At 59.2% G+C, this 56,066-nt stretch carries 52 protein-coding genes and 1 pseudogene (2 of these 53 only partly in view); 22 read left to right on the forward strand and 31 right to left on the reverse strand.

Features of this window, described 5'->3' with window-relative positions; genetic code table 11:
* Positions 1-942: the 5' portion of an MsnO8 family LLM class oxidoreductase gene (locus HWQ56_RS10170; RefSeq protein WP_209008706.1), read on the reverse strand. The gene continues 69 nt to the left of window position 1, outside the view; 942 of the gene's 1,011 nt are visible here — the first part of the coding sequence; it begins with the start codon at positions 940-942; its stop codon lies off the left edge, out of view.
* Positions 943-1,562: 620 nt separating this feature from the next.
* Between HWQ56_RS10170 and hpaR the strand changes: the two genes are divergently transcribed.
* On the forward strand, positions 1,563-1,985 hold the full coding sequence (gene hpaR / locus HWQ56_RS10175; RefSeq protein WP_176570347.1) for a homoprotocatechuate degradation operon regulator HpaR: 423 nt from the start codon (positions 1,563-1,565) through the stop codon (positions 1,983-1,985).
* A gap of 56 nt (positions 1,986-2,041) precedes the next feature.
* On the opposite strand, the gene hpaI is transcribed toward hpaR, so the two are convergent.
* The 7 genes from hpaI to HWQ56_RS10210 form a co-directional block, all read right to left on the reverse strand.
* On the reverse strand, positions 2,042-2,836 hold the full coding sequence (gene hpaI, locus HWQ56_RS10180; RefSeq protein WP_176570348.1) for a 4-hydroxy-2-oxoheptanedioate aldolase: 795 nt from the start codon (positions 2,834-2,836) through the stop codon (positions 2,042-2,044).
* Between the two features lie 116 nt (positions 2,837-2,952).
* A complete protein-coding gene (gene hpaH / locus HWQ56_RS10185; RefSeq protein ID WP_176570349.1) occupies positions 2,953-3,756 on the reverse strand; it encodes a 2-oxo-hept-4-ene-1,7-dioate hydratase in 804 nt (267 codons plus the stop codon).
* A 14-nt stretch (positions 3,757-3,770) separates the two neighbouring features.
* Complete coding sequence (locus tag HWQ56_RS10190; RefSeq protein WP_176570350.1) at positions 3,771-4,175, reverse strand: 5-carboxymethyl-2-hydroxymuconate isomerase; 405 nt, start codon at positions 4,173-4,175, stop codon at positions 3,771-3,773.
* A 14-nt stretch (positions 4,176-4,189) separates the two neighbouring features.
* Positions 4,190-5,113 (reverse strand): 3,4-dihydroxyphenylacetate 2,3-dioxygenase, encoded by a 924-nt coding sequence (hpaD, locus tag HWQ56_RS10195; protein ID WP_176570351.1) that lies wholly within the window; start codon positions 5,111-5,113, stop codon positions 4,190-4,192.
* 125 nt (positions 5,114-5,238) lie between these two features.
* Positions 5,239-6,699 (reverse strand): 5-carboxymethyl-2-hydroxymuconate semialdehyde dehydrogenase, encoded by a 1,461-nt coding sequence (hpaE, locus tag HWQ56_RS10200; RefSeq protein WP_176570352.1) that lies wholly within the window; start codon positions 6,697-6,699, stop codon positions 5,239-5,241.
* Positions 6,700-6,704: 5 nt separating this feature from the next.
* Positions 6,705-7,472 (reverse strand): fumarylacetoacetate hydrolase family protein, encoded by a 768-nt coding sequence (locus tag HWQ56_RS10205; protein WP_176570353.1) that lies wholly within the window; start codon positions 7,470-7,472, stop codon positions 6,705-6,707.
* A gap of 10 nt (positions 7,473-7,482) precedes the next feature.
* Entirely contained in the window at positions 7,483-8,142 is a 660-nt protein-coding gene (locus tag HWQ56_RS10210; protein ID WP_176570354.1) for a fumarylacetoacetate hydrolase family protein, read from the reverse strand.
* Between the two features lie 151 nt (positions 8,143-8,293).
* Here HWQ56_RS10210 and hpaA point away from each other — a divergent pair, with 151 nt between their 5' ends.
* From hpaA to HWQ56_RS10245, 7 genes are all read left to right on the forward strand, one after another.
* Positions 8,294-9,199 carry a 4-hydroxyphenylacetate catabolism regulatory protein HpaA gene (gene hpaA / locus HWQ56_RS10215; protein WP_176570355.1) on the forward strand — a complete coding sequence of 302 codons (906 nt, stop codon included), beginning with the start codon at positions 8,294-8,296 and terminating at the stop codon, positions 9,197-9,199.
* Between the two features lie 530 nt (positions 9,200-9,729).
* Positions 9,730-10,899, forward strand: a complete 1,170-nt coding sequence (locus HWQ56_RS10220) for a p-hydroxyphenylacetate 3-hydroxylase oxygenase component (protein WP_176570356.1) — start codon at positions 9,730-9,732, stop codon at positions 10,897-10,899.
* A gap of 70 nt (positions 10,900-10,969) precedes the next feature.
* A complete protein-coding gene (locus tag HWQ56_RS10225) occupies positions 10,970-11,896 on the forward strand; it encodes a p-hydroxyphenylacetate 3-hydroxylase reductase component (protein WP_176570357.1) in 927 nt (308 codons plus the stop codon).
* Positions 11,897-11,944: 48 nt separating this feature from the next.
* Positions 11,945-13,387 carry an NADP-dependent succinate-semialdehyde dehydrogenase gene (gene gabD, locus HWQ56_RS10230; protein ID WP_176570358.1) on the forward strand — a complete coding sequence of 481 codons (1,443 nt, stop codon included), beginning with the start codon at positions 11,945-11,947 and terminating at the stop codon, positions 13,385-13,387.
* 654 nt (positions 13,388-14,041) lie between these two features.
* On the forward strand, positions 14,042-14,827 hold the full coding sequence (locus HWQ56_RS10235) for a TIGR04255 family protein (RefSeq protein ID WP_176570359.1): 786 nt from the start codon (positions 14,042-14,044) through the stop codon (positions 14,825-14,827).
* Between the two features lie 10 nt (positions 14,828-14,837).
* Entirely contained in the window at positions 14,838-15,470 is a 633-nt protein-coding gene (locus HWQ56_RS10240; protein WP_176570360.1) for a hypothetical protein, read from the forward strand.
* Between the two features lie 11 nt (positions 15,471-15,481).
* Entirely contained in the window at positions 15,482-16,312 is an 831-nt protein-coding gene (locus HWQ56_RS10245; protein ID WP_176570361.1) for a hypothetical protein, read from the forward strand.
* 62 nt (positions 16,313-16,374) lie between these two features.
* On the opposite strand, the gene mobH is transcribed toward HWQ56_RS10245, so the two are convergent.
* The 9 genes and pseudogenes from mobH to HWQ56_RS10290 all read right to left on the reverse strand — a co-directional run bounded on the left by mobH (position 16,375) and on the right by HWQ56_RS10290 (position 26,279).
* Entirely contained in the window at positions 16,375-18,129 is a 1,755-nt protein-coding gene (gene mobH, locus HWQ56_RS10250) for a MobH family relaxase (RefSeq protein ID WP_176570362.1), read from the reverse strand.
* A gap of 192 nt (positions 18,130-18,321) precedes the next feature.
* Positions 18,322-18,680: pseudogene (locus HWQ56_RS10255) on the reverse strand (transposase); the annotation flags it as partial.
* Between the two features lie 371 nt (positions 18,681-19,051).
* On the reverse strand, positions 19,052-20,305 hold the full coding sequence (locus tag HWQ56_RS10260; RefSeq protein ID WP_176570363.1) for an OprD family porin: 1,254 nt from the start codon (positions 20,303-20,305) through the stop codon (positions 19,052-19,054).
* A 105-nt stretch (positions 20,306-20,410) separates the two neighbouring features.
* Positions 20,411-21,943 (reverse strand): UxaA family hydrolase, encoded by a 1,533-nt coding sequence (locus HWQ56_RS10265; RefSeq protein ID WP_176570364.1) that lies wholly within the window; start codon positions 21,941-21,943, stop codon positions 20,411-20,413.
* Between the two features lie 75 nt (positions 21,944-22,018).
* The gene (locus HWQ56_RS10270; RefSeq protein WP_176570365.1) at positions 22,019-23,206 is read right to left on the reverse strand and encodes an L-talarate/galactarate dehydratase; all 1,188 of its coding nucleotides are present in this window, start codon (positions 23,204-23,206) and stop codon (positions 22,019-22,021) included.
* 14 nt (positions 23,207-23,220) lie between these two features.
* Entirely contained in the window at positions 23,221-24,648 is a 1,428-nt protein-coding gene (locus HWQ56_RS10275) for an MFS transporter (RefSeq protein ID WP_176570366.1), read from the reverse strand.
* Between the two features lie 64 nt (positions 24,649-24,712).
* A complete protein-coding gene (locus HWQ56_RS10280; protein WP_176570367.1) occupies positions 24,713-25,027 on the reverse strand; it encodes a Dabb family protein in 315 nt (104 codons plus the stop codon).
* Positions 25,024-25,473 carry a nuclear transport factor 2 family protein gene (locus HWQ56_RS10285; RefSeq protein ID WP_176570368.1) on the reverse strand — a complete coding sequence of 150 codons (450 nt, stop codon included), beginning with the start codon at positions 25,471-25,473 and terminating at the stop codon, positions 25,024-25,026. Before HWQ56_RS10285 ends, HWQ56_RS10280 begins: the two co-directional genes overlap by 4 nt.
* Complete coding sequence (locus tag HWQ56_RS10290) at positions 25,470-26,279, reverse strand: RraA family protein (protein WP_176570369.1); 810 nt, start codon at positions 26,277-26,279, stop codon at positions 25,470-25,472. The genes HWQ56_RS10285 and HWQ56_RS10290 overlap by 4 nt, the downstream gene beginning before the upstream one ends.
* A 128-nt stretch (positions 26,280-26,407) precedes the next feature.
* Between HWQ56_RS10290 and HWQ56_RS10295 the strand changes: the two genes are divergently transcribed.
* Positions 26,408-28,015, forward strand: a complete 1,608-nt coding sequence (locus HWQ56_RS10295) for an IclR family transcriptional regulator domain-containing protein (protein WP_176570370.1) — start codon at positions 26,408-26,410, stop codon at positions 28,013-28,015.
* 61 nt (positions 28,016-28,076) lie between these two features.
* Positions 28,077-29,132 (forward strand): amidohydrolase family protein, encoded by a 1,056-nt coding sequence (locus tag HWQ56_RS10300; protein WP_176570371.1) that lies wholly within the window; start codon positions 28,077-28,079, stop codon positions 29,130-29,132.
* A 34-nt stretch (positions 29,133-29,166) separates the two neighbouring features.
* Here HWQ56_RS10300 and HWQ56_RS10305 read toward each other — a convergent pair whose 3' ends face one another.
* Entirely contained in the window at positions 29,167-30,588 is a 1,422-nt protein-coding gene (locus HWQ56_RS10305) for an aldehyde dehydrogenase (NADP(+)) (RefSeq protein ID WP_176570372.1), read from the reverse strand.
* Between the two features lie 332 nt (positions 30,589-30,920).
* On the opposite strand from HWQ56_RS10305, the gene HWQ56_RS10310 reads away from it, so the two are divergent.
* Entirely contained in the window at positions 30,921-31,145 is a 225-nt protein-coding gene (locus tag HWQ56_RS10310) for a hypothetical protein (RefSeq protein WP_176570373.1), read from the forward strand.
* 32 nt (positions 31,146-31,177) lie between these two features.
* Positions 31,178-31,552, forward strand: coding sequence for a hypothetical protein (locus HWQ56_RS10315; protein WP_176570374.1), 375 nt, complete (start codon positions 31,178-31,180; stop codon positions 31,550-31,552).
* Between the two features lie 96 nt (positions 31,553-31,648).
* Here HWQ56_RS10315 and HWQ56_RS10320 read toward each other — a convergent pair whose 3' ends face one another.
* A complete protein-coding gene (locus HWQ56_RS10320) occupies positions 31,649-31,807 on the reverse strand; it encodes a hypothetical protein (RefSeq protein ID WP_176570375.1) in 159 nt (52 codons plus the stop codon).
* Positions 31,808-32,282: 475 nt separating this feature from the next.
* Here HWQ56_RS10320 and HWQ56_RS10325 point away from each other — a divergent pair, with 475 nt between their 5' ends.
* Positions 32,283-32,618 carry a hypothetical protein gene (locus HWQ56_RS10325; protein ID WP_176570376.1) on the forward strand — a complete coding sequence of 112 codons (336 nt, stop codon included), beginning with the start codon at positions 32,283-32,285 and terminating at the stop codon, positions 32,616-32,618.
* A gap of 167 nt (positions 32,619-32,785) precedes the next feature.
* Complete coding sequence (locus HWQ56_RS10330; protein WP_176570377.1) at positions 32,786-33,151, forward strand: histone-like nucleoid-structuring protein, MvaT/MvaU family; 366 nt, start codon at positions 32,786-32,788, stop codon at positions 33,149-33,151.
* An 83-nt stretch (positions 33,152-33,234) separates the two neighbouring features.
* Here HWQ56_RS10330 and HWQ56_RS10335 read toward each other — a convergent pair whose 3' ends face one another.
* From HWQ56_RS10335 to HWQ56_RS10345, 3 genes are all read right to left on the reverse strand, one after another.
* Positions 33,235-34,173: an ArdC family protein gene (locus HWQ56_RS10335; protein ID WP_176570378.1), complete on the reverse strand. Its 939-nt coding sequence runs from the start codon at positions 34,171-34,173 to the stop codon at positions 33,235-33,237.
* 93 nt (positions 34,174-34,266) lie between these two features.
* Positions 34,267-34,569: a hypothetical protein gene (locus tag HWQ56_RS10340; RefSeq protein ID WP_176570379.1), complete on the reverse strand. Its 303-nt coding sequence runs from the start codon at positions 34,567-34,569 to the stop codon at positions 34,267-34,269.
* Between the two features lie 281 nt (positions 34,570-34,850).
* A complete protein-coding gene (locus HWQ56_RS10345) occupies positions 34,851-35,213 on the reverse strand; it encodes a DUF3085 domain-containing protein (RefSeq protein WP_176570380.1) in 363 nt (120 codons plus the stop codon).
* A 441-nt stretch (positions 35,214-35,654) separates the two neighbouring features.
* On the opposite strand from HWQ56_RS10345, the gene HWQ56_RS10350 reads away from it, so the two are divergent.
* Positions 35,655-35,987 (forward strand): hypothetical protein, encoded by a 333-nt coding sequence (locus tag HWQ56_RS10350; protein ID WP_176570381.1) that lies wholly within the window; start codon positions 35,655-35,657, stop codon positions 35,985-35,987.
* A 12-nt stretch (positions 35,988-35,999) separates the two neighbouring features.
* Here the strand turns inward: HWQ56_RS10350 and HWQ56_RS10355 are convergent, their stop codons facing one another.
* The 4 genes from HWQ56_RS10355 to HWQ56_RS10370 are packed head-to-tail and all read right to left on the reverse strand — an operon-like array spanning position 36,000 to position 40,121.
* Positions 36,000-37,541, reverse strand: coding sequence for a conjugal transfer protein TraG N-terminal domain-containing protein (locus tag HWQ56_RS10355; protein WP_176570382.1), 1,542 nt, complete (start codon positions 37,539-37,541; stop codon positions 36,000-36,002).
* Between the two features lie 8 nt (positions 37,542-37,549).
* Entirely contained in the window at positions 37,550-37,855 is a 306-nt protein-coding gene (locus tag HWQ56_RS10360) for a hypothetical protein (protein ID WP_176570383.1), read from the reverse strand.
* Entirely contained in the window at positions 37,852-39,198 is a 1,347-nt protein-coding gene (locus HWQ56_RS10365) for an integrating conjugative element protein (RefSeq protein ID WP_176572374.1), read from the reverse strand. The genes HWQ56_RS10360 and HWQ56_RS10365 overlap by 4 nt, the downstream gene beginning before the upstream one ends.
* A gap of 32 nt (positions 39,199-39,230) precedes the next feature.
* On the reverse strand, positions 39,231-40,121 hold the full coding sequence (locus HWQ56_RS10370) for a TIGR03756 family integrating conjugative element protein (protein WP_245217874.1): 891 nt from the start codon (positions 40,119-40,121) through the stop codon (positions 39,231-39,233).
* Positions 40,122-40,951: 830 nt separating this feature from the next.
* Here HWQ56_RS10370 and HWQ56_RS10375 point away from each other — a divergent pair.
* The 5 genes from HWQ56_RS10375 (at position 40,952) to HWQ56_RS10395 (ending at position 46,207) form a co-directional block, all read left to right on the forward strand.
* Positions 40,952-41,914: a helix-turn-helix domain-containing protein gene (locus tag HWQ56_RS10375; RefSeq protein ID WP_176570385.1), complete on the forward strand. Its 963-nt coding sequence runs from the start codon at positions 40,952-40,954 to the stop codon at positions 41,912-41,914.
* A gap of 309 nt (positions 41,915-42,223) precedes the next feature.
* Entirely contained in the window at positions 42,224-42,781 is a 558-nt protein-coding gene (locus HWQ56_RS10380; RefSeq protein ID WP_245217828.1) for a 2,4'-dihydroxyacetophenone dioxygenase family protein, read from the forward strand.
* A 74-nt stretch (positions 42,782-42,855) separates the two neighbouring features.
* A complete protein-coding gene (locus HWQ56_RS10385; RefSeq protein ID WP_176570386.1) occupies positions 42,856-44,142 on the forward strand; it encodes an OprD family porin in 1,287 nt (428 codons plus the stop codon).
* Positions 44,143-44,163: 21 nt separating this feature from the next.
* Positions 44,164-44,844, forward strand: coding sequence for a response regulator transcription factor (locus tag HWQ56_RS10390; RefSeq protein ID WP_176570387.1), 681 nt, complete (start codon positions 44,164-44,166; stop codon positions 44,842-44,844).
* Between the two features lie 76 nt (positions 44,845-44,920).
* On the forward strand, positions 44,921-46,207 hold the full coding sequence (locus tag HWQ56_RS10395; RefSeq protein ID WP_176570388.1) for a sensor histidine kinase: 1,287 nt from the start codon (positions 44,921-44,923) through the stop codon (positions 46,205-46,207).
* On the opposite strand, the gene HWQ56_RS10400 is transcribed toward HWQ56_RS10395, so the two are convergent.
* Positions 46,204-46,617, reverse strand: coding sequence for a cupin domain-containing protein (locus HWQ56_RS10400; RefSeq protein WP_176570389.1), 414 nt, complete (start codon positions 46,615-46,617; stop codon positions 46,204-46,206). The genes HWQ56_RS10395 and HWQ56_RS10400 overlap by 4 nt on opposite strands.
* A gap of 334 nt (positions 46,618-46,951) precedes the next feature.
* On the opposite strand from HWQ56_RS10400, the gene HWQ56_RS10405 reads away from it, so the two are divergent.
* Both HWQ56_RS10405 and HWQ56_RS10410 read left to right on the forward strand, forming a co-directional pair.
* A complete protein-coding gene (locus HWQ56_RS10405) occupies positions 46,952-49,321 on the forward strand; it encodes a membrane-bound PQQ-dependent dehydrogenase, glucose/quinate/shikimate family (protein ID WP_176572376.1) in 2,370 nt (789 codons plus the stop codon).
* 41 nt (positions 49,322-49,362) lie between these two features.
* Positions 49,363-50,505, forward strand: a complete 1,143-nt coding sequence (locus HWQ56_RS10410) for an L-dopachrome tautomerase-related protein (RefSeq protein ID WP_176570390.1) — start codon at positions 49,363-49,365, stop codon at positions 50,503-50,505.
* A 306-nt stretch (positions 50,506-50,811) separates the two neighbouring features.
* On the opposite strand, the gene HWQ56_RS10415 is transcribed toward HWQ56_RS10410, so the two are convergent.
* The 4 genes from HWQ56_RS10415 to HWQ56_RS10430 form a co-directional block, all read right to left on the reverse strand.
* Positions 50,812-51,974 (reverse strand): IS3 family transposase gene (locus HWQ56_RS10415; RefSeq protein ID WP_176569813.1). Its coding sequence is split into 2 segments (ribosomal slippage): positions 50,812-51,722 and positions 51,722-51,974, totalling 1,164 coding nucleotides; the frame shifts between segments, so codons are not numbered across the junction.
* A complete protein-coding gene (locus tag HWQ56_RS10420; protein ID WP_176570391.1) occupies positions 51,943-54,729 on the reverse strand; it encodes a conjugative transfer ATPase in 2,787 nt (928 codons plus the stop codon). The genes HWQ56_RS10415 and HWQ56_RS10420 overlap by 32 nt, the downstream gene beginning before the upstream one ends.
* Positions 54,729-55,145 (reverse strand): TIGR03751 family conjugal transfer lipoprotein, encoded by a 417-nt coding sequence (locus HWQ56_RS10425; RefSeq protein ID WP_176570392.1) that lies wholly within the window; start codon positions 55,143-55,145, stop codon positions 54,729-54,731. The genes HWQ56_RS10420 and HWQ56_RS10425 overlap by 1 nt, the downstream gene beginning before the upstream one ends.
* On the reverse strand, positions 55,108-56,066 hold the 3' portion of the coding sequence (locus tag HWQ56_RS10430) for a TIGR03752 family integrating conjugative element protein (protein ID WP_176570393.1). It continues 550 nt past the right edge of the window; the window shows 959 of its 1,509 coding nt (coding positions 551-1,509); its start codon lies beyond the right edge, outside the window — the gene reads right to left on this strand; its stop codon occupies positions 55,108-55,110. The genes HWQ56_RS10425 and HWQ56_RS10430 overlap by 38 nt, the downstream gene beginning before the upstream one ends.

The following is a 56,066-nucleotide window of genomic DNA, read 5'->3' on the forward strand; positions in this document are numbered from 1 at the left end:
AGTCACTATGCCAACCTCGTTGCAATCGAATAAGTTGGCTATTTGAGTTATCCTAGTTCGGCAAGTGCTGGGTGAACCAACGATCATGTTATCTAACGTTTGGTCATACTCTTCTTGATCCGCTGCATGCATGCGCTTGCGTCGTGTCGCGACCTCTTCTGGACTAAGCAATTCCTCGCGGGGAAGACGCCCGGCCATCATTTTGCGGTAAACGGCTGTGCCCGCAATTTTCCTCGCCTGCTCATCTGTAGGTGCACAAATCACCGCAAGTGCCAGCAGTCGCGGTGCTGAGCCCTGATGGCCTGAATGCATCCAGGCACTGGCGTGCTGCTCAAATGCGGCCGGGCTAGTGAACTGTGGGGCAATGAATTGGGCCAAGGCCATGCCCATACCTAATTCACCTGCGATTTTCGCTGTACCGCCACTCGAGCCCAGCATCCACACTTTTGGTAAGGCCACTGTAGCAGGCAGACAGCGTAATGCGGAAAATGGGTGGCTGCGTTCAAAGCCAGAGTGCAAAAAAGCCGACAGTTCTGTGGCTTGGCGAGTAAATACATCTTCTTCGACCAAGCGAGCAGGTAAGGCAAGGGCGACGCTACTCAAATGCCCTCCACCAGGTGCGCGACCGATACCCAGATCGACTCGACCCGGAAATAGTGACGCGAGCACAACAAATGTTTCGGCAACTTTATAAGGGCTGTAGTGACTGAGCATCACTCCACCGCTGCCAATTCGCATGTGTTTGGTTGCGCTAGCAATACGGGCTAGCAGGATCTCCGGTGCAGGACCAGCGAATTGAACGCTATTGTGGTGTTCTGCGAGCCAATAGCGATAGTAGCCGAGGCGATCGCAGGCGATGGCGAGATCCACAGAGCATTGGAGTGCCGAGTGTGCGGGGTGGTCGGCATGAACCGGGGTTTGGTCGATGACGGTCAGCTTCATGAACAATACTCGAGGCGACGGGTCGAAACTGGCTAAAAAAAAGCCACGCCGAAGCGTGGCTGAAGCAATGAGAGTGTTTCTGAACCAGTGGCCAGATATGCTTCCCATTTTAGGTAACCTGGGATTTTTGGAACATGTGTTTACGATAGGTTTGCTTGCACTTTTCATAAGCGAATTGTCACTGGCTTAAATCCGAAGTGGCCGTTGGGGTTGGCTGAACCGAATTTCGGCATATATTCGGAACCTTGATGCCAACCAGCTATCCTCCGGGTTGAGGATGTTATCTTGTATCATGTGATGGTGGATACGATTTTGGCTTAAGGCCGGGAGGAAAATCGGTGAGCGAATAGTTTCGGTTAGGCTGGATGGATGGGCCCTATTATCTTTTATTTTCGGTAGTTCTGGCGTGACAATGATGATTGTGAAGGAGCCGCCCATCAATACTGGCTAGCTAAATTTCTAGCGAAAAAATGTGCTGGCGGATTTGCAAAGCACGGGGTTATCGAAGGTTAGCTGTGGAAAGGCAGCATTCAAACTTGTCATTGGATCATTGGAAAAGTGTCGAGTCGCCTGGTAGGGTGCTACAATAGTTAAATTATTAACTATGTTTGGCGCGTTCGATGTCCTCCCCCAGACCTTCCTTGACCTTAAACCTCCTGCAGGCTCGTGAAGTGGCGATGAGCTATTTTCGACCCTCACTAAACCAGTGTGGGTTGACTGAACAGCAGTGGCGCATCATCCGTATCCTCAGCCAGCAGGGGGAGTTGGAGATCAACCAACTGGCCGACCTGGCGTGCATTCTGCGCCCCAGCATGACCGGCGTACTGACGCGCATGGAGGCCGCTGGCATGGTGCGCCGCCGCAAGGCCGAACAGGATCAGCGGCGCGTACTAGTGACCCTGGATGCGGAAGGCGAGGTGCTGTTTGCGTCCATGAGTCAGGCCATGGAGCGCAATTACGGCCGCTTGCAGGCCGACTTTGGCGAAGAGAAATTGCAGACATTGCTGGGGTTGCTCAATGATCTCAAGGCCTTGAAGCGCTGAGTTCGTCCCCTGCCTGTGGGACCGGGCGAAGCTCGGTCCCACAGAGTGGAGAGGTGTCAGTAGACGCTTGAGGGTGGTGCGGGAAGCTGGGTGTCCTTGAACGTGGACGCCAAGCCCTGCAACCCACGCATCAGCACCGTGGTGTCGACGCCTACCGCGACGAAAGCGGCGCCCAATTCCAGGTAACGCCGCGCCAGCTTTTCATCGGCGCTGAGAATGCCTGCCGCCTTGCCAGCCTGCTGAATCCGCACAATGGCGTCTTCAATGGCCGCCTGCACCTCGGGGTGCCCAGGGTTGCCACGGTGCCCCATGGCCGCGCTGAGGTCCGCCGGGCCGATGAACACGCCATCCACGCCTTCCACCGCAGCAATGGCATCCAGGTTGGCCAGCCCTTCGCGGTTCTCGATCTGCACCAGCAGGCACATCTGCTCGTCGGCCTGGTCCAGGTAACCCGGCACGGTGTTCCAGCGCGACGCCCGCGCCAGGGCGCTGCCTACGCCGCGTACGCCGAACGGCGGGTAATGGGTGGCACGCACCAGTTCACGGGCCTGTTCGGCGCTTTCCACCATGGGCACCAGCAGGGTCTGCACGCCGATGTCCAGCACCTGCTTGATCAGCGCGGTGTCGCCGATGACCGGGCGGATCACCGGTTGGCTGGCGTAGGGCGCCACGGCCTGCAGCTGGCCCAGCAGGCTGCGCAGGTCGTTGGGGGCGTGTTCGCCGTCGATCAGCAACCAGTCGAAGCCGGCATTGGCGGCCAACTCGGCGCAGTAAGGGTTGGCCAGGCCCAGCCACAGGCCAATCTGTGCCTGGCCGCTGCGCAGGCGTTGCTTGAAAGTATTGATGATCATGCAAAAACTCCTGTAGCCGCTGCCGCAGGCTGCGCTGGCCCGCGTGAGCCCTGGAGATGTTCAGCGTACTCCAGGGGCCAGCGCAGCCTGGCGGCAGCGGCTACGGTGATGGTGGGTTAGACAAAACGGCAGGCGATGGAACCGAGCATGTCGTAGTCGACATGGAAGGTGTCGCCCGGGTTTGCGGCCACGGGGCGGGTGAACGAACCGCCCAGGATCACCTGGCCCGGCTGCAGGGTCACGTCATAGGCCGCCAGCTTGTTGGCCAGCCACGCCACGCCCTTGGCCGGGTGGTTGAGCACCGCAGCCGACACGCCCGATTCCTCGATCACGCCATTGCGGTACAGCACCGCCGGCACTTTGCGCAGATCGATCTCGGTGGGCCGCACGGCGCGGCCGCCCATGACCACGCCAGCGTTGGCGGCGTTGTCGCTGATGGTGTCGAACACCTTGCGGGTGGCCTTGGTCTGCGGATCAATCTGCTGGATGCGCGCGTCGATGATTTCCAGTGCCGGGATCACCCACTCGGTGGCGTCCAGCACGTCGAAGACGGTGACGTTGGGGCCCTTGAGCGGCTTGCCGAGGATGAAGGCCAGTTCCACCTCCACGCGCGGCACGATGAAGCGGTTGAAGGGGATGTCACTGCCTTCGTCGAAGAACATGTCGTCCAGCAGCGCGCCAAAATCCGGCTCGGTGATGTTCGAGGACACCTGCATGGCCCGCGAGGTCAGGCCGATCTTGTGACCCACCAGCTTGCGCCCGGCCTTGATCTTGTTCTCTACCCACACGCGCTGGATGGCGTAGGCGTCCTCGATGGTGATGTTTGGTTGGTCCAGGGAGAACTGGCGCACCTGTTCACGGCTGCGCTCGGCGTCGTCGAGGCGCTGGGCGGCTTGCTGGATGAAGGCGTGGTCGAGCATGGGAAACCTCGGAATCATTGGTTGAACAGGGGGTGCAGGCTGCTGCGCTTGGCGTCGTAGACCTGCCCGGGGCTTTCGTCGATCTGCAGGGTGATGCCCACGGGGCGGCGTTCCAGCAGCGGCGCCAGGTGTGTTTCCAGCACCTGGATCAGCGCATCGCCCACCGCCTTGTGCACCGCGGCGCTGCGCCCGGCGGCCATGCGCAGGTTGGCGTAGAGAAAGCCGTAGTCGCCGTTGCCATCGGCCACCGCGCAGTGCTGCGCCGGGTAGGCCAGCACGCGGGTGCCGCCGGTGGGGAACACCTGTTTGCCGGCTTCGTCACGCTGGGCCAGCATGGTGTCGGCCAGGGCGCGGGTCAGGCCCTTGAAATCGGCTTCCTGTTCAAGGTCCGGGGTGTAGAGCAGTACCAGATGCGGCATGGGAAGACTCCTGTTTACAGGCGGCTCGTGGACACTACGTTGGCCAGGTTGGAAGCCTGCACCGGGGGAATGTGCGACCCGTCCTGCGGCGTCACCGGGAATATGGCGTTGATCTGCCCAGTGCCCGAGGCCGCGAAGTAGGGCGTCAGCACCTCCACCTTGCCGTCGTACTCGGACCAGCCCAGCGCCCCCAACAGCATGGCGGTGTCGTGCATGAAGCCTTCGCCGTGGCCCTTGGCCGCGTACTCGGGCAGCATGCCGCAGAACTCTTCCCACTCACCGTTCTGCCACATTTGCACCACGCGCTCGTCCAGGGTTTCCAGGAACGGGCTCCAGATTTTCGTGGCGAACTGCGGCGCCTGGCCGTTCTGGGCAAAGCGGTGCGACAGCGAGCCGCTGGCGAGGAACGCCACGGTGCCGTCGTAGTGGTCCTCCACCGCCTTGCGCATTGCCCAGCCCAGCCGGGCGCTGTCGTTGAGGTAGTGCGAGGTGCACAGCGACGAGACCGAGATCACCTTGAAGTGCTGGTCCTGGTTCATGTAGCGCATGGGCACCAGGGTGCCGTACTCGGGCGCCAGGGTGGTGGCGTGGTGGGCCATGGTCTCGACGCCGAAGCGGTTGCCCACCTCGGCCAGGATCTGTCCCAGTTCGGGGTTGCCGGGGAATTCATAGCTCATGTTGCTGATGAAATGCGGCAGCTCGTTGCTGGTGTACAGGCCCTTGAAGTGCGGGCCGCAGTTGATGTGGTAGTTGGCGTTGACCAGCCAGTGGGTGTCGAACACCACGATGGTGTCCACGCCTAGCTCGCGGCAGCGGCGGCTGATCTCGTGGTGGCCGTCGATGGCTGGCTGGCGGAAGCCCTTCATCGGGCCGTCTAGTTCGCTGACGTACATGGAGGGTACGTGGGTGATCTTGGCGGCTAAGGCGAGGGTGCCCATGGTCCGTCTCCTGAAGATTGTTGTTATGGCGTAGCCGCTGCCGAAGGCTGCGCGGGCCCTGGAGTACACTGCAGAACTTCAGGGCGCATGCTGGCCAGCGCAGCCTGCGGCAGCGGCTACGGGATTTATACGCCCCAGCGCGGGATGTGGTGGCTGCCCATGGAGATGCACACGTTCTTGATCTCGGCGAACACCTCGAAGCTGTACTGGCCACCTTCACGGCCGGTGCCCGAGCCCTTCACGCCGCCGAACGGCTGACGCAGGTCGCGCACGTTCTGGCTGTTGATGAACACCATGCCCGCCTCGATACCATAGGCCAGGCGGTGTGCCTTGCCGATGTCCTGGGTCCAGATATACGAGGCCAGGCCGTACTCGGTGTCGTTGGCCAGCTTCAGCGCTTCGGCCTCGTCCTTGAACGGGATCAGGCACACCACCGGGCCGAAGATCTCTTCCTGGGCAATGCGCATGTTGTTGTTCACGTCAGCGAACACCGTGGGCTGGATGAATTGCCCGCGCGCCAGGTGCGCCGGCAGGTTGGCCGGGCGCTCCAGGCCGCCGGCCAGCAGGGTGGCGCCTTCTTCCAGGCCGATCTTGATGTAGCCGGTGACCTTGTCGTAGTGGGCCTGGGTGATCATCGAGCCGACCTGGGTTTTCGGGTCTTGCGGGTCACCGACGATCAGGCGCTTGGCGCGCGCGGCGAACTCGGCGACGAACTGCGGGTACACGCTTTCCTGGATGAAGATACGGCTGCCGGCGGTGCAGCGCTCGCCGTTGAGCGAGAAGATGGTGAACAGCGCGGCGTCCAGGGCGCGCTCAAGGTCGGCGTCCTCGAAGATCAGCACCGGCGACTTGCCGCCCAGTTCCATGGAGTATTTCTTCAGGCCTGCGGTCTGCATGATCTTCTTGCCGGTGGCGGTACCGCCGGTGAAGGAGATGGCGCGCACGTCCGGGTGGCGCACCAGGGCATCGCCGGCGGTGGCGCCGTAACCCTGGATCACGTTGAGCACGCCGTTGGGGATGCCGGCTTCCACGGCCAGGCGCCCCAGTTCGTTGGCGGTCAGCGGCGACAGTTCACTCATCTTCAACACCGCCGTGTTGCCCAGCGCCAGGCACGGCGCGGTTTTCCAGGTGGCGGTCATGAACGGCACGTTCCACGGCGACACCAGGCCACACACGCCCACCGGCTGGTACAGGGTGTAGTTGAGCATCTGGTCGTCGACCGGGTAGCTGTGGCCGTCCATGCGCGTGCACACTTCGGCGAAGAAGTCGAAGTTGTGCGAGGCGCGCGGGATCAGCACATTCTTGGTCTGGTGAATCGGCAGGCCGGTGTCCAGGGTCTCCAGCTCGGCCAGGTGCGGCACGTTCTGGTCGATCAGCTCGCCCAGTTTACGCATCAGTTTGGCGCGTTCCTTGGCGGGCGTCGCCGCCCATTTCGGAAAGGCTTCCTTGGCTGCAGCCACGGCTTGCGCGACTTCCTCGGCGCCGCCGCTGGCGACTTCACCAATGGCCTCGCCGGTGGCCGGGTTGTAGTTGACGAACACGTCCTTGCTTTCCACTTCGCGGCCGTTGATCCAGTGCTTGATCATGATGATTACGCCTTATTGTTCTTGAAGAAATCAGCTTCGCTGACGATACGGTTGACCAGCCGGCCCACGCCTTCCACTTCCACCACCACTTCATCGCCCGGCACCACATCGGCCAGGCCTTCGGGCGTGCCGGTGGCGATCATGTCGCCCGGTTGCAGGGTCATGAAGCTGGACAGGTATTCGATCAAAAACGGGATGTCGAAGATCATGTCGGCGGTGCTGCCTTCCTGGCGCAGCTCGCCATTGATCCAGGTGCGCAGGGTCAGGTTGCTGACGTCGGGCACGTCACTGACGTCGACGATCCACGGGCCGACCGGGGTGGTGGCGTCGCGGTTTTTCACCCGCAGGTTGGGGCGGTAGTAGTTTTCCAGGTAGTCGCGGATCGCGTAGTCGTTGCACACCGTGTAGCCGGCCACGTACTGCAGGGCGTCCTCGCGCTTGACGTTGCGCGCCGGCTTGCCGATCACCGCCACCAGTTCGCACTCGTAGTGCATGTAGGCGACGTTGTCCGGGCGCCAGGTGACCTGGTTGTGGCCGGTGTAGGTGCCTGGCGACTTGACGAAGGCCAGCGGCTCGGTGGGCGGCGCGAAGGCCAGCTCCTTGGCGTGGTCGGCGTAGTTCAGGCCCAGGGCGAACATGCTGCCGCTGGCGGGCGGCAGCCACTGCACCTGGTCCTCGTTTAACAGGCGGCCATCGGCCAGGCGCACGGCGTTGTCGGCCTCGACGGTGACCGCGTGGTCCTGGCCTTCAAAACGGATTTTGGCGTGTTTCATCTGCGTTCCCTTACTCGGCCACGATGCGGTTGGTGAGCCGGCCAAGGCCGGTGATGTCCACGTCCACGCGGTCGCCGGGGCGGACGTCGACGCGGCCCTCGGGGGTGCCGGTGATCAGTACGTCGCCAGCGTGCAGGGTCATGAACTCGCTGAGTTCGGCGATCAGTTGCGGGATGCCGCGCACCAGGTTGGCGGTGGTGTTTTCCTGCACCAGTTCATCGTTGACGAACAGCTTGAGGGTCAGCTGGTGCGGGTCAGCGATGGCGTCCACCGGCACCAGGGTCGGGCCCAGGGCGCAGAAACCGTCGCGGCACTTGGCTTTCACCGCAGGGCGGTAGTAGCTGTCTTCCGGCAGGCTGAATTCGTTGACGATGGTGTAGCCGGCCACGTAGGCCAGGGCATCGGCGGCGCTGACGCGGCTGGCGTCCTTGGCGATCACCACGCCCAGCGCCGGGCCGGGTTGCAGGTGCTCGACGCCGGCTGGGTAGACCACGTCGCCCTGGTGCACGTTGCGGGTGTTGGGGGTCTTGATGAACAGCACCGGCTTGACCGGCGCCTGCTTGTAGGGCGGCTGGTCGAATTCGGCGAGGCGTTGGTGCAGCAGGCCCTGGTAGTTCAGCGCAACGCCGAACAGGGTACCGGTCGCAATGTCATGCAGGGCACGGGTCATGCGGTTCTCCTGGTGGGGCAGGGCGTTGCGGCCCTGCGAAAAGTAATTAATGTGTTAACTTTATAATTAAGAAGTTAATCATCGTCAAGCGTGGCACAATGGCCGTGCGGGCCGGCCAGCCATGCCATAACAAGAACATCGAGGTCGCGACATGAAGGACAGGCAACCCATCCCCAACATCAACATTGGCCAGGTCTACGACCAGCGCTACAGCGACGCCGAGGTGCACTACGACCGCCTGGGCAACCTGGCGGGGTTCTTTGGCCGCAACATGCCGGTGCACCGCCACGACCGGTTTTTCCAGGTGCATTACGTCAAGACCGGTACCGTGCGGGTGTACCTGGACGACCAGCAATACGTGGAATCGGGGCCGATGTTTTTCCTCACGCCGCCGACCGTTCCGCACTCGTTCGTCACCGAGGCCGACGCCGATGGACATGTGCTGACGGTGCGTCAGCAACTGGTGTGGCAATTGATCGAATCCGACGCGGCGCTGGCGCCCGGCCCGCAGTTGCCGGCTGCCTGCGTGGCGTTGGCGCATTTGGGGCCTGAGTTCAGCGGCGAGATCGCCCGGCTGGAGCGGTTGTTTGACGAGCTGGCGTGCGAAATCGAGGCCGACCAGCCGGGGCGTGCGGCAGCCCTGGAATACCTGACGCGCTTGATCATGATCAGCCTGCTGCGCCTGTGCGCCAACTCGCTGGCCGCGCGCCCGGCGCGCCATGAAGACCTGAAGATCTTCCACCGCTTCAATGAATTGATCGAAGTGCACTACCGCCAGCACTGGCCGCTGTCCAGCTACGCCTGCGGCATCGGCGTGACCGAGGCGCGGCTCAACGACGTGTGCCGGCGTATCGCTGACCTGCCGTCCAAGCGGCTTATCCAGGAGCGCCTGATGCAGGAAGCGCGGCGGTTGCTGCTGTACACCGGCAGCTCGGCCAACGAAATCTGTTTCGCGTTGGGGTTCAAGGACCCGGCGTATTTCAGCCGGTTTTTCCAGCGCTACGCGCAAATGACCCCGGGTGAATACCGGCAGCGGCAGGCGGGTTTGAAGGGGTGACGGCGTGCTCATTATTGTTATCGCAGGCTTGTGACGTGGGCTCCATGATTGCCCTTGCCGGTGCCGCGGGAAATGGCGTTTCGCTGGGACTGATTGCACTTTTCATGTGCAGGCGTTGGATAGGGGGCTCCTAGGTATCGATCTCGCCTGAAAGGCCGGCCGAGTTTTCAGCTACCACGAATCAACAGGGAGGGGTGTGTTTAAGATGCCTGTAGCAGGTGTGACGATGCGTAAGAGGGGCAGATCTTCGGAGGTAGTGTTTAGCTATTGGGCAGGTATTCCGAAGGACGAAATGTAATTTGCAGGGGATCGCTTGCACTTTCGGAGTTGACCTGGGCGAATCAGTAGTAGGGTCCGTGAAAAGTGCAATCGGCAATGTGGAACGTGCATTTTCCGAGTGGATGTCGAAACACATACTGGATAGGCATTCTTGACTGAGCCTGAGTTGGGCATCGTTGGTGCTGTATGTTCAGCGACGGTGCAGCAACCTGGAAGGCTCCCGCTATCCCAATAATAAACAGAGTGGCACCATGAAAAAGCCCAACCCCCTGCTTGAAGACCTCAAGGCCGTCCTGCCGCCCATCGCCGCCAACGCCTTTGTCGCCGAAAAAGATCGCAGCGTGCCCGCCGAAAACATCGCCCTGTTGAAAAGCATCGGTATGCACCGGGCCTTCCTGCCTAAGAAGTTCGGCGGCATGGAAATCTCCCTGCCACAGTTCGCAGACTGCATCGCCCTACTGGCTGGCGCGTGCGCGAGCACCGCCTGGGCCATGAGCCTGCTGTGCACTCATAGCCATCAGCTGGCGATGTTCCCCGCCCGGCTGCAGGAAGAAGTGTGGGGCGAGAACCCCGACGCCACGGCCAGCAGCAGTATCGCGCCGTTCGGCCGTACGGAGGAAGTGGACGGGGGCGTGAGCTTTAGCGGCGAAATGGGCTGGAGCAGCGGCTGCGATCACGCCGAGTGGGCCATCGTCGGCTTCCGCCGCACGAACGCCGAAGGCAGCCAGGACTATTGCTTCGCGGTGCTGCCGCGCAGCGACTACCAGATTCGTGACGACTGGTACGCGGTAGGCATGCGTGGCAGCGGCAGCAAGACCCTGATCATCGACAACGCCTTCGTGCCCGAGCACCGTATCCAGAAGGCCAAGGACATGATGGAAGGCAAGTCTGCCGGGTTTGGCCTGTACCCCGACAGCAAGATCTTCTACTCACCGTACCGTCCCTATTTCGCCAGCGGCTTCTCTACCGTCAGCCTTGGTGTGGCTGAACGCATGCTGGAGGTGTTCAGAGAGAAAACCCGCAACCGCGTCCGCGCCTACACGGGTGCCGCAGTGGGCGCAGCCACCCCGGCCTTGATGCGCCTGGCCGAATCCACCCACCAGGTCGCCGCCGCGCGTGCTTTCCTGGAAAAAACCTGGCAGGAGCACGCCGAGCATAGCGGGGCCCATCGTTACCCTAGCCGCGAGACTCTGGCCTTCTGGCGCACCAACCAGGGCTACGCCACCAAGATGTGCATCCAGGCAGTTGACCGGCTGATGGAAGCAGCGGGTGGCGGGGCGTGGTTCGAGACCAACGAACTGCAACGCTTGTTCCGTGACGCTCACCTCACCGGCGCCCATGCCTACACCGACTACGACGTCTGTGCGCAAATCTTAGGTCGCGAATTAATGGGGCTAGAGCCTGACCCCACTATGGTCTGATCCATCTGCGCTTTCTGTCTCATCCATAACAACAATCATGGCCGGTCCCTCGCCGGTCTGGGAGTCCAGCATGTCCACAGAATTCGATACCCGCTCTTTTCGCCGCGCTCTGGGCAATTTCGCCACTGGCGTGACCGTCGTGACAGCAGCAACCGAAGATGGTCGTAAAGTTGGAGTTACTGCCAACAGTTTCAACTCCGTTTCGCTTGATCCACCGTTGATTCTTTGGAGCATCGATAAGCGCTCCAGCAGCCATGAGGTGTTTGAGCAGGCGAGCCATTTTGCTGTCAATATCTTGGCAGCCGACCAGATTGATTTGTCCAACAACTTCGCACGTCCCAAGGACGATCGCTTCGCCGAAATTGAATTTGAGCCTGGCGAAGGTGGTGCTCCCGTATTCGCCGACTGTTCGGCGCGCTTTCACTGTGAGAAATACCAGCAGGTTGATGGCGGTGATCACTGGATCATGATTGGCAAAGTGGTTAATTTTGACGACTTTGGCCGCTCGCCGCTGCTTTATCATCAGGGCGCCTACTCCATGGTGCTGCCGCACACGCGTATGACTAAGCGCGCAGAGGGACAGGCGCCGAGCAGTCATTTCCAAGGTCGCTTGAGCCACAACTTGTACTACCTCATGACCCAGGCTCTGCGCACCTATCAGGCCAGCTACCAGCCTCGCCAGTTGTCCACTGGTCTGCGTACAAGCGAAGCGCGCATGCTGATGGTGTTGGAGAGCGACGCGGGCCTAAGTCGCTGCGACCTGCAGCGTGAGGTGGCGATGCCGGCGCGAGAAATTGATGAGGCGGTGGCTAACCTCAAGCGTAAGGGGCTGGTCAGCGACGATGAGGAACGCGTGCGCTTGACCGTTAAGGGTATCGATGAGACCGAAGCTCTCTGGACTATTGCCCGTGAGCAGCAGGAAAAAGTCTTCGGCCAGTTCAACGCTGAGCAGATCGACACCTTCAAGACCGTGCTCAAGGCAATCATCGCGCTCTGAATTCAGGCTCCCGCAGCAGCTGTCCCCCATTTTTCTGGACATTCACTAATGCAAATTACAGATGTGAGGTTACTCCGCCAACAAGCCTACCTCGATGGTGTGTGGGCAGACGCGGACAACGGCCAGACCATCAAGGTCACCAACCCGGCCACGGGAGAGATCCTGGGTACCGTGCCAAAGATGGGCGCCGCCGAAACCCGCCGCGCCATCGAAGCCGCAGACAAGGCGCTGCCAGCCTGGCGTGCACTGACCGCCAAGGAACGCTCGAACAAGCTGCGCCGCTGGTTCGAACTGATGATCGAGAACCAGGATGACCTGGCTCGCCTGATGACCCTGGAACAAGGCAAGCCGCTGGCCGAAGCCAAGGGCGAAATCGCCTACGCCGCCTCGTTCATCGAGTGGTTCGCAGAGGAAGCAAAGCGCGTCTACGGCGATACCATCCCTGGCCACCAGCCAGACAAGCGCCTGATCGTCATCAAGCAGCCAATCGGCGTTACCGCGGCCATCACCCCGTGGAACTTCCCGGCCGCCATGATCACCCGTAAAGCCGGCCCGGCCCTGGCCGCTGGCTGCACCATGGTGCTCAAGCCTGCTTCGCAGACGCCGTTCTCGGCCCTGGCCCTGGCCGAACTGGCCGAGCGCGCCGGCATTCCGCAAGGCGTGTTCAGCGTGGTGACCGGCAGCGCTGGCGACATCGGCAGCGAGCTGACCGGCAACCCGATCGTGCGCAAACTGTCATTCACCGGCTCGACCGAAATCGGTCGCCAGCTGATGTCCGAATGCGCCAAGGACATCAAGAAGGTCTCCCTGGAGCTGGGCGGCAACGCGCCGTTCATCGTGTTCGACGACGCCGACCTGGATAAGGCCGTCGAAGGCGCGATCATCTCCAAGTACCGCAACAACGGCCAGACCTGCGTCTGCGCCAACCGCATCTACGTGCAGGACGGTGTCTACGACGCCTTCGCCGAGAAACTGAAAGTGGCCGTGAACAAACTGAAGATCGGCAACGGTCTGGAAGAGGGCACCACCACTGGCCCGCTGATCGACGACAAGGCCGTGGCCAAGGTCAAGGAACACATCGCCGACGCCCTTAGCAAGGGCGCCACGGTGCTGACCGGCGGCAACGCCATGGAAGGCAACTTCTTCGAGCCGACCGTGCTGGTCAACGTGCCGAAGAACGCTGCCGTGGCCAAGGAAGAAACCTTCGGCCCGCTGGCGCCGCTGTTCCGCTTCAAAGATGAAGCCGAAGTGATCGCCATGTCCAACGACACCGAGTTCGGCCTGGCGTCTTACTTCTACGCCCGTGACATGAGCCGTGTGTTCCGCGTTGCCGAAGCGCTGGAATACGGCATGGTGGGTATCAACACCGGCCTGATCTCCAACGAAGTGGCGCCGTTCGGCGGCATCAAGGCTTCGGGCCTGGGCCGTGAAGGCTCCAAGTACGGCATCGAAGACTACTTGGAAATCAAATATTTGTGCCTCAACGTCTGACAGATTGTACTGAAAAGTAAAGCCGGGCTATGCGCGGCTTTTTTTTTGGCGCAATGTCGACCTTGTGTATGGGGTGCTAGGGGTCGAGTGTTCGAATCACTCCGTCCCGACCATATTTTTGTAGAAAATCCAGCCACTTAGCGGTGGCTGGATTTTTTTGTGCCTGCTCATTTGCTACGCTTTTTAATTTTGCCCCCACTTTTTGCCCCACTGATCGCGGAGTTGTTGGGCGGGTGAAGAATTTTGGAAAAGTCCCCATGCAGTGCTTAGCGTGCGCACGGCGGACTGCCAGATACCAACCTATCCTTCCAAGTCGGACGAAATCTGGTTTTTTACCTTGATTCGCCCTTTACCTTACGGTGTGGTATGCGAGGTCGTTTGTCTACATGAGGGACTTGTCTAGGGGGGGCTTCGCAGGCGGGTACGTTTTCCAGTCGGCTGGGGCCAGATCAATGCTTCGATTCGAGCTCGGCATCGCAGGCTCGTTGGCCCTACAACTCAGTCCTCTGTGGCCTGTGGCCACCGGCCTTCGGCCGCTCGCTGCAGAATCGCTTTGCGTAAAAACGCAAATTTCGTCTTGAGGCGCTGACAACCGATGTGTAAACTGCCAGTGAAAGCTGAATCCGAAATGCCATCATGAAACAGAGGTCTGAAATGAGCGCTACGCTTGCGAATGCTCCGGTGTACTACGCCTTAGCCCAGGTTAGGTTCAATCCCGTTGCGCTCATGGAAAAATTTTCTAGTGAAATTCAGGATCGGCTACGCAGATCAGGATTTCCGATCTTCGAGATGGAAAAGTCTCAGAGTTTTGAATTTACTGATTTAAACCTTTCTGGTGAAGCGAAGCCTAAAATCACTGAAACCCCAAATTGGTTTTTCACTAGTGCTGACCGGCTTTCTGGATACGTATTGGGTACAGATTTTCTGACCTTTCAAGCTACTGATTATTGCGATCATGAGGCTTTTTTTGCTTCGCTTTGTGCTGGCTTAGATGTCGTAAATGAAGTCGCTAGTATTGGGGATATTTCCCGAATTGGAATCAGATACCTTGATGCTATCGTGCCAGGCGAAGGCGAATCTCTGAATCAGTATCTACATCCGCAAGTCCAAGGTGTCGATTTCGGTTTGCCTTGGATTGGCGGAGCTTGGGAGGCTGGATTCAAGACAGAGCAAGGTGTCATGGTTTCGAAAATTTACAAGACGCCCCAGGCACTTTTAGGGTTTCCTGTCGATCTGCAACCACGATCCGTGGTGCTGAAGAAAAAATTTGTATTTTCGGAGCCAAAGGAGCATGCGGTGATTGATATAGATCACTTCATTCAAGAACCGACACCTATGGTTTCGAGTGTGGTATATGAGAAACTTGTCGCTTTGCGTGGGCCGCTTAGACAATGCTTCCGTACCATAGCCACTGAATACGCTTTTTCACGTTGGTCCTAAGGATAGCGCCATGTACTCTTCAAATCTCGCAATCGCAACACGAAATAGTGGTGCTGTGAACGTCGCTGCTAGAACTGCGCTTGTAGTTTTCGGATTGTTCATGGGGACGGGTAGTAATGCCACTCCACTTAACTATGATAGATCTGCTGCTTACGCCAAGCCAAAAGCGGATAGGTTAATTCAAACTGCTGAGAGTTCGTCTTTCAAATATGCAGGAGTGGATGTCCGGAGTCCTGTCCAACATCTGGAGAATGTAAAAAATATTCTGGCTTTGCCTGTTTCAGAAACTGCGGGCCTATTCGGTGTTACTAGGCAGTCTATTTATAAATGGCTTGCTGGTTCTTCCATGCCTGAACAGGAAAAACTCGAGAGGTTAAGTGAGCTGAGTAGGATTGCAGATCTCTTCAACGAGGCTTCAGTTAGTCGACCGGGTGATCTGTTGCGAATGAAGGCGTTCGAGGGTAAGTCTGTGCTAGACTTGTTTAAGGATGGTGCGGATTACTCTGCCTGTCTCTCGATGTTGATTGCCGAGTCAAAAGCTATGGATGTTGCATACGATTCATCTGGGATATCCAAGCTGCAACAAAAACGGACGGATGATTGGAAAGCTACAATTTCAATCCCTTTCTCTGATGATGTCTAGGAAGATGAAGATTGATCGGTCGGAATACAGCTTGGAGACAGGGAAGTCTAATCAAGCAAGGTGAGTTGGGTGCTGTTGGTATTGCCGGAGAGGGCGATACCTACGCAATAGTTATTTCACACGACTGTGATATTCCTCATGAAAAAGAGGAGGTGGTTGAAGTAATTGTATGTCGGGCTGTTTCGCCTGACAAAACGATGCTCGGCAGCCGAAATCCTAGAAAGCTTCATCTGAAATTGGAGCGTGAAGGTACTGAAATTTTCTTAGAGCTAAGCTTTAAGTCAAGAGTGCTAGTAGGGAAATCCGATTTTTCCACGAAGCTTTCTGGTCCTGACCACGATTTTTTCTTATCGGAGCCTGAAAAGAGAGTCTTGAAGCAGTGGCTGAGCGCGCGGTTTGGGCGCCCTGCGTATCCGAATGCTTTTGAGCGCCACTTGCAACAGAAAGTAGGGAAGAAAGATACAGTTGAGCGTTGCATAGCTCGTTTTACCGAGCCTGTTTCAGAGCATGTTGTTGCAATGTTTATTGGGTTGGATGGCGATAAAAATGTAGAGCTTGAGGATGAGCCTTACTGTCTTAGTATTTTTATCGTCTATAGCACTGAGTATGATGCTGTCACTGCTAGGAAAGAATGTGAAGCTCTCGCTGAGACATTGAGGTGTTTTCTGGTCGAGCAATACGGGTCTCCCGATGTTGCTGAAAAAATATGTTTAGAAAATTGTGCGGCTATTGCGGACAATAAAATAACCTTGGCTGACCTGATGAAGGTTGATCAGTGGAGGCTTGAATGGCTAAGCCTCACGGACGGCGATGAGGATTATGTTGCAATTGGTCATGTTTAGTTTTTTCCATAAGTTTATTAGCGCCCTGATGTATTCTGTTAGTGGTTTTGTCTTCGCTATTTTTAATGCTCTCTTTGAATTAGGCTTAGGAAAGGGTTGTCGGATGGTAAAGGCCGGGCAATCATCTTAGGGTCTGAGAGTAAGTAGCCGTTCAACTTTGCTTTTCTGCGTGGGCCTTGCACCTGGCAGCTCCAGATGTTGAGACCCATAGCATCACGTTGGTGGTAGTTCAACCTTTCAAAAGCCTTTTGCACATTCACCCATGCTTCGTAGTTGTTGGTGGGATCTTTCATGAGTTGATGCTCTTGAGCATAGCGCTGAAATATTCCGGGAGTGACCAGGAAGTATGTGGCGTTTACGGTGTGCACTTTAGCGGCGCTGTCATTAATTATCAGCGCGTGACTCTTCAGTCCGGCACGTAACCACTCTAGAAATTTGTGGCCAAGCTCCTTGTTTTGCTCTGCTGCAGCCGACGTATCAGGTAAAGAGTCGCACTGTTGGGAGTCGGGCGTCTCGAACAGCTCAAGCAAAGGTCCTAGGTGATCGCTGTCATGCGCGTCGGGTATGTAGAAACTTGACACTTCCAGCCGGGGCCTGTCTGGCGAGGGTGGGTTAGCCGATGTGGGAGAAGGGCGCTTGGTGTCAGTTGATGGTGGCGGCTGAACATCGTCGAATTCGGCATGGTTGACTGGGTTGACCGTGCCAGCAAAGCGTGGAGGCGTGATCTCTCCTGCCCAAATCAAGGAGGACCGGAGTCGTAAGAAGGTAAACTGTTGCTGCCAATTTGCGTCGCTGACCGTAGCTGTCCAGATGGCCTTGCCATCGGGCGTGGCCTCGACCAACCCGTGAGACTGCAGCTCATCGAACAGGGCGATGTTGGAGGAGGGGATGCCGTCCACGGACTGGGTCAGCAGGTAGGTGCGCAGTTTGTCGGTGGCGGTCTTACTAACCAGCCACAGGTGCTCAGCGGTGAGCCAGCCGGCGGCGCCAGGCTGATTGAGCTTGAACTCGTTCTTCACCAGGTGACGCAGGCCGGTGAGCAGGTGGTGCTGCAGCGAGTGCCTGGGCGCTTGCAAGGCTTTGCTGGGGTTGGCGCCGATGTTCTGCGCCGTCGAGACACGGTCGGCCTGCAGGACCAGCTCGCCGAGGATGCCGGCGTGCTCGTAGTGGTTGGCCAGCAGGTACAGCAGCTTGCCCCACAAAGCGGGGTAGCCGCTGAGCCAATCAAGGATGGCGCGGTCCAGCACCTGGGTGTATAGCAGGCCGGCAGAGGCGCCGTGCAACTGGTAATCGCGGCCTTTCAGGTAGCGAAAGCGATAGGGTTGATTCAGGGGGCCGTGCCAAGGGTGCCAAGGTTGACCGTGCTGGTATTCCACCTGCAGGTCGACGGCGATCTTGCCGATGTCGTGGAGCAGGGCGCCGTAGGCAACTCCGGCGCTCCAGGCATCGGCCTGGGCCGCCTGGTCCTCCGGAGCAGCACCGCTGGGCAGCAGATGGGACTGGCGCAGCTTGAGACTGCAGGCCACCAGTTCCAGGCCATGGTCGAGCATGCCGCCGGGGTAGGCATGGTGGTGGCTTTCACTGGCCGGCAACTGCTGGACATAGCCGGCGTAGCGGCGGATCGGGTTTAGGTAAAGCTGCTCGAATTGCGGCTGGGACATCGCCGTGTATTGCCAGATGCGCTCGAGCAGCTTCTGGCGGTGCTCCGCGGCGAGCAGCGCTTTTGCCGTCATCGGCGCGTAATAGCCCTCGAGAATAGGGGCAGGTGAGGGCGTGGGGACTTTGGCCTTTTCATGCGTGAACCAACTCGGCATCATCGCCACCTCGGTTGAGTGCCTATGAGATCCTTTTGCCTTTGCGGATAAGCCTCTTACCCTTGCAGGCCCTTCCTTTGCCGCCCCTTACCCTTTACCCCATTTGCCTTTTGCCAGGGTGCGCGAATACGACGCTTCAGGCATCGAATATGAGCCTAGGTTGCTGAGACGATGGTGTTGGTGTGCCGATGGCTGGTTGGCATCGCTGAGCATGTGGACTCTTGTTATCAGGCCGCCGCGACTGTGACCTAGAGCGTGATCAGCAGGCTCCTCAGGCCCCATTTTTTCCGAGCGTCAGATGAGACTCGAGTTGCGCGAACTGCGATTGAGACGATCATCCAGGTTTGCAGATCGATCAAACTCTGCTCATTCAATATCAGGTGCAGACGTTTGAGCATCTGATTGTATGTGCCCTGATTTCGCCACCCCCGAAGCCTTTGATACACCGTTGACCACAGGCCGGAGCGCTCCGGTATATCTCGACACGCCGCACCCAAACAGAGCGCCCAGAGCACGCCGTCGAGCATCAGTCGGTCGCTAAAGCGCGGGCGCCCTCGGCCATGGGTGGCCACGCACGATTTCGGATGAGCAGGTTCAGCAATTAGTAATTCAGGTGCTGCAAGGTAATCCGAAGCCGTTTCGGTGGCATAAGAAGACAGAAGATATTTTCTGCCTCAGTCGCTCGTGCAGCACGAGCGCTGGACAAGTGATTTTTCAGTGGTACTTTTGAAACACCACGCTAGTTGCTACACATCTGTGGTGCGCAAGCTCTATCAATCCTGCACCCGCATCAGGAGTGTCGCCAGCTGGTATTTCGTGCCGATACCCGCCAGCGGGATGATAGTTGATGGCCCTACCGTTGTCAGGGGCCCGAGGGCAGTAGTCTGGTCCTCGGCAACCTGGTCATTAGCCGAAGCAGGCCCGGTCAGAACAGCGGCAACGTGTAGCTGATGATCAGCCGGTTCTCGTCGATGTCGCGCAGGTAATTGGAGCGCAACGCCGCGTTGCGCCATAGCACGCCGACATTCTTGAAGCTGCCGGACTGGATCACGTAGCCAAGATCAGTGTCGCGTTCCCACTCCCGGCCTTCGCCCGCTACCGTCGCGGGATTGGCGTGGTTGGCGCTGGTGTAGCGGGTGGCAAAGGTCAGGCCCGGTATGCCCAGCGCGGCGAAATCGTAGCTGTAGCGCAGTTGCCAGGAGCGCTCGTCGCGCTCCATGAAATCGTTGGCCATCATGTAGTTGGTCAGGTAGGCATCGGTGCCCACCACGTAAGGCATGGCGGTGCTGCCGCTCAGCCCCTGATAGCCGATGCCCGCCAGGTGTCCACCGATGCCGTAGGTGAACAGGGCGTTGAGGGTGCGGTTGTCGATCGTGCCGGCGTGGGCGGCGCCGCTGTCGTGGCTGATGTAATAGCGCACGTCGCTCTTGAGCGTGCCCGGGCCCATGGGGTAGGCGTGGTTCAGGCCCAGGTAATGCTGGGTATAGATGTCTTCCAGCTCGCCCCGCTGGTAGGTCAGCACCAGGTTCTTGCCCAAGGCGTAGTCCAGCCCCGCCAGTTTGAAGTCGTCAGCGTCCGGCGCGCCGCTGAAGCGCTTGTTCTTGTTCACCAGGGTCAGGGGCTGGTTGTGCGAGTAGTCACGCAGGGTGGTGCGGTTGATGTCGGCGAAGGTGAAGGTGAAGCCGTCCAGTTCCTTGGACGTCAGCACGCCGCCCTGGAAAGTCTGTGGCAGGATGCGGCCGATGCTGGACGCGATGGTGGGGTACTTGAGCAGCATCTCGCCCACCTTCAGCTCGGTCTTTGAGACCTTGGCTTTCACCGCCACGCCGAATTTGCTGTATTGGTCGGGCGCACGCCCGTCATGGCCCACCGGTAGCAGGCCGGTGCCGCTGCGGTCCGGACCGGAGTCCAGCTTCAGGCCCAGCATGCCGATGGCGTCCAGGCCGAAGCCGACCACGCCTTGGGTGTAGCCGGACTTGAAGTCCAGCACAAAACCCTGAGCCCATTCCTCGCGCTTGGAAATGCCGCTGTCTTCGCGAAAGTCGCGGTTTAGGTAGAAGTTGCTGGTTTGCAGGGTGGCGTGGCTGTCCTCGATGAAGCCTTGGGCCAGGGCGGCGCTGCTCAATAGGCCCAGGGGGGACAGGGTGGTGCAGACGACGATTTGCTTGCTGTAGCGCATGGTGGCTCCTGCTTGCACGGGCAAAGGCTGCCCGTGGCGCCTGTGCAAGGCGCATTTATTGTTGTTGTGGTCAGGGGCCGGCGCCCGTTGGGGCGCCGGTAAGGCTCAGGCCAGCACGCCGATCTGCCAGGGGCAGAACTCGTCCTCGCCCAGGCCGTTGAGCTCGCTCTTGGTCGGCTCGCCGGAGGCGTGGGCCAGCAGGCGGTCGAAGATCTCCTGGCCCATTTGGCGGATGGTCTTGTCGCCGTCGATGATCTGGCCGCAGTTGATGTCCATGTCGTCGCTCATGCGGGTGAACATCGGCGTGTTGCTGGCCAGCTTGAAGGTGGGGGCGGGCAGCGAACCGAAGCACGAGCCACGGCCGGTGGTGAAGGCAATCAGGTTGGCGCCGCCGGCGATCTGGCCGGTGGCCGAGACCGGGTCATAGCCAGGGGTGTCCATGAACACCAGGCCGCGAGTGGTGACCGGGTAGGCGTACTCGTAGACGTCCATCAGCGGTGCGTTGCCGCCTTTCTTCGCGCCGCCCAGGGATTTTTCCAACACGTTGGCCAGGCCGCCGGCGTTGTTGCCGGGGCTGACGCGGCCGTTGATCTGGGTGTCGCGACCCTTGTTGTATTCCAGCCACCAGTCGATGCGCTCGATCAGCTTGCGGCCCACTTGCGGGGTCACGGCACGGGCGGTGAGGGTGTGCTCGACGCCGAAGATTTCCGAGGTTTCCGAGAGGATCGCGGTGCCGCCGTGGCGCACCAGAATGTCTACCGCCGCGCCCAGCGCCGGGTTGGCCGACAGGCCGGAGAAACCGTCGGAGCCGCCGCACTGCATACCGATGATCAAGTGTTCGGCCGATACCGGCTGACGCTGCACGGCGTTGGCCTGGGGCAGCATCGCCTCGATGAGTTTGATGCCCTGGTCCACCGCGCTTTTTACGCCGCCCACGTCCTGGATCACCAACGCCTTGAGCATGTCATTGAGCAGCAGCCCTTCCTGCTCGATGAAACCATGGATGTTGTTGCGCTCGCAGCCCAGGGCAATCAGCAGGCCGCCAGCGGTGTTGGCGTGCTTGACGTGGCCGCCGATGGTGCGGCGCAGCAGGTTCATGGGCTCGCCGGTCATCTCCATGCCGCAGCCGATCTCGTGTACGAAGGGCACAACGCCGTCGATATTGGGGTAGGCAGCCAGGCGTTCTTCATCGAAGTGGTTGGCGATCTTGCGGGCCACGGTGGCACCGCAGTTGCCCACCACGAACACCCCCAGGTAGTTGCGGGTGGCCACGCGACCGTCAGCGCGCACGATGCCCTGGAAGGTCGCGCGTTCGTTGGCGGGCAGCAGTTGGGTGGGTACGTAGTCCAGGCCATAACGATAATCGCGCGCTGTGTCGCCAAACTCGATGTTGTGGCTGTGCATCCAGGTGCCGGCCGGCAGGTCTTCGCTGGCATAGCCGATCACCGTGTTGTATTTGAGCACCGGCTGGCCTTTCTCGATCATCCGTGCAGCGATCTTGTGGCCCAGTGGTACGTTTTGCAGGGTCGTCAATTGTTCGCTGGCAACCTGGGTGCCGGCGCTGATTTCCACCCGCGCCACCACCACGTTGTCGGCGGAGTCGAGGCGGATGACGGGACTGATTTCACGGTTTTGCATGGTGTGACCTTGTCAGGAACTGACTGTTGTTATGGACGCAGGATGCCGGGCCTGGCCCGGCATTCTGGGGAGCGCTCAAGGGCGTTTGCCGAATTCCTCGGTGGCGACGGTCCAGGCCAGCGCCTGGTCGCTCAGGCTGAAGCCCAGGCCCGGACGGTTGGGCACCTGCATGCGGCCGTTTTTCAGCACCAGGCGCTCGTTGAACATCGGCTCCAGCCACTCGAAGTGCTCCAGCCACGGCTCCTGCGCGAAGGCCGCGGCCAGGTGCAAGTGGATTTCCATGGCAAAATGCGGGGCCAGGTTGGCGCCCTGGAAGCTGGCCAGCTGCATGATCTGCAGGAACGGCGTGATACCACCCACGCGCGGGGCGTCCGGCTGGATGAAGTCGCAGGCCTTGCCGTTCAGCAGCTGCGCGTGCTCGCCGAAGCTGGTCAGCATCTCCCCGGTGGCGATGGCGGTGTCCAGGGAGGCGGCCAGGGCGGCGTGGCCTTCGATGTCGTAGGCGTCCAACGGCTCCTCGATCCAGGTCAGGTCAAACTGTTCCAGGCGGCGGCCAAAGCGCTGGGCGGTGATGCGGTCCCATTGCTGGTTGGCGTCGACCATCAGCGGGAAGCCTTCGCCCAGGCGTTCGCGCACCGCTTTCACGCGCTTGAAGTCGATGCTGGTGTCGGGCTGGCCGACCTTGATCTTGATGCCGCCAATGCCGTTCTCACGAGAGATATCGACGTTTTCCAGCACGTGCTCAAGCGGGGTGGACAGGTAGCCACCGGAAGTGTTGTAGCACTGCACCGAGTCGCGGTGGGCGCCCAGCAGCTTGGCCAGCGGCAGCTTGGCGCGTTTGGCCTTGAGGTCCCACAGGGCGATGTCGAACGGCGCGATGGCCTGGGTGGTCAGGCCGCTGCGGCCCATGGATGCACCGGCCCACAGCAGCTTGTTGAAGATCTTGGCGATGTCGTTGGGGTCTTCGCCCAGCAGTACCGGGGCGATCTCTTTGGCGTGGGCGTACATGCCCGGGCCGCCGGCACGCTTGGAGTAGCCGAAGCCGATGCCTTCGTGGCCTTCGCGGGTGCGGATCTCGGCGAAGATGAAGGCGATCTCGGTCAGCGGCTTCTGGCGGCCGGTAAGGACCTTGGCGTCGCTGATGGGCGCGGCCAGCGGCAGGATAGTCAAGGACACCTTGACCCACTCGATGACATCGGTGGTGGCTTCGCCAGGTTGCAGGGCGGCGATCTTGGGGTCGATGTAAACGTTGCTTTCGATCATGAGGTTCTCCGGTATCAACGGGCAGTGGAAGGCTTGAGCAAATCGGCCAGGTGCAGGCGGCGGATGCGGCCGACAATGAACAGGTACGAGCAGGCGGCGATCAGGCCATGGGCGCCGACAAAGATCAGCGCGCTGTTGAACGAGCCGCTGGAGTGCAACAGGTAGCCAATGACCACCGGGGTGATGATGCCGGCGGTGTTGCCCATGGCGTTGAACACGCCACCGGTCATGCCCACCATTTCCCGAGGCGCGGTGTCGGCCACCACGCTGAAACCCAGGTTGCCGAAGCCCTTGCCGAAGAAGGCCAGGCTCATCACGGCGATCACCAGCACCTGGGAGTCGACGTAGTTGCACAAAATCATGCTGGAGCTGAGCAGCACGCCGGTGATGATCGGCGTCTTGCGGGCAATGCTCAGCGACTGTGTGCGGCGCACCAGGTAGTCGGAGAAAAACCCCGAGCTGACCGCGCCTATCAGGCCGCACAGGGCTGGGATGGACGCCACCAGTCCGGCCTGAAGAATGTCGAAGCCGCGCTCCTTCACCAGGTAAATGGGGAACCAGGTGACGTAGAACCAGGTGATGGCGCTGACGCAGTACTGGCTCAGGAACATCCCGGCCAGCATGCGGTTGCGCAACAGCAGGCCTACTTCGGCCAGGCTTGACAGCCCGGTTGATGCGGCGTTGGGGTCGGTCTTGCGGCCTTCCAGATCCACCAGGCCTTCACCGGCACGGATGTAGTCCAGTTCCTCGGCGTTCATGTGGGGGTGGCGGATGGGCAGGTAGTAGACCTTCCACCACACCACGGCGATGCCCAGGCCGACCAGGCCCATGACGATGAACACGTACTCCCAGCCAAAGCGGAAGCACAACCAGCCCATCAGGGGCGTGAAGAACGCCAGGGAGATGTACTGGGCGCTGTTGAAGATGGCGCCCGCCATGCCGCGCTCGGACGAGGGAAACCAGGAGGCGATGACCCGTGCGCACCCCGGGCCCACCGGCGATTCGGCAATGCCCAGCAGGAAGCGCAGGCCCAGCAGCAGCGGCACCACCATGCCGATGAAATGCACCAGGCCCATGCAGACGGTGAACACCGACCAGATGGCGATGGCGGCGGCGATGGTTTTCTTCGAGCCCAGGCGGTCAGTGAGCCAGCCGGCAGGGATCAGGAAGATCACGTAGGCCCAGCTGAAGGCCGAGAACAGATAGCCCATTTCCACGGAGCTTATGCCCAGCTCGCGGCTCATGTCGGTACCGGCCACCGAGATGGCCGCGCGATCGCCGCTGCTCAAGGCGAGGACGATAGTGATCATCGCCAGGATCAGGAAGCGATAACCCGTGCGGCGTGTGGCTGACCGTGCAGCCGTGGTTTCAGCCAGCAGCGGGGCGGGAGGGGCGTTGGCCGGCACAGGGCCTTCCAGCGCATAGCGCTCGTTGGTGTTCATAGGAGCCTCGTCTAATTATTTTTGTTGAGGGCGCAAGCCTTGGCAAACCGGGCTTGCGCATGAATCAGGCAGCCTGGGCGTCGCCGGCCTCCGTGTAATCGACGGCAACCCACTCGAAATACGTTTTCAGCTCGGTAACCAGCGCGACGTGGGCCGGGTGCGGCAGGTAGCGATTGACCGCCTCGGCGTCATCGAAGCTGGTTTCCAGCACATAGTCCCAGCAGATCGGCCGGTCCAGCTCGTTGGCCGAAACCTTCCAACTGCGGGCAAACTCGATGTCATGGTGCAGGTCGCGCATCCAGCGCACCAAGTGCGCCTCGCGTGCCGCGTCCTTGGCCACGGAGGGCAGGCGGCGGAACATCACGATGTGCTTCATCATGGCTGCACGGGCTCCAGGTGATAGCCGCGGCCACTGTAGTCGAAAGCCACCAGTTCATTGATGGTCACGGCCTTGTCGGCGGGCGAGGCGTAGTAGGCGCGGATCTCTTTGATCAGGCCACTGTCCTGGTCGAAGATGTACCATTCGTCCCCGCGTAGCGCGGTGCCCAGTTTGCCTTTCCAATGGGTCCACTCGATCACGGCCTCGGGGCTGTCGTGGCTCACCAGGATTTTCTCGATGGTCCATTGCGAGCCCAGGTTCTCCACGCACCACACCCACTTGGCGGCGATGGTCTGGGCCGTACGCCACGGCACGTCGGGCAGCCCGGCGGGGAAGTAATGCACCGCGTCCGGAGTGAAGCAGGACACCAGGGCGGCGTGATCACCGGCGTTGCAGGCGGCGAAGTAGCGGCGGATCAGGGCGGCGTATTCGGCTTGGCGGCTCATTGCGCGTCCCCCTTGATGATGCTCGGGATGGCCGGGCGGCCCGAGGCCACCCAGGCATGGTAGTCGGAGACGGCGGCAGGGCTGGGCGGGTATACGCCCCACAGCGCCTCGCCGGCGGCGATGCGCATGGCCAGGTAGGCTTCCAGGTCATCCTGCACGGTGCAGTAGTCGGCCAGTTCCTCGGCCAGGTGCGCGGGTACCACGGTGAGGCCGTCGGCGTCGCCGACGATGATGTCGCCAGGGTACACCGCCACGCCAGCGCAACCGATCGGCACCTGCAGGTCGGCCACGTGGTGGTAGGAAATGCGTGTGGTGGCGGTGACCTCGCGGGCATAGGCGGGCAGCGGCAGGGCGGCGATCTCGCTGCCATCGCGCAGGGCACCGTCGGTGACGATGGCGCGGGCGCCGCGGGCCAGCAGGCGGGTGACCAGGATGTTGCCGGCCGAGGCGGCACGCGGGTCGTTCTGGCTGTCGATCACCAGCACGTCGCCGGGCTGCACCTGCTCCACGCCTTGCCACTGCAGGTTGTCGTGATTGGGCTTGGTGGTCATGGTGCCGTAGGTGTCGATGTCCTCGCGGGCCGGGATGAAGCGCATGGTGAAGGCGCGGCCGGCGAACGGCTTGACGCGCTTGTTCAATGCACGCAGGCCCACCAGGGCAGGTTGGCGAAAGCCCAGCTTGAACAGCTGCGTGGTCAGCGAGCCGCTGCTGCAGGTAGCGAGGCGCGCCAGCACCTCATCGCTGACCTTCACAGCCCGTTGGGCGGTGTTGTCCAGTGCGTCTGCATACTGGTGGATCTGAGTCATTGTTGTTCTCCCGTGACACCAAGTGGTTCTGTTCGAGTGGCTGTGTCTCGATCCTAGTGGGCGGTTGACGCTGACAAAACAGCTCGTATGATGGCGAAAACAAAAAGTTCCAAATGGTGGGAATCGATATGGCCGCAACAGAGGGTACCGGGGCACTGGAGAAGGCGCTGGATGTGTTGGAGGCGATCGGTTCGGCGCCGCGTGGGGTAAGTCAGGGTGAGCTGGCCGACCAGGTGAAACTGCCCAAGACGACGTTGTATCGCATCCTCGCTACGTTGGTGGAGCGGGGGCTGGTGCGCCGTGACGCGGTGGGCAAGGTCTACCGCCTGGGCTTTCGCTACCTGGAACTGGTGCGCAACGCCTACTTGATGCCCGACCTGGTGGTGGCCGCCAGTGCCGAGCTGCGTGCGCTGCGCGACCTGACAGGCGAGACGTCTTACCTGGCAGTGCTGGATGGCAACCAGGTGATGTCCCTGGAACGCTGCGACGGCGCCCACACCACGCGTTCCGCTGCGGCGCTGGGGCAAAGCAAGCCGGTGTACTGCACCGGGCAGGGCAAGGCGATCCTGGCGGCCATGGACGACGCTGGCCGCGACAGCATTCTCAAGGGCCTGACCCTGGCCCCGCTGACCGAGTTGACCATCACCGACCGCCGACGCTTGCTGACCGAGCTGCAGATCACCCGTGCCCGGGGCTATGCCATCGACGACGAGGAAATCGTCATGGGCGTGCGCTGCGTGGCCGCGGCTATCCGCGATAACGCCGGTAACGTGCGTGGCGCCTTGAGTGTCGCAGGCCCGGCCTATCGGCTGACCGTGGAACGCCTGGAACTGTTGGGCCCCGAACTTCATGAGGCCGCCCGTCGTGTGGGCGCCCAACTCAGCGAATCCCAGGTGCGCATCGGCGATTCCGAGGTCACGCTGGTGGACTGTCCGTGGGCGTTCAATGGCGCCTTCCCACGCTGGTCCCAAGCCCATGGCTGCCTGTTCTGGGCCGACACCCTGGCGCCGGCCATCCGCCGCCTGGACGAGCAGGGCGAGCGCATCGTGGCGCGGCTTCCCGCCCCGGTGGTGGCCATGGAGCTGCACCAGCGGGGCCTCTTGGTGGCCCATGCAGCCGGCTGGCTGATTCTGGATGAGCAGGGCCAGCAGCACCCCTTGCCCGATTGGCCCGGCAAGGCCTTGCTGGGGCTGTGCAGCCATCCTTCCGGCAGCACCTGGGCGTGCATGGCGACGCCCGGTGGCTGCAAGGTGGGCGAACTGAGCCTGCAGGGCGAGGTGCGCACGCCTTGGGAATTCCACGAGCGCCTGACGTCGTTGTGCTGGGGCGCGCAGGGCCAGTCGCTATACGCCACGGGGGCTGAATCGGGGAGCGTCTACGTGGTGGCCGCAGGCAGCCAGCATGTGCGACGGCTGGCCTCACTGCCCAAGGGCTCGGGACGCTTGAGCGGTCTGGCGCTGGACTGCGACGGTGGCGTGTGGACCACGCTGCGGGATGGCTGGAGCCTGGTGCGCTTTAGTGAAGACGGCAATATCGACCGTATGGTCGGGCTGCCCGTACCAGGTCCCACTGACCTGGCGTTTGGTGGGCCGCGGCATGACACCCTGTACATCACCAGCGCGCGGCATGATATTGCGCTGGAAATACTGAGCAAGGCGCCGGGCTCCGGGCATTTGTTCAGTATTCAGACGGAGCACCTGGGTGCGACGGCACAGGTATCCCAGTGGCGGGTGTGAGGAAAGTCACGCAGTTTCCCATTTTATGGGAAAAGTCTCGCACGGTATGAATGGGCGCGTGATGGTTGCGTTCAGCGGGGCCATACACTGGAAGGTGCTTGCCGTTGAACCAACAAGACAAGGACATTCCATGCTGCGTAGAAGGGACAGCCTCAAGGTGATCGCCGCCCTCGGTTGTGGCTGGGTGCCGTTGCCCGTCCTGCCAGCTACTTCAAGAAATTCGGGATCACCTGCTCCCACCGTCAAGACTCCTGTGCACATTCAGGTGCCGCCTGGCGCCTGCGACAGTCACGTTCACGTGTTTCCTGATCCGTCGCGATACTCGCCCAACCGGTCATTCACGCCCCCTCCGGCGACGGCCGCGCAATTGCTGGGGCTGCAAAGGGCATTGATGATGGACCACGTGGTCATCGTCAATTCCACGGTTTATGGCCCGACCATCGAGCCTGTACTACAGGCCATCGAGCAACTGGGCCAACAGCGCGCCCGTGGGATTGCCCTGTTTGACCCGACCTTGACGCCCCGCCAACTCGATGACCTGCATGCCCGGGGTATTCGGGGCATTCGCGTATTTCTGGGTTTGAACGCTGACGTCGACCTCAACGCCGCCGTCCGCGACCTGGCCATTGCCGACAGGCAAGTTCAGGGGCGGCCCTGGCATATCCAGGTTTACGGCAAGCACCCGGTGCTGGCGGCCTTGCGGGCGCCCTTGGCTGCGCTGCAGGCACCGTTGGTGATCGATCATTTCTGCGGCCTTGATGCGAGCCAGGGAATGCAGCAGAACGGGTTCAAGGAGGTCTTGGAGCTTGTAGGTAGTGGCAAAGCCTACGTCAAATTGTCCGGGGCCTATTACTGCTCTGATCAGGGGCCGGATTATGCTGACATGCGTCCGTATGCCCAGGCGCTGATTGCCGCCAATCCAGATCGGATACTCTGGGGCAGTGATTGGCCGCATCCCAACAGTGCTCCCGTTGCGACGCGGGCAGCTACCCAGATTGCACCTGCCCAGTCGATAGATGATGGCTTGATGCTCAATCAGTTGGCCACGTGGGCGCCTGATGCCACCCTGCGCCAACAGATGCTGGTGGACAACCCCAAGCGGTTGTACGGGTTTTGAGAGGCCCCCTCCCTGATAGAAGGGGGCGGTCAGACTAGCCCTGAACCCACTGGGGAGCGTCCTGCAACGCGACCGGGCGTAGGAAGCGCTGCAGCGCAGCGTAGCCCACCGAGGTGGTCTGTGGTGCGGTGGAGCTGGGCCATGGGCCGCCATGCTGTTGCGCGGCGCACACGGCTACGCCGGTGGGCACGCCGCCGAACAGTACGCGGCCTGACACCTGTTCGGCCGCTTGCACCAGGGCGCGGTTGGCTGGGGTATCGTCGCTGACGCCCCACAAGGTGGTGCTCAAGGTGCCGCCCACGGCGGCAAGCACCTGCAGTACTTCAGCCTGATTGCGGGCTTTCACCACCAGCGCCCCCGGGCCGAACATCTCTTCATGCAGGGCGGGGTTGGCAATGAACGCCGCCGCATCGGTGGTGTACAGCCGTGGCGCCGGGCCTGCGCCGTCGTTGCCGGGTGCCAGCAGGGTGCTTGCGTGCTGCGCAACCTTGGCGCTGGCCTGCTCGAAGCCCTGGCGCATGCCGGGAGTGAGCATGGCGTGGGTCTGGATCGGCGCCAGTGCCTCGCACAACTGGCCCAGGAAGCGATCGCTGCTCGGGTCATCCAACAGCACGATCACCCCGGGGCTGGTGCAGAACTGCCCGCAGCCCAGGGTCATGGAGCCGGCCAGCAGGTTTGCCAGTTCCTCGCCGTTGGCCTGCAACGCAGCGGGCAACGCCACTAGGGGGTTGATCGAGCCCAGTTCGCCAAAGAACGGAATGGGGCGAGGGCGCTCATTGGCGAGCTTCCATAGCGCGGTGCCGCCTTGATAGGAGCCGGTGAAGGCCACGGCGGCGATGCCCGGGTGCTGTACCAGATAAGCGCCGGCACCGCGGCTGGCCTGGTCGACCAGGGTCAGCAAGCCCTCGGGCAGTTGCTGGCTGGCAATCACCCGGTGGGCGATGTCGAACACGGCCTTCGACAAGCGCGGATGGCCCGAGTGTGCCTTGACCACGACCGGGCAGCCCGCTGCGAGGGCCGACGCGGTATCGCCACCCAGCACGGAAAAGGCAAACGGGAAGTTGCTCGCCGAGAACATCGCCACCGGCCCTACTGGGCGCAGCACGCGGGTCAGCTGTGGGCGACCGGCAGGTGGCGAACCGGCCACGGCTGAGTCAACGACCGGGGCGAGGGCAACACCCGCCAGCAGTTGCTCGGCGAAGCCGCGCAATTGAAAAGCCGTACGGGCTATTTCGCCGGCTAGGCGCGGGGCGCCCAGGTGGGTTTCCTCGTTGGCCAAGGGCACCAGCGTTTGCTGATGGGCTTGCAGTGCATCGGCCAGTGCCTCAAGCAAGCCAGCGCGTACTTGCGCCGAAGCTTGTGCCCATACCGGCGCGGCCTGCCGCGCCAGGTCGACGGCGGTGTCGATGACAGTATATTCGTGGTTTTGTTGTTGTTCGGTGGGTTGAGTGGCCATGGTTCCTCTCTTGGCGGCGCAGCGAAGTGAAAGCGGCATGCTAAGGCCTGGCCGGGCCCTGGCCAAACGCCGTCAAGCGCCTGTCCCGCGCAGGTCCCAGCGGGTGGGACTGCGCAGGAGGTGACCTCTAGGGTTTCTCAATATGCGATCGATTTCCATTATGGACGTTGTAACCCGTAGCCTGAATCTTGAAGACATCCTTGCCCTGAGACATGTGGGCGGGATCTGGGCAACAGCCGTGGATCTGAATCCGGTCGGTGACCAATTGGCCGTAGTTATCAATCAAGGCCTGGGGGAGCGCCGCAGGGCCACGGTCCCATTCCTGATGGGGGATGGATCATGGCCAACTTCAGCTTATTGATTTGGCCAATAATGCCGCTGTTCATGTGTTGGTGCCAGAAGGGAAGGGGGTAGGATCCCCTTTGTACTCACCGGATGGTCAGCGGGTGGATGTGGTGACGATCTGTGCAGACGGTTTGAAAATAGAGGTTGTAGAAGTTGCGTCCCGCATCGCCCGTTTCTACGGCGCGCGCCAACAGTATTGCATTGCTAATTGATTATAAACGTAGCCGCATCTTGTTGGGCGGAGATGTTTGCATCAGATTTGGTAGAAGCAATCCAAAGTCTTGATGCAAATGAGCCTAGTAGACTGGATGCATTCAAAAAATCCCTCATCATGGCAGCAGACAAAAATGTCTCCCGCGAGCTAGTTAAGAGCGTTGTGTGCGATCACTGGATCATTTCAACAGACGGCAATCGTTTTCGACATCTTGGTGATGAGGTAGTAGCAAGGCTGATCTATCACATCGCTGCACGTCCGGCACGTCTCGGCTTCAACATCGAGAGCGAGGTAAATCAGAGATGGGATAATGAAGCGTGGCGTAAGCAATTCGACTACGTTACGAGCTATGGCGACAGCGCGAACGGGCTTACACTGACCTATGGCGCACCTAAGGCTGTGTAAGTGTTAGTCAAGCGTCCTCAGTGGAGGAATTCGAGGCGCTCTTGCCGTGGAATTGCACGCCGCGATCACATAACTGATCGTACTGCCGATCTTTGATCAGTGCGGTTTATGGAGCGCTAACGAATATTCAGCCTCGGTGATAGGCGTTTGGGTAGTGGGGCGGACCGCAATCTCCCGGGCACGTTGTGTCCCCATCGCCAGGGCCTTGCCGACGGAGGCGCCCGGCAAGTCGGCATAGCTTTCTTCGGCAAGCATTCGTCCGTCTCCTTCATAGACACTCGAAAACATTTCCGTCGCGCCGCTGCGCGCAGTCCTGGCCCTGACGTCAATCTCGGTACCGTCGTCTAGGGTCTCCGCGTGAACCACGGTATAGATCCTGTGATCCTCCCACGCGGTGAAGCATGAGCCTCGTTGACGCATGACACCCTTCTCCTCTCCAGCGCCTGTGTGACCGGGTGGACACCATGGCGTGCACTTAGGATAGGAACAGATGATTGAAATGGGGGCGCTGCGGAAGGCAATAAAGTGTGTGACGGTATGTCTGAATCAACTACGCAATCGAGGCCGCCTGTGCTGTATTGTTCGAGGCACATTGTCCCAGTTTCGTCCAGAACTGACTTGATCTACGCTTGCCAAGTCGATTAGGCTGTTTTCCCTCCCTTTTACAAGTTATTGCGCACCATCCGTGGCGTGCGGCCTGTGCTGTTGAAAAACCCTTGAGTATTTGAAGATGCATGATTCGCTGACAGAACAACAAATGCGTGAAGCATTATTCGGCCCTTCTGCTGCAGCCGCGCCTGCGGAGACTGTGGACTCGACAGAGCTCCAGTTCGTGCCGACCAAGCGCGCGGCGTCTAAACCCATCGCGAAGAGGGCTAAGCCGACGTCATTGTTCCCGAAGCTGCGGGTCACGATGCAGGTGACCAAGACCTTCGAGGGTGAAGTTGAAACCCTGGTTCATGAAGCCCGAACATTGAGCTCGCTGCTGGCGGAGCAAGAGGCGCGGGACCTGGCCAAGAAAAAGAAATTCAAGTACATCGACATTGTCTCAATCGAGCAGGTTTAGCCAGCGCTAGAATGCATTGCTGATCTCAGCCTAGTGGTTGTCCACGAGGTTTCCGCTACTGGCTCTCCTAGCTGCGTAGCTTGCGTGAAATAGTTCTGAACCTTTCGGCTATTATTTTTCCTAAACTACTTCAGATAATCATCCTCACTCGTGCAAAAGGATTTCCCATGTCAAAACTTGCAGAATTCAAAGCCCTGGAGGCCCAGCTGGCCGCGCAGATTCAGCAGTTGGATGCCTTGAAAAATGATGCCGAGCTGAAACGGGAGATCGAGTTCGAGAGCAAGCTCAAGGCGCTCTTGGAGGAGTACGGTGTCAGCCTGAAGCATATCATCGCCATCCTTGACCCCGTCAAAGCCGGCGGACACCCGTCCGCGAAGTTCGCCGCTACCCCGCAGCGCAAGCCGCGCGAACTCAAGCGCTACAAGCACCCAGATAGCGGCGAAGTGGTGGAAACCAAAGGTGGCAACCACAAGATCCTCAAGCAGTGGAAGCAGGAGCACGGGGCAGATACGGTGGAGAGCTGGCTGCAGTAATCGACGCTGGACCATCGGCATCCTTGCTCGAGCGTGAACAAGACAAAGGCCCCATCGGGGCCTTTGTGGTTTTCTCTGCTGAGTCATGCGGTGAGTTGATGCAGTGGCTCGATACTGCTTTGACCGTGCAGCGTCATGAGATACTCCGACGCTTCGCGTGCCTGGCCGCTGGCGCGGAAGATGGCACGCTTGTCCTCCCGAAGGATATTCAACCACGAGGCCAAGTACTCCTCGTGGCGCAGCTCGCCCTGAATGCCGGTGAGGGCGCACAAGAACGCTGCGCCCATCTCCGCCACCAGTTCTTCAAACGCATATTCTGCAGAACCGAAGCGGTGTCCGCCGGTGATGCCATCGCGCTTGAGGCGCGATTGATGGCCGGACCAATGCGTCAGCTCGTGCAGGGCCGTGGCGTAGTAGCTGCCGACGTCCTCGAACTGGGCCTTGGTGGGCAGTTGTATCAGGTCGCGCAGGGGATGGTAGAAAGCATCATCTCCAAAGCGATGCTCGATGCGCGCACCTGATAGCTCCAGGACTCGCTCAGCTGGCCCATGGTCGATGAAGGGGGCGGCGGGTTCAGCCTCACCTGTATCCTCAGGCTCGCTGGCCAGGCCCTCGGTCTGCTCGATGTTGAACAGGCAATGGGTACGCAGCAGTGCAAACTGCACCATCTTGACGTTGCCCTGTTCATCCCGAACGACCTCGCCATGCTCGTCCTGGGCTTCCTTGCTCATGGGTTTGTACAGCACCGCCAGGGTCGATTGCTCGCCTTTGCGGATATGCCCGCCCGCCTTGCGTGCCTGGTTGAAGGTCAGCCATCGGTCCTGACGATAGCCGCGCAAGCGCGCCTCCGCCCACAGCAGGGGGATGTTGATGCCGGCGTAAGCTCGTCGGGTGATGGCATTGGTGGGGAAGGGGGAGTCAGCACCTGAACCCGGTGTTGACCAGGGTTTGATCCAGGGAACCACGCCTTGATCAAGCGCGGTGATGATCTTGTTGGTGACGTCGAGGTAGATGTCGGACATGACGTTCTCCTGAGGTGAGAGGGAACGCCGCCCGACCGGGAGGGGTTCCCGGTGGGGTGAAAGGGGGGGCAAGGTGGTGTTGGCCGGCCGCTTTCAGTGGCCGGCGGTTGTCTCGCTCGGTAGGTGAATCAACAGAAACGCAGGTTCTCCAGCAGGGTTCATCTTGTTGACCTGCACCTGCTGCAGCGAGCTCATTGAGAGGTCGGCGTCGAGCTCAAGCTCGACTGCAGCGCCGTGTAAGCCGGTACTGGCTAGCGACAAAGTGTTGCTCAACAGGCGTGAAAGCCGCCGGCTCGAGAGCCCAGATAGCGGACTTCCACCGTCGGCTTCCATGACGTATTGCCATACGCCGGGGCTGAGTACGATCGCAGTGGACAAGGGGCTGGGTTTAAGCATCGCTACCTCCCACATCATGGGTGAGCACGGCACCGGATATGTAAATAGGTGGATGCTCGCCGCAGGTTTGTTTCGAAAAGCACTGCTGATGGCTGTGGTTTAAACCCAGCTGGGCGAAGGGTCAATCCAGGCTCGCGCAGCCAAATGGCAGGCGGGATCCAGCGAATTCCAAGGAAGACAGTGCAGCGCAGAAACCAGATGAGCGGCTGATGTTGCCTCGGTTGCTGCTGCCGGTGCCCCTCGTAATGAGGGGCTATCGGCACAGGTAAGCGTGGATTGGCTCACAGCTTTCCAGGGACGGTAACTTCGGCTGCCAGGCACAGATGTGTAGGGGTGGCTTCAAGCAGCAACGAACCCGAAGTGCCGCGAAGCGCGGCCAGCACGGGGTCGTCGACGTTGAAGTATTCGACAAAGTCGTCACCACCAAACTCATCCCGAGCGCGCTGCCACCACGACTCAAAGTCGTCAATTTCAGGATTGCAGCCGGTTGCGTAAGCAACGCGCTTGCGCCCACCTTCTGGTTTGGACTCGCCGATCTCGGACATGAGGTAAACGCCTTGATCCTTGACCAGGATGACTCGGCAGCCATTGATGCCGGCCTCAGCCAGCACTGCTTGCAGTTCAGTTCCCGTGAATCGAAGCATGATAAGTTCCTCGAGCAATAGCGCTGAGGAATGCCGCCCGGCTGGGAGGAATTCCCAGCAGTGGAGCGGTTGGTATAAAGGCCGAGGTAGTCAGGGCCTGGTGATGGAGCGATCATCTCCGCGGAAAGCGGCGACCGTGTGAGCTGCCGAACGCGAATCACACTTGGGATAACCATCGTGGAAGCGACGTAGCCTTCAAGGTTCTGGCTACCTAGGTGCTGGAATCCAGCAGTTGCAACTCACAAATATCCCACCTTCCGAATGCGTTTCAAGAGGCAAGAATGGACGTTTTTCCAAGTTGTGCCGGTGAAGAGTTCTACTTGGCAATGACCTGATGGATGGTCAACCGCATGCGGATGGGAGGAGTAGCATTAAGAGGATCCAAATTTTTGGATCAGTCAATGTGTGGTAATTGCAATGAGACACCGAAGCGACTCGACAATGACTTTTTCTTACCGGATTGGGGCTTTCGTAGGCGGGCTTTGGGTACGCTCTCGAAAAGCGCAGCGAGCGTTGATCTATTCGTCGAAGTTCTCTGATATTCCGCTACCGGTTCGTCATGGATTTCTCTCGATTGCAACGGGCGTGTTCATCGTGGTGATTGTGCTAGGTGCTGTATTTACTGTTTGCATTGTATTGGGCTTGGCGGTGCTGCGCAGATTGCCGTCGCTGGACGTTGGCCCTGACGCGCCACCTGGATACGATGACATTGACCACCCCTACCACCGCGTGACTTATCCTGAACGCTACGATGATTTCGGTTCGTTACGTTGAAGATTGTTGCCATCAACGCGCAGATTTTTTCGCCGCGGTCATCAGCTGGGAAGTGCCTTTCGCCGCTGAAGCTTCTGCTGAATGAGAGCCTCTATTCAGCATTCCCTCAATGTTTGCTCCGACGGCGTAACCTGCCCAGCTCATTGCACCCACAAATGTCATAGGTAACACCACAAACATCGCGCCCATCACGTATTCGATGACTTGCGCTGTCACGGTGCCGTCCATAAATCCGGAGGTGGGCAGCGACAACAGCGTTTGGTCAGTCGACGACACCTGGTTATACAAAGCGTCCAACATGCTCGAGTCCACCCACCGGGCCAGCTCCCACCAGAAGCTCAGCATGTGCAGAGTGAATAGCGCGAACGTAACTGTCATCAACGCCTTCAACTGGTAGGTGCTGATCAGCAACACCAGCGGCAGGCTGATGATTGCCCCCAGGATCAGGAACGCCTGCACCATCGGCAGTGCTGCCCGCAGCGCATTCATCGCCGGAAAATTGCTGAATGACCCAAGCGCTAGGCCAGTATTCGTGGCCAGGTTGTTCAATCCTTGCGTAACCGAACCGCCTCGGGCGCTGCTGCCATAGTCCTGGAAGACTTGGCCGGGGGACATGCTGATGGACTGCTGCCGCGGGCTGACCAGTTCGCGTAGCGTGGCATCTTCGACCTCGGTGTTGGTACGGCCCGTCAACCAGCCCTCCAGGCGAGAGATCAGCGAGGGATCGACCTCAGCCAGCAGACGCGCGCGCAGGCCAACATCGGCATCGCTCCACCATTGCTTGCAATTGGGGTAGCCCGCGCCGTTGGCCAGCTGAGGCAACGACGTGTCGCGAGCCTCGTCGTAAAGCCATGCGACCCTCGGCGTCCGTGAGCGGTCGATATCGTAATAACCCGCGGTATTGAGGAAGTAGCTCGAGCCAATCCAGGAGGCGTCGTAGCTTTGCGCCTTGTCGAGCTCTGGCCGATTGGTAAACAGCCGCGACCGCGAATAGCCGTAGCAGTCTCGAGTGAAGTCCGCGACCTCCTGCAGCAACACCTGGTTGCTGATGCGGGAGCTGTCGATCTCCATGCGCATTTCACGGATATCGGGCGCGCAGGGGATGGCGGCCGTGGCCGCCGCAGTGATGCCCTTGCTCAACGCATGCACGAGAAACCACCACACCGGTACGTTCGCCGACTTGTCGCCGATCGTGTTAAACGTTGTGTCCCAGGACGTATCAGCCGGCTCGGCCAGTGATACGCCGCAGCGCTGGCTGGCCGCGTCATCGTAGGTAATCGACGACAGGTTCAGCGGGAAAAACGGGATGCAGGCGAACAGGATCACCACGTAGGCCATCCATAAACGGTTTTCCACGCGAGGGATCGAAAGGAGTCCTTTGTTGCCCTCATCAGCACCTTGCTGTCGTGCTGACAGCCATTCCTGCAGGATGATTGCACCAAAGGGGACTGCGAACAGTCCCGTGTCGACCAGCGTGTTCCAGATGCCGTTGTTGATGATCCAGGCCAATAACGACAGGTAAAACTCCAGGTAACTGTTGGTGCTCATCGTCATGGTTCACCTCACAGGCGTGTCAGTTCAGCCAACACAATGGCACTGAAGCCGATCAGCGCCAGGCACTGCAGTCGGCGCCGGCCTTCTGTAGAGCGCTGCATTCGGAATGCACGCCACCAGCCGGCGCTGATCAGGCTGTATAGCAAAACGCGCCAGCACGCGAGGTAGCCGCTTAGGGCGCGCGGGATCGTTGGCCATTCAGGCCACACGTTCAGGGAGTGAATGGCCAGCCAAGCGATCGATAGCAGTGCCAGGCAAGCGCCACTAACGAGCAGCACGCCTATCAGACCTGCCTTGAGGGTGGCGATCGTCATGGGGTGTTCCTGCCTTGATCGGCGCGCTGGAGCCTGCCAGGTTCCGGGTCGCGCTGATCGATGATGCGCGAGGCATCTGCACCGCCGGCATGGCGGTCCAGCACCAGGCTGGCAGTGTTGGTGGCCAGGGATTGCCGCACCTGCAGTTCGGTCTGCAGCAGGCGAATTTCCCGGTCCAAGGTTTCGACATTGTTATTCAGCGAGTTAGTTGCGGGCTGCGCCGATGCCACGTTGGGCTCATGACTGCCTGCCAGCAGGGTGCGCTGCAGCAACATGGCCTTGTAGATGACGCTCGACAGCGCGGTTTCGCTTGCTAGACGCCGGGCGAGCAAGTCCTGGTCGGGGTCATCGCGCAAGCCTTCGATCACGCCGCGCGATACCGGCAGCAGCGGGCTGGATACCTTGCTCAGATTCTCGGGCGTAGGTTGATCTGTGCCCGCTACCAGCCGCTGCAGGCCGGTCAACTGCTCGGTGTATGCTTCCTGGATCAGAGGCGAAAGACCGGTCCCTGCCGTCGCACGCAGGGTTTCGCAGTCGTCACAGGTCTCCACCTCGGTCTCTCCCAGCACTCGGGTCGCCCAGTCGGAGGCTTCGCTTGGGCTCGACCAGGCTTGGCAGATGGCACCGTTCTGGCAGCTAGCGCCCACGGCGGAACTGTCGTCCAGCGAGCGGTTGTGCAGCAGGTTGTAGCCTGCTTTGACGACGTCGGCGGTCACACGGATGGGCGCTTGGGCTCGTCCACCGGCTTTCTGCCCACCGACCCAGCTGACGCCATTATTGCCATTGTTGGTCTCGGTGTTTTTCACCGCGGTTACCGCGTCGCCGCCGGACTGTTCAAGGTTGGCCTGCATCTCCTGGTTCTTCGCCATGTCGCCCCAGCCGGCTTGATCGACCTTGTCGGCCATCTTGGCGGCCATGGCTTGGCAGGTGAGTTTGGAACGGTCGAAATCGAGCCGACCCTGTAGCACTCCGTTGCTGAGCAATTCGTAGAGGCCGGGGTTGGCACGCTGGATGATCATCGCCGGCAAAGACATCACCGCCTGCGTGGCGTTCTGGATGACGTTGCCCATGATCTGCTGGAAGCCCTGGGTGGCGCCGTTCAACTGGTTCTGCAGCGTGTTGGCGAGGTTCATGTTTCCGCACATCATGTTGGCGCGCCATGACAGCCCTACGCCCAGGCCACTGGGGCGGTATAAGGAGGAGGGGGCTCCTGCGGCCGAGCCACCGCCGATGGTGTACATCACCCGGTCATCCAGCACCTGGCCTTGATCCCCAAGGTGGTAGTCGCCATCCGCCGCAGCGCTGGAAGCGCAGGCTAGCGCACCCATCAGGCCGAGCAGCATGGCAATTGGGAAGTGCCATTTACTCGCAATCATCAGTGGCCTCCGTCGAAGTCGATGCTGAACAGGAAGGTCTGGCCCATGCGCTGGCAGCAGCGGTATGGCCGCCAAAGCGACCAGGCATAGGCACCGTCGTCGCTTTGAATCGCTGGGCCTGGAAACACCGCACACGTGCTTTGCAGTTGCGGGTAGAGCAGCTGCCAGCGATGGTTGCTGACGTCGTTCTCCATTACCGGCAGCGGCGGCCAGTAGCCGTCATAGGGCATGGGCTGCAGTGACAGGTAGACGTGAGGCTGGCCCATCCGGGTGATGAAATCGCTGGCGCGTTGGGCCATGACGGCGGCGGCTTTGAAGTCGTCTGGCTGGACCAGCAAACCCTCTCGGGGATAGACATTTCCCCACATCTCGCCCAGCGCCTGGTTGCCGATTTCACGTACGCCGGGCTCCAGCGCCTGGGGGTAGACTGACTCGGGAATACCGTGACGCCAGCCAAGTGGATCGAGGGTGCTGAGGTAATAGGGAGTAAGCGGGGTTGCGCCGGTCGGGCAGCTATAGCCAAAGCGCTGGGCGAGGGCTGTCAGCGCCAACCCTCCGGGATGGCCGATGGCGTCGACATTCTTGAAGCGGGGCAGGTTGTCGCGTCGCGGGGAAGGGGTCATCAGATTGCCTCCTCCTTCCGAACCCGGAACAGGCGTCGATAGGGGCGACATTTCCAGCCAAGGGTTGGCACCGGTATCGGAGTAGCTCGATACCACCAGTTCGGGAATGAAATGGCGGACTTTGGGCGAGGTGCGGACGGTGCAGCCGAAGGGGGTACACAACAACCAGTAGCAGATGCCGACTACACGGTACTCCAGGCACCGAAGCGAGTTGACTGAACTGATGATGGCTTGTGTCGTCAACGAGAAGCATGGCGTGGGAATCATAATTAACAATACGCTCAAGGTTCGGCAACGTACTCTGCTCATGCAACACTTAAAGTAGTTGCATGACGAGAGGGCGGTATTGCCGAATCTAACATTATTATCTACGTTCATGAGCACCGCTTGACTAGTGTAAGTCAGCATCAATTAGGGCGACTTCAATATCGCTGATTTTTCTGTATGCTGTTAGTGTTTAACTGATTGCTTGACTCTCAATATTCGAATCTTCTTGCGCAGTTAGTGTCAGTGGTGGCGGAGTACTTTTGTGCTCTTGGTTGACGCTGGATGCCCCATGAGGTGGGGCGAGGGGGATGACACTTAGTCAGAACTGGTCGTGATGATGAATTCCACGATGGCCCTAGGGTTTTTAGGCTCACGGTGCGCTTTGGCTGACCGTAAGACTCGTGCAAATGGGCCACGCGCGTTCCCCTATGCTCGGGGATTCCCCTTCCCTCGTGTTGTTGTCACGAATTCGCAATTAGGACTGGGTAGGCTCGGTAAGGGAGAGCGTCGGCTCAATCCGATTAGCTAAGTTATTAGTCGGCACGACCTCCAACACGCTAGAAAACGCCTGAAAAATAGTCGGTGCATCTAATTCCCCCCCCTTTCGCTTGCGACGCTGCCGGCTAAGAATGGTAGTACACAGGCATCCGTTTAGCGGATCCGTGTTCAGTATCGAAGGCGCAAACACGCGCACCAAGCGCCGTAGCCTGAGATAGGCCTTGTGCGAAAAGCGCCAGTTAATTAATTGTAAACATCCACTCTTCGTCCATCAGCGATCATGACCTAGGCTATCAATGGGGCCGCCAAGGTTATGGTCTGGTGAGGTGAACGTGACTGAAACTACTTCCGCTCCTTCTACCCCGGTTGAAGGGGAAACATCATTAGGGATTCTGAATCAAGCATATCAGAGCTCTGTAAAGACACCTTTTGAGCTGGCTCAGCAGACCGGAGCAGTTTCTCATATAGTGACGGATCGCAATCACCGACTGCTGGCCGCTCAGTGGCGACTGCAAGATTCGGTGCTCGCATATAGGGATATCCCTGAGAGTACCCTGACCTTTCATATAAGTGGAAGCACCCGAGTCGCAAAGTTCATTGACGGTCGTTGCATTGCTCAAGGAGCTCGGGTCAATAGCGTGAGCCTTACCACACCAGGTTCATCGGAATGGGAGCTGCAAGGTCAAATGGAGATCATGCATCTTTATTTGCCAGAGCACACGTTGCGATCATTCGTAGATAGCCATGCGCCTACTGGACAGAATTTAGAGCTTAGAGCTTTTTTTGCTGCAGTTGATCCTTGGTTAACAGGTTTTTTCACAATGCTAGGGGTTGACATCGCAAAAGGGGGGGCTGGCTTCTCTGATTCGTTGTTGCTTGATAGTTTGTGGGCGTTACTCTTGTCGCATCTATTTGATAACTATATGGGGGATCGTGCGCCCGCGCGTAGTACTAAAATATCAACTCGTCAGATAGGTGGGCATGCGCTACGAATGCTGCAGGACTATTTGGCTGATCACTTGGCCGAAGATGTGAGTCTGCGGGATCTTGCGGCATTGGTAAACCTTTCCGAAGGCCACTTATTACGAGTTTTTCGTAGTGGGACAGGGCTTACTCCATATCAGTACTTGATTAGTATACGTATCGATGAGGTTAAGCGTTTGTTGCGCCATTCAGACCTCACGGCCAAAACAATCGCCCGCATGACAGGCTTCGCCAGTCCTGCTCATATGGGGGATTGCTTTCGTCGACGAGTGGGGATCACACCCGGGGATTTTCGCCAAAAATTAAAATGATTGGGTTCAAGGGGTAAATTTTTTGGATGACTATCTGATATCGAATATCGTTTTTTTGGTACATGGTGGCGTGTGATGTTGGTGGTGGCTTCGCGCGTAACACAATGATTTATAAAGATTTTTTTGTTTTTTTGTTTCCGTCTGATGCTCGGCATTGGTCCGTAAGGAGTGAATATCGATAAACTCATTAAAATGTTAATTTTATGGCTCGCCACGGTCAGGAGCGCACACGATCAAGTCATCGTTTGCCGTCGCAGCTCTCGATGAGGCGTGCCAGCTGCCTGAGTATACCTAATAAGGATAAGAAATATGTCTATGAACCAACTACATGCCCGACCTGTCGCTCAAGTAGAGTCCCATGGGATCCCTGAGGCTCTCCACATTGACAGCGAAAGTCGGCCGTTCGCCCGTGATTTCGGCGCGCCTGGTGTTGATCTTCAACTGTTACAAGCCGATATCGAGGGTGGTACCTTCGCTGTACGCATACGTTTTGCCCCAGGTGTACAGCTGCCGCCCCACCATCACTCGGGTATTGTTTTCGCCTACACGCTCGCGGGCGAATGGCGTTACTTGGAATACCCGGATTCGCCGCGCAGCGTGAAGGGCTCTTACCTATACGAGCCTCCAGGGTCTATTCATACGCTTAAGGTTTCAGACGATAACACGGAACTCACCGATGTCATCTTCGTCATTACTGGTGCCATGCTGATTCTTGATGATGAGCACCGAGTTATCCAGGTATTAGACGCTGCCAGTCATGTTAACGATTGGGCTCAGGCTCTTCGAGAGCAAGGCGATGATGTACCGACGATAATTGGTGGCTCTCGCGTAGGTTATATCACTCCGCAGATCCCCCGCTCGCGGTAAGCGTCTCCGCTGGGGGCGAGGTACCGCTATGGTGTCTTGTCCCCCTCCAGCCTGACTTCATTTCTGGATATTCTATGGTCACGAAACTGTTGAGTCGTGTCGCGTTGTCGTGCGCGACGCTAGGTGGCTTCTGGGCGTCATCGGTGCGTGCGGACTTCATGGAGGATGGTAGCGGTAGTCTCGATTTGCGTAATTTTTACTTCAACCGCGATTACCATGGTCCGTTGGCGGCCCAATCGCGCCGTGATGAGTGGGCCCAGGGATTTGGCTTAAAGCTTCTGTCAGGCTATACCGAAGGGACAGTGGGGATCGGATTGGATGCTTTTGCCATGCTTGGCCTAAGACTAGACTCCAGTCCTGATCGCTCCGGTAGCGGGTTGCTACCGCGGGGATCGGATAAGCGGGCTGCCGAAGAGTATGGGGACATCGCTCTGGCTCTCAAAGTGCGAGTTGGCAATAGCGAAATAAAGGCCGGTAGTCTCATCCCGCAATTGCCATTGTTGTCAGCAAATTACAGCCGGTTGTTCCCGCAAACATTCGACGGTGTTCAGTTGATCAGCCGTGACTTTGAACATATCACGTTCACCTTGCTGCACGCGGATCGAACCAAACTGCGTGATTCCAGTGGTGACGATCGATTGACCGCCATGCCCCAGCAAGGGGCCTATTCATCAACGGCAACTAGCGGATCACTCAGTTATCTGGGCTTCGATTTCCAGCCGTTTCGGGACGTGACCCTGAGTCTTCATGAAAGTGAGCTCGAAGACATGTTTCGCCGTGGGTATGCAGGTTTTAAGGCCAACACGACATTGGGCGACGGCAAGGTATTTACAGAGTGGCGATACTTTACTGCCCAAGACATCGGACGGCGGCTTCTGGGTGAGGTAGACAATCAAACCTTAAGCACCAATTTCGGCTATAGCTGGGCGGGTCACACCATCAGTGGCGGTTTTCAGCGTGCCTATGGTAGCACCGCCTACGCGTTTGTCGGCGGCACTGATACTTATCTGTTTAGCGAGCAGCAGATCAGTACCTTCGCTTTGGCTCAGGAACGGGTGTGGCATGCGCGGTATGATTATGATTTCGCGGCGCTAGGCTTGCCTGGGCTAACGTTTAATGTGCGCTACGTGTCGGGCACGAATGTTGAACTGAGCCATGTCAGTACCACCAAAGCCCGGAGGCAGCTGGCGAGCGGCGAACGGGGTGATGAGTGGGAGCGCACCTCTGATCTGTCATACACCATTCAGAGCGGCCCCTTGAAAAACCTCAGCGTCCGTTGGCGCAATGGTAAGAGTCACTCCAATTTTTCTGACTCGGCTGATGAAGATCGTATCATTCTGGGCTATGTCTATAATTTTTAATCACAGACCCGGGTGGGTTGGATGAGAAAAGTACTTTGTATTGAAGATGATCCAGTGGTTTCGCAGGAAATCGCTTCGGAATTATCGCGAGCAGGTTTTACCGTCGAGTGCGTAGCAGACGGCGCCGAAGGGCTGGCTCGTGGTCTGGTGGGTGGTTTCGATGTTATTACTTTGGATCGGATGTTACCCGGAATGGATGGTCTTCAGGTGATCACCTCATTGCGTCGTGCCGGGATTCGCACACCTGTCATGATGATCAGCGCCTTGAGTAATGTTGACGAGCGTCTGAACGGGTTGCGTGCAGGCGGAGACGACTATCTGGTGAAACCCTTTGCCTCGGAAGAAATGGCTGCGCGTATCGAGGTACTGCTGCGCCGTCATGAGGATATCAATGAGCGGGCTACTCAGCTCAACTTGGATGATCTGATGCTGGATTTGTTGATACGTGAAGTCTGCTGCGCAGACCAGCGAATGGCGTTGCCGCAGATGGAGTTCAAGCTTTTGGAGTTTCTAATGCGGAACGCCGGTAAAATAGTCACCCGCGCGCTGATCTTCGAGCAGGTATGGGGCTATCATTTCGACCCCGGCACCAAACTAATTGATGTGCATCTGGCCCGCTTACGCCGAAAGCTCGAACAATTAGGATGCCGCCCGGCAATTACAACTATTAGAGGAACAGGTTTTGTCCTCGCCTCCCAATGACCCGAGCCCTAGTATCTGGCGGACCACGCCAGTACGGTTATCTATCTACTTTGCGATATCGTGGATTGTTGGTCTCGTGGCTCTCAATGCCGTGATTTTTTGGGGTGCGGCAAGTTACCTTGCACGCCAAGGCGATGAAATTGTCCAGGGCCAGGCAAGAGCGCTGAAATCTGTCCCGCTAGCGAGTCTTCCCGAGCAAATCCGGCACGCGCAGTTGGGGGATTTGCGAAATGTAAGCTATTACGGCTTGTTCAGCGAAGGGGGAGAAAAACGAGCTGGTAATGTCGAGCACCTACCTGCCGATTTGCCGATCGATGGCAAACCGCGGGAGCTTAAGGAAGTGGGGTTCCAGTACGGTGCTCGTGCTCTGGCGCTGCGGTTGGCTGACAACACTATTCTAGTGGTCGGGTACGATGCCAAGACACTCACGGGCTTACGTCTGATTTTGGTACAGACTCTGGGCTGGAGTAGCCTAGTCATCTTGCTGATGGGGCTGGCGTTAGGAGCACTTTTGGGACTTGGCCCTATGCGGCGCGTGCGTCAGGTGCAGGAAACCAGCAGTAGGATTGCGACGGGCGATCTGCAGTGCCGGCTGCCGATTGCGGGTAACGGAGATGAGCTGGACATACTTTCAAGCTTGGTTAACCAAATGATTGGAGAGGTCGCGCGCCTACTGGATGAGGTCAAAAGTGTAGGCGACAATGTTGCCCATGACTTGCGCACACCACTTCATGCCATGCGTGCCCAACTTCATCGTACCCTTGAGCAGTGGCAGGTAGAAACTCCGGTGCAGTTGCAGGTGCGGGTGGAGCAGGCCCTGGCAGCTGCTGACAGCTTGCTGAGTCGCTTCCGGGCCTTGCAGCGCATTGCCGAAATTGACAAGCAGCAGCGTTTGGCTGGTATGGCTGATTTCGCGCTCGAAGCTTTATTTGAGGAGTTGGCCGAGTCTTATGGCGCTGTAGCGGAGGAGACAGGCATAACGCTTCGAACCAGTATTGAGCTCGGAAGTCTGGTGCATGCCGACCGGGCGCTGGTGGCTGAAGCGTTGATCAATCTGCTGGAAAACGCTCTGAAATTTACGGGAGAGGGCGGTACCGTTTGGTTCCGCCTGCAACGACCAAGTGATGAAGTAGTCATGTTAGTTGAGGATAACGGGCCTGGAATCGCGGAAGAAGACCGCGAAAGGGTCCTCCACCGCTTTGGACGCAGCGCTCGTGATCAGCACATACCGGGAGCAGGCTTAGGTCTGGCGATGGTCAGCGCCGTTGCGCGTCTACATGGCTACCAATTAACTTTGGACGAAGCCGCTCCTGGGTTGAGAGTGACGTTGCGCGGTGCATGTCGTGCTGCTGACTCAAATTAGGGCTTCAGAAGAGTCATCGGGTCCTTTCCGCTTTCCAATACGTACGTGGAGAGGATCACTGTTTCCTGATGCCCGTTTTTGAACCAATGCGGAGTGTATGGAGGCACCAGCGCAGCTTCCCCGGGCTTAAGTTCACGGTCAGGCTGGCCTTGAACGTACAGCGTGCCACCACCGCTGAGGATATAACCCGACTCGATGCCAGGGTGTTCGTGAAGCGGTGCTTGGGCATCTGCTGGCACGACCGTTTTCACGATGCGGGTCACATGGCCAGCTGGGTATTCGGTTTCCATCACTACCGTTTTGTTCTTTTGCATGGCTTGTGCAGACAGCGACGGCTCGGCGGCGAAGCTAGGTATGGCGATCAACAGGCTTGCGGTTAGCAGGGCAGTCTGACAATACATCTTATTCATTGCACGCTCCGGGTCAAAATTGACAAGGCTACGGCCCACTCCGGGCTGCAGGGCCGTCAGAGTAGGGGTATCTCCAGCCCTTTAAATAGTTAACTTTTTTTAAATAGGTGGTCTACCGGGCTTGCCGGAATATTGCTGCGCCGACTCGCTGAGGCGATCGGTTCAATTCTCCTCAAGGCGTGCGCCGGGCGCATCTCTTGGTTTTTCTGGTCTTGACCGGGTAATAACTGCCGTGCAAACAACAACTCGAAACTCCTCATCAGGCGGACCCTCTGCCTCATGGCCTGCGTCATCTGGCCGAACACTATTCCTCATCTTTGGCGCATTTGTGGTGATGGTGGGTCTTGGCATTCTCTACGGCGGTGTGCTGCTAGCTCGCCTGGGAGGCTCGCTCTATTACCTTTTCGCTGGTTTGGTAGCCTTGGTTGCTGGCGTGCAATTGATCCGTCGGAAACTGTCTGCGGTGATATTGTTGAGCGCCTTGACGCTGGGGACCCTGATCTGGTCATGGTGGGAAGTAGGTTACAACGGTTGGGCGATGATACCGCGCTTGGATTGGCTGGTGGTGCTGTGCCTGTTGATGCTGGTTGCTTACCGTGCCGCGCAACGGCAATTTGTTGGCTTTCGTGGCACCCCCTACGTGCTCGCCACTGCGGTTCCGGCAGTGGCCGGGTTGCTGTCGATTTTGATTCCGTTGTTTTTTCCCTCCAACGTCGAGTTAGCTGATCCGTCTCTTGCCTTGAGTCGTCCCAGTGAGTCGTACAGCACCAGCGTCATGACTTCTCCAGATGGTAATGTCGCAGCTACTCATGATGAAACCAATTGGACCGGATTTGCTGGTTCAAACCTCTCCAACCATTACACCCCAGCGAGGCAGATTACTCCGCAAAACGTTTCAACTCTTAAACGTGCTTGGGAGTTCCACACCGGAGATCTCCCACCTCCAGGCTCGAAGACCCAATACCTCAACGAAAATACGCCGTTGAAGGTGGGCGATAGTGTCTACGTATGTACTCCAACGCAGAAAGTCATCGCTCTTGACGCTGCGAGCGGCAAGGAAAAATGGCGCTTTGACCCCAAGGCCAATCCAACGGCGCTTCAAACCGCCGGTGCCTACTGCCGGGGAGTCGCTTACTACGAGGCTCCTCAAGGTACTGCAGATTGCCCTACCCGTATCATGTGGGGCGTGGACGGCGGCCGTCTTGCTGCAGTTGATGCACGAACTGGCCAGCTGTGCCAGAGCTTTGGTGATGGCGGCTACGTCGATCTTCAAAAGCACATCGGCAAGTTTACCCCTGGTTATTGGGGGAATACCTCAGCCCCAATTGTCATTCGCGGTAACGTGATCATCGGGCATATGGTTCGCGATGGGCAGGATCGATATGCTCCTTCAGGTGTAGTACGCGCCTACAATGCGGTGACCGGAAAGTTTGCCTGGGCATGGGACCTCGGCCGTCCTGGCGAGACTTCAGAACCAGGCCCTGATGGTCAGTACACGCCAGGTACCCCAAATGTCTGGGCGCCTCTGTCGGCAGACGACAGACTGGGGTTGGTTTACTTGCCCACCGGTAACGCCGCCGGTGACTTCTGGGGCACCACCCGTACTGCAGCAGAGGAGGAATTCACCGATTCGCTAGTTGCCGTCGATGCCTCTACTGGGGAGGTCAAATGGCACTTCCGGACTGTTAACCATGATCTTTGGGATTTCGATATCGGCCCACAACCGAACCTGGTCGATTGGCCGACGGATAAGGGAGTTCGACCGGCAGTGATCCAGGCCACCAAGTCCGGACAGATCTTCGTCTTGGACAGAGAAACCGGCGTACCGCTAATGCCAGTGGAGCAGAAACCTGCCCCCCAAGGCGCCGACGGAGGTAACTGGACTGCTGCTACCCAGCCTTATTCTGTTGGCATGCCAAACACTGTGGGCGCCCCCAGCAAGACGCCTGAGCGATTGAAAGAAAGCGATGCTTGGGGTATCAGCCCGTTTGATCAACTGGAGTGTCGTATCCAGTACCGCAGCGTACGTTACGACGGCATGTTCACACCACCGATGATTGGCGGCACTTTGGCGTATCCAGGCAATCACGGTGGCTTGAATTGGGGAGGGGTATCGGTTGACCTGCAGAAAGGCATCATGGTCTTCAACAGCAACCGGATTCCGTACATCGAACGCCTAGTGCCTCGCGATGAGATCGAAAAGCTAGGTTCGCGTTCGCTCAATGAAGGTGGCCCGGACAAAGGTCTGATGCCTCAGGTCGGTCTTCCGATAGGCGCCCAGAAATCACCTTGGCTGTCTGTGCTTAAAGACCCATGTGTGGCACCGCCATGGGGGTTCCTGAGCGGGGTTGATCTGCGTACCAAGGATGTGATCTGGCGCCGGCCATTGGGCTCGGGCTACGACACTGGTCCTTTCGGCATTCCGTCTCGAGTGAAGCTGCAGATGGGCACGCCCACTGATAGCGGTCCGCTGACCACGGCCGGCGGCGTGACTATCCTAGGCGCAGCACTGGATAACTACATGCGTGCATTCGATACCGAAACTGGAAAGTTGCTCTGGGAAGAACGCTTGCCTGCTGGTGCACAAGGGGCACCTCTGAGCTACGTGCAGAACGGCAAGCAGTATGTCGTCGCTGTTGTTGGCGGCCATGCCCGCCTGGGCACCACGATCGGTGACAGTGTCATCGCCTGGACCCTGCCGTAAGGCAGGGTTTCAACTTAATAAACAACAAAAAGGGTAAAGCTATGCATTCCATGTATAGGATTGCCGCCTTGGTAGCTGCGCTTTCGGTGAGCATGACCGGCCAAGCGGACCAGACCAACAATGGCAAGAGTGCTCCAGCGTTCGGCAACGGACCTGTGAAAATCGAGCAGGTAGCGTTTTTCCCGGATCAGCAAAGCACCGGTGTTGCAATATCCAGAACGGGAAGGCTTTTTGTTAGCCTGCCACGCTTGAGTCTGGATAATCCCATTAGCCTTGGTGAAGTCATCGACGGGAAGATTCGTCCATATCCTGACTTGGCGTGGAATGCTTACCGTAGTTCGAACGGGGACCGCAATAAACCGGCCGAGCAATTCGTTACCGCCCAAGCGATTGTCACTGATCATCAGGATAATTTGTGGGTCCTGGACCCAGCCACGCCCAAGCGATCGGGCCCCATCAAAGGTGCTGTGAAACTTGTGAAGATTGATCTGGCCCGAAATAAGGTCGTCAAGGTCTTTTATTTTGACGATAAAGCTGTCCCTGAGGGGGCATCCCTCAATGATGTCCGCTTTAGTCCAGACGACCATTTCGCCTACCTAAGTGATGTTGCTAACCCAGGTCATGCTGGTGCAATCGTGGTGATGGATTTGCGCACTGGCAAGGCTTGGCGGGCATTGGACGGCGATCCCTCCACCCAGACAAGTCCAGATCTGTATCTGATGGGTGATGGCAAGAAACTGCTTGGCCCAGATGGTAAAGGTTTGCAGCTGAACGTTGATGGGATAGAAATTTCACCTGACGGAAGCACGTTCTATTGGCAGGCGTTGACTGGTGATACGGTTTACAGCGTCCCCACGGCCGACTTGGACGATCCTGCTCGTGCATTGAAGGCCAAGGCTACACCTGTAGCAAAGACTCATCCCGCCGACGGTTTGTGGATCGATAGGGCTGGCAGGTTCTTTGTCTCCAACCCAAGTGAGGACTCTGTGGAGGTCGCGGACCACGTAGGTGCCCCCCTGAAGCTGCTTGTTAAAGACAAACGTATGCGTTGGCCCGATAGCTTCGCTCAAGGTGCTGACGGGGCGCTGTATGTGAGTGCGAGTTTTATTGGTGATAGTCCCTGGTTTCACCCCGAAGCCAAAACGACGCCCAGCGCAGTGTTTAGGATCACCGCAGGGCAATGAGTTGAAATGGTAACCCTGCCCCTTAAGAGGGGGCAGGCTTTAGCATCGGCCTTCACGCTTGTGTGCGGTGGATGTGGCGATGAGTGAGTAGTGAAGCCCTTTGGAGCTGGGGCCGATACCTCATATGTCAACGGCATTGAATTTTGAAAGCAGCAGGCAGTGATCGGTGCTGTCTAGCGTTCTAGATGTTGGAATATGCTGCTCGCCCCAGTCTCGATCGACAAGCGATAATGGGTTTTTAGCGGCTGAGTAAGCTGCGTGAATTATCAAGACTCGCTGCAATCTGTTCAGCGGCTTTTGTAGTGGTCAACTGATCCCGGACACTGAATTGAGTTTTTCCTCTGCGACCGCAGGCGGTAGCCCTTCGTTGAATTGATGCGGTCGCCGCCAGTTGTACCGCTCCATCAAAAACCGACTGATATCTTGCTGTGCCAGCACAGCGCTCATGTAGCCCACCGGCGGTATCCATTCAGTCTTCAGGCTGCGAAATAGCCGCTCCATCGGCGCGTTGTCGTGGCAGTTGCCGCGCCGACTCATGCTCTGCGTGAAGCGGTATCTCCATAGTCTCTGGCGGAAACTCCGGCTCCCGTATTGGCTGCCCTGGTCGCTGTGAAACAGCACATTCTGAGGCCGGCCACGCTGCTCATAGGCCATATCCAATGCCTTGATCACCAGGTCGGCATCAGGCTTGGCTGAGAACGCCCAACCTACAACACGCCGTGCACAAAGGTCGATGACAGCCGCCAGATAGTGCCATTGGCCTTCAGCCCAGACGTACGTAATGTCACCGCACCAGACCTTGTTCGGGGATGCCACGCTGAACCCGCGATCAAGCACGTTCGGGATATCAGGCCGCTCCACGGTAGCCTTTTTGTAGGCATGGGAGCCCGGCTGTTTGCTGATCAAGTTCAGCTCATGCATCAACCTACGTACTTTGAATCGCCCGATCTGCATACCGTCCTCTTTCATCATCAGCATGATGCTCCGGCTGCCCGCAGCGCTTCGGCTTTGCGTAAACAACTCGTTCACGCGGCTACGCAAGACTACTCGTTCGGGATCCGGATACCGACGTTTCCGGCAGTACGCGTAGTAGCAAGATCGGGTGACATCAAATACCGAGCACAACAGATCAACAGGCTCTTGAGCCCGCAGTTGATCGATTAACGCGAACGCTCGTGTTCCTCGGCCATCAAGAGCGCGGTGGCCTTTTTTAAGATCGATTTTTCCCGTTCTAGCCGATTGATACGGGCTTCGAGTTCCTGGATTTTTTGCTGCTCTGGCGTCAGAGCCTTGCTGCTGGGAGTAACACCGCCACGTTCTTGCTGAAGCTGGCTCACCCATCGACGAAGCGCCGATTCGACCAATCCGAGCGAACGGGCGGCTTCGATATGGCTGTAGCCTTGGTCGAGCACCAGGCACGCAGCCTCGCGTTTGAACTCAGGGGTAAAGGTACGACGTTGCTTGGTCATCAGACACCTCTCTATGACGAGCATTCTCGCCTAAATGGGTGTCCGGTTTCATTAGACCACTACATTTCAACTCCGACAAATTGTGGGCGTGCATGAGTTGCCAGCGTTGCGCTTTCTCCTCCGGCTCCGTCATGGCCAAGGCAAGGTAGAGGCTTGGCGGTACTACACGAAATAATGTTTCCAAGTTCTTGGCCAGCACCACGCCCTCTGTATATTTACCCGATGCCTTGCTCGCTGATAGCAGCAACGCCTTCTGCGCCGGCGTCAGCTTCTTGAAGCGGGCGATCTCCTCGATTTCCGCCGGCGGCATGTTCAGGCAGATCCACCATTCGATCATGTTGAGCATGGTCTGCGCGGCGCAGGGGAAGTCGGCCAGGTTCTGCGTGGCCAGCCAGAACCAGGCACCCAGCTTGCGCCACATCTTCGTGCCCTTGACCACGAACGGCGCCAACAAGGGATTCTTGGTGATGATGTGGCCCTCGTCAGTCACCATGATCAATGGCCGGCCCAGATATTGATCGCGTTCGGCCAGGTTGTTCACGGTGTTCATCAGGCTGATGTAGCTGATCGACATCTGCGCCTCGTATCCCTCGCGGGCGTAGGTCGCAAGATCCACGATGGTGACGTCACTCTCGGGCCAAGGCGTGCCGGCCCGGTCAAACAGCGTGCCCTCGAAGCCCTGGCAGAACAGATCGATGGACTCGCCCATCTCCTGGGCGCGTTCGCGGCGCTTGCCGGGCAGATGGGCATCGCAGGCCACCCGTAGCAACGCATCCCGCACGTCATGGGTCATGACCTGCTGCCGGGCATTCGCGCAGGCTTTGGCGGCATCGAGGATGCATTCCCGGATCAGGCTGCGGTCCGCGCGGGTCAGGCGCGCTTCCTCCTTGGATTCGCCTCCGGTGATCATCAGGCGCGCGGTGATCTCCAATTCACCTAGGACGTCGCGTTGTTCATCGTTGTCCGCGTGGCCGTCGTCAAGATCATCGGTGGCCAGGCTGGCGACTTGGTCGGGGCGCTCAACCAGCCGCCGGGCGTCGGCGAACGGTGCCAGGCTCAAGCCGCTGCCCGGCTTGAGTTGGACCTTGTTGACCGATAGCCCCAAGGTAGCGAAATAGTCACCTTGCAGGCCAAACGAGTTGCCGGCCTCGACGATGAACAGGCGGGGCCGGTAGACGGCCATCACCTGCATCAGGATCGAGACCAGGGTAGCCGACTTACCCGCGCCGGTAGGGCCGAACAGCAGCAGGTGACCGTTCATGGACCGATCGAACCGCGACAGCGGGTCGAAGGACAGCGGAGCACCGCCGCGATTGAAGAACGTGATGCCTGGATTACCGGTGCCAACATTGCGCCCCCACAACGGCAGCAGGTTGGCTACGTGTTGCACGAACAGTAGCCGGGTGTACCAGTTTCGTTTGTCGCGGTTGGCGTTGTACACCATGGGCAGCCAGCGCAGGTAGCTGTTGCACGCGGCAACTTCATCGCCGTCGCGCACTGGCTGCAGGCCAGCACCGAGCAGGACGTTGGCGGCCTGGATGGAGCGCTGGCGCAGCTCTTGCTCGTCCTTGCCGCACAGGTAGAACGCCAAGGTGCCTCGGTACAGCTTGTGCTGGCGGCCGATCAGCGAGCGCGCCTCCTCGACATCCTGACGGGTCTGGGTGGAGGCCAGGTTTTCGCCAATGGCCTTGCGGGCGAGCCGATTGAGCTGCTCCTCGAGTACGTCCTGCGGCGTCACCACCAGCGTCAGGCTCATGACCGTGGCTTCCGGCATCTGGTCGAACAGCGCGTTGAGCGCCTCGCCCTTGCGCGTCTCTCCGGTGAGTTGGCCGATGTGGGGTGGCTTGCGCAGCTTGTCGACCACCATCACCCGGTGGGGCTGCTGGTCGAAGTACCACAGTCCCTGCTCAACGTCGGAGCGCGGCTCCTGATAGAACAGGCGCTCGGCAAAATCGTGGTCAAAGGGCAATTGCAGTGAGTCTATCTCGCCGTCTTCGGGATAGGGCATGCGTCGGTAAAACTCGGCGGGTGATTCGCCGGTCAGGGTCGGAGCCGGATTGAACCAGGGCAGCAGCCAGGCGTAGAAGTCGCGGCCATTCAACCGCCGAGGGCTGACGCCGCAGGCTTGGAGGGAGGCAGTGATGCGGTCGCAGGCCCTGGCTAGCAATTGCGTGGGCGCTTGTTCATGGTTGTCGGCCGGGACGTCCAGCCACCGATAGATCACCATTCGAATCCGCCTATTGCTGCCGCGCCATGGCAAGTGCGACACCACGTGGTCTTCAAACAAACCACCGGGTTTGGCCACGGCGGCCAGATGCCGGCGCATCAAGCCGAAAAACGCGTCGGTGAATGGTGTGCCCTGGGCCCGAGGTGCGATATAGCGCTCCAAGCGTTCCAGGTAAGGTGAGAAATCGCTGTCGTCCTGGCAGTAAAACTGTACCACCCATGGCGCCTGGTCGAGCTCGTCGAAGCTGTCCTGCAGGGCATCCTCCAGCGCATCACGTGCGGCCAGCAGCCATTCGGGCTCGCGGCCTTCCGTGCCGATCGGCTGCAGCTCGAATGCAGCACCGACCGAGCGGTTGTCGTCGAGCAGGAAGCAGCGCTCCGCCTCCAGGTACTCCACCCACGGCAGGTGGTCGGTGAAGCTCGGGTTGTGTGCGTACTGCGCGGCTTCATCGGCTTGCGTTGCACGTCGGCGCTGGGCGGAGCGCCATGGTTTCCAGCGTCGTTGCCCCTGATCGCGCTCTTCGGTCATCAGAGATCATCCAGGCGTTCGCCCGGAAGCGCGTACTGGACCTTCTCGTACAGCGGAAACACGGTCGAATAGCCCGGCACGGGCGCCTGCTGGGTGCCGCTCAGATGCGGGTAGACGTACATCACCAGATCAGGGTTGGGCAGCCGAGGAAACTGCGCGCGGATTTCGTTGGCTGCGGTGCGTGTGTAGGAAGCCTGGTCACTGATCAGCCGCTCGGGTTCGAGGACCGGCCGGCGCAGTTCGCTGCGGGCCTCCTGCAGTTGTGCCTGGGTGCCCACGGAGCCGGGGCCGTTCCAGACGTCGAGCATCGTCTGGTCGCCATGGGGCAGCAGCTTATCCTTGTCGGTGCTGCAGCCCAGCAGCGCTAGGCAGAGCAGACTAATCCAGGTCCAGCGTGGAGACGGAAGGGCTTTCATGGTGGACTCTCCGGCCTTTGGGCTCGTAGTCGATGGTGATTTCGTGGTCCAGGTGCAGCGCGACCTTGGCGGAGGGGGGCACGTAGATGGCAGCGAAGGCTTCGCCATAAAGCTTGTTGACCCAGTCACGGATATCGCTGATGCCACCGCTGATGACCGCGTTCAGCGCGCTGTTGCCGCTGCTCTGGCTGACGCCCAGCGAGCTGCTGCTTGAACTGATGAAGGAGGCGCTGTTTTGCTCGCTGCCCAAGGCTGCCGCGAAGCCGGCGCCTGCGGCGGTGATCAGGCTCTGGCTGCCCAGGTACTGCTGGGCGTTGGAGCGACGCTCGCCGGAAATGCACGGAATACCATAGGGGTCGGAAATGTAGCCCAGGCCGCCGCGGATCTTCTCGGTATTCGAGGACTGGCTGGTGGCGCTGTTGCGGCTGACGACGGCCTGTGGCTGCGGCACGGTGCGCACGGTGCCGTCGGCGAAGACGAAGGTGATCGACTCGACCTGGCCCCGCACGCAGGACAGTGTCCAGTCGCCGGAGGCGGTACCGCTCATGACCGCACCCACCACCTCGGGCAGGTCAATGCCGTTCGCCGTGAGGTTATCCGCTCCGACCAGGACCTTGAAGGGGTAGGGGTCATTGACCGTGCCGTCCACGGGGACCCGGCCGATCAGCGCGGTCATGGCCACGGAGCCCATCAATGTGGCGTTCTCCGGGATGGTGTAGACGGGTTTGGCGCCTTCGCTGCGATCATGCTGAGCCGCAAGATCCCGCTCGCCCTTGGCCACGGCACGCAGCTGTTTCTGACCACGGTCGATGGCGTTGTCCTGCAGCCCCTCCAGGCCATTGAACTTCGAGGACAACTTGGACAGCGGGCTGTCAGCTTTCGCGGAGCCGTCGTTCGCTGCGCGTGAGGACGCTGGCTCAA

Source organism: Pseudomonas eucalypticola, from assembly GCF_013374995.1.
Taxonomy (GTDB): Bacteria; Pseudomonadota; Gammaproteobacteria; order Pseudomonadales; family Pseudomonadaceae; genus Aquipseudomonas; species Aquipseudomonas eucalypticola.

Excerpts from the sequence above, each read along its gene's own strand:
- HWQ56_RS10305 (WP_176570372.1), bottom strand. The coding sequence starts at position 30,588 with ATGGCCACTCAACCCACCGAACAACAACAAAACCACGAATATACTGTC.
- HWQ56_RS10210 (WP_176570354.1), bottom strand. The coding sequence starts at position 8,142 with ATGACCCGTGCCCTGCATGACATTGCGACCGGTACCCTGTTCGGCGTT.
- HWQ56_RS10400 (WP_176570389.1), bottom strand. The coding sequence starts at position 46,617 with ATGAATAAGATGTATTGTCAGACTGCCCTGCTAACCGCAAGCCTGTTG.
- HWQ56_RS10235 (WP_176570359.1), top strand. The coding sequence starts at position 14,042 with ATGAGCGCTACGCTTGCGAATGCTCCGGTGTACTACGCCTTAGCCCAG.
- HWQ56_RS10425 (WP_176570392.1), bottom strand. The coding sequence starts at position 55,145 with ATGAAAGCCCTTCCGTCTCCACGCTGGACCTGGATTAGTCTGCTCTGC.
- HWQ56_RS10265 (WP_176570364.1), bottom strand. The coding sequence starts at position 21,943 with ATGCAAAACCGTGAAATCAGTCCCGTCATCCGCCTCGACTCCGCCGAC.
- HWQ56_RS10300 (WP_176570371.1), top strand. The coding sequence starts at position 28,077 with ATGGTTGCGTTCAGCGGGGCCATACACTGGAAGGTGCTTGCCGTTGAA.
- HWQ56_RS10220 (WP_176570356.1), top strand. The coding sequence starts at position 9,730 with ATGAAAAAGCCCAACCCCCTGCTTGAAGACCTCAAGGCCGTCCTGCCG.
- HWQ56_RS10325 (WP_176570376.1), top strand. The coding sequence starts at position 32,283 with ATGCATGATTCGCTGACAGAACAACAAATGCGTGAAGCATTATTCGGC.
- HWQ56_RS10390 (WP_176570387.1), top strand. The coding sequence starts at position 44,164 with ATGAGAAAAGTACTTTGTATTGAAGATGATCCAGTGGTTTCGCAGGAA.
- HWQ56_RS10275 (WP_176570366.1), bottom strand. The coding sequence starts at position 24,648 with ATGAACACCAACGAGCGCTATGCGCTGGAAGGCCCTGTGCCGGCCAAC.
- hpaD (WP_176570351.1), bottom strand. The coding sequence starts at position 5,113 with ATGGGCACCCTCGCCTTAGCCGCCAAGATCACCCACGTACCCTCCATG.
- HWQ56_RS10270 (WP_176570365.1), bottom strand. The coding sequence starts at position 23,206 with ATGATCGAAAGCAACGTTTACATCGACCCCAAGATCGCCGCCCTGCAA.
- HWQ56_RS10380 (WP_245217828.1), top strand. The coding sequence starts at position 42,224 with ATGTCTATGAACCAACTACATGCCCGACCTGTCGCTCAAGTAGAGTCC.
- HWQ56_RS10385 (WP_176570386.1), top strand. The coding sequence starts at position 42,856 with ATGGTCACGAAACTGTTGAGTCGTGTCGCGTTGTCGTGCGCGACGCTA.
- hpaR (WP_176570347.1), top strand. The coding sequence starts at position 1,563 with ATGTCCTCCCCCAGACCTTCCTTGACCTTAAACCTCCTGCAGGCTCGT.
- HWQ56_RS10355 (WP_176570382.1), bottom strand. The coding sequence starts at position 37,541 with ATGACGATGAGCACCAACAGTTACCTGGAGTTTTACCTGTCGTTATTG.
- HWQ56_RS10240 (WP_176570360.1), top strand. The coding sequence starts at position 14,838 with ATGTACTCTTCAAATCTCGCAATCGCAACACGAAATAGTGGTGCTGTG.
- HWQ56_RS10285 (WP_176570368.1), bottom strand. The coding sequence starts at position 25,473 with ATGAGCCGCCAAGCCGAATACGCCGCCCTGATCCGCCGCTACTTCGCC.
- HWQ56_RS10280 (WP_176570367.1), bottom strand. The coding sequence starts at position 25,027 with ATGATGAAGCACATCGTGATGTTCCGCCGCCTGCCCTCCGTGGCCAAG.
- HWQ56_RS10320 (WP_176570375.1), bottom strand. The coding sequence starts at position 31,807 with ATGCTTGCCGAAGAAAGCTATGCCGACTTGCCGGGCGCCTCCGTCGGC.
- HWQ56_RS10360 (WP_176570383.1), bottom strand. The coding sequence starts at position 37,855 with ATGACGATCGCCACCCTCAAGGCAGGTCTGATAGGCGTGCTGCTCGTT.
- HWQ56_RS10410 (WP_176570390.1), top strand. The coding sequence starts at position 49,363 with ATGCATTCCATGTATAGGATTGCCGCCTTGGTAGCTGCGCTTTCGGTG.
- HWQ56_RS10370 (WP_245217874.1), bottom strand. The coding sequence starts at position 40,121 with ATGATTCCCACGCCATGCTTCTCGTTGACGACACAAGCCATCATCAGT.
- HWQ56_RS10345 (WP_176570380.1), bottom strand. The coding sequence starts at position 35,213 with ATGCTTCGATTCACGGGAACTGAACTGCAAGCAGTGCTGGCTGAGGCC.
- mobH (WP_176570362.1), bottom strand. The coding sequence starts at position 18,129 with ATGATGCCGAGTTGGTTCACGCATGAAAAGGCCAAAGTCCCCACGCCC.
- HWQ56_RS10365 (WP_176572374.1), bottom strand. The coding sequence starts at position 39,198 with ATGCTGCTCGGCCTGATGGGTGCGCTAGCCTGCGCTTCCAGCGCTGCG.
- HWQ56_RS10225 (WP_176570357.1), top strand. The coding sequence starts at position 10,970 with ATGTCCACAGAATTCGATACCCGCTCTTTTCGCCGCGCTCTGGGCAAT.
- hpaI (WP_176570348.1), bottom strand. The coding sequence starts at position 2,836 with ATGATCATCAATACTTTCAAGCAACGCCTGCGCAGCGGCCAGGCACAG.
- HWQ56_RS10335 (WP_176570378.1), bottom strand. The coding sequence starts at position 34,173 with ATGTCCGACATCTACCTCGACGTCACCAACAAGATCATCACCGCGCTT.
- hpaA (WP_176570355.1), top strand. The coding sequence starts at position 8,294 with ATGAAGGACAGGCAACCCATCCCCAACATCAACATTGGCCAGGTCTAC.
- HWQ56_RS10290 (WP_176570369.1), bottom strand. The coding sequence starts at position 26,279 with ATGACTCAGATCCACCAGTATGCAGACGCACTGGACAACACCGCCCAA.
- HWQ56_RS10205 (WP_176570353.1), bottom strand. The coding sequence starts at position 7,472 with ATGAAACACGCCAAAATCCGTTTTGAAGGCCAGGACCACGCGGTCACC.
- HWQ56_RS10190 (WP_176570350.1), bottom strand. The coding sequence starts at position 4,175 with ATGCCGCATCTGGTACTGCTCTACACCCCGGACCTTGAACAGGAAGCC.
- HWQ56_RS10340 (WP_176570379.1), bottom strand. The coding sequence starts at position 34,569 with ATGCTTAAACCCAGCCCCTTGTCCACTGCGATCGTACTCAGCCCCGGC.
- hpaH (WP_176570349.1), bottom strand. The coding sequence starts at position 3,756 with ATGCTCGACCACGCCTTCATCCAGCAAGCCGCCCAGCGCCTCGACGAC.
- HWQ56_RS10295 (WP_176570370.1), top strand. The coding sequence starts at position 26,408 with ATGGCCGCAACAGAGGGTACCGGGGCACTGGAGAAGGCGCTGGATGTG.
- hpaE (WP_176570352.1), bottom strand. The coding sequence starts at position 6,699 with ATGATCAAGCACTGGATCAACGGCCGCGAAGTGGAAAGCAAGGACGTG.
- HWQ56_RS10310 (WP_176570373.1), top strand. The coding sequence starts at position 30,921 with ATGGATCATGGCCAACTTCAGCTTATTGATTTGGCCAATAATGCCGCT.
- HWQ56_RS10315 (WP_176570374.1), top strand. The coding sequence starts at position 31,178 with ATGTTTGCATCAGATTTGGTAGAAGCAATCCAAAGTCTTGATGCAAAT.
- HWQ56_RS10420 (WP_176570391.1), bottom strand. The coding sequence starts at position 54,729 with ATGACCGAAGAGCGCGATCAGGGGCAACGACGCTGGAAACCATGGCGC.
- HWQ56_RS10330 (WP_176570377.1), top strand. The coding sequence starts at position 32,786 with ATGTCAAAACTTGCAGAATTCAAAGCCCTGGAGGCCCAGCTGGCCGCG.
- gabD (WP_176570358.1), top strand. The coding sequence starts at position 11,945 with ATGCAAATTACAGATGTGAGGTTACTCCGCCAACAAGCCTACCTCGAT.
- HWQ56_RS10405 (WP_176572376.1), top strand. The coding sequence starts at position 46,952 with ATGGTGGGTCTTGGCATTCTCTACGGCGGTGTGCTGCTAGCTCGCCTG.
- HWQ56_RS10350 (WP_176570381.1), top strand. The coding sequence starts at position 35,655 with ATGACTTTTTCTTACCGGATTGGGGCTTTCGTAGGCGGGCTTTGGGTA.
- HWQ56_RS10260 (WP_176570363.1), bottom strand. The coding sequence starts at position 20,305 with ATGCGCTACAGCAAGCAAATCGTCGTCTGCACCACCCTGTCCCCCCTG.